The sequence below is a fragment of the Enterobacter cloacae complex sp. R_G8 genome (assembly GCF_024599795.1).
Taxonomy (GTDB): Bacteria; Pseudomonadota; Gammaproteobacteria; order Enterobacterales; family Enterobacteriaceae; genus Enterobacter; species Enterobacter dissolvens.
In genome coordinates this window covers 57,672-113,890 of the sequence record NZ_CP102246.1, presented here as the reverse complement: position 1 = coordinate 113,890, position 56,219 = coordinate 57,672, and the positions used below count along the sequence as shown (strand labels likewise).

At 53.7% G+C, this 56,219-nt stretch carries 56 protein-coding genes and 1 tRNA gene (1 of these 57 only partly in view); 32 read left to right on the top strand and 25 right to left on the bottom strand.

What is annotated here, in order from left to right; translation table 11 throughout:
* Window positions 1–5: 5 nt before the first annotated feature.
* From NQ842_RS00560 to NQ842_RS00540, 5 genes are all read right to left on the bottom strand, one after another.
* Window positions 6–302 (bottom strand): YicS family protein, encoded by a 297-nt coding sequence (locus NQ842_RS00560; protein WP_013094824.1) that lies wholly within the window; start codon window positions 300–302, stop codon window positions 6–8.
* Window positions 303–421: 119 nt separating this feature from the next.
* Window positions 422–1,786 (bottom strand): efflux transporter outer membrane subunit, encoded by a 1,365-nt coding sequence (locus NQ842_RS00555; protein ID WP_163281563.1) that lies wholly within the window; start codon window positions 1,784–1,786, stop codon window positions 422–424.
* Window positions 1,786–4,896: an efflux RND transporter permease subunit gene (locus tag NQ842_RS00550; protein ID WP_257256409.1), complete on the bottom strand. Its 3,111-nt coding sequence runs from the start codon at window positions 4,894–4,896 to the stop codon at window positions 1,786–1,788. The genes NQ842_RS00555 and NQ842_RS00550 overlap by 1 nt, the downstream gene beginning before the upstream one ends.
* Window positions 4,896–6,017, bottom strand: coding sequence for an efflux RND transporter periplasmic adaptor subunit (locus tag NQ842_RS00545; protein WP_219280424.1), 1,122 nt, complete (start codon window positions 6,015–6,017; stop codon window positions 4,896–4,898). Before NQ842_RS00545 ends, NQ842_RS00550 begins: the two co-directional genes overlap by 1 nt.
* Window positions 6,018–6,165: 148 nt before the next feature.
* On the bottom strand, window positions 6,166–6,735 hold the full coding sequence (locus NQ842_RS00540) for a TetR/AcrR family transcriptional regulator (RefSeq protein WP_014830076.1): 570 nt from the start codon (window positions 6,733–6,735) through the stop codon (window positions 6,166–6,168).
* Between the two features lie 186 nt (window positions 6,736–6,921).
* On the opposite strand from NQ842_RS00540, the gene NQ842_RS00535 reads away from it, so the two are divergent.
* Both NQ842_RS00535 and nlpA read left to right on the top strand, forming a co-directional pair.
* Complete coding sequence (locus NQ842_RS00535; protein WP_257256408.1) at window positions 6,922–7,341, top strand: GNAT family N-acetyltransferase; 420 nt, start codon at window positions 6,922–6,924, stop codon at window positions 7,339–7,341.
* A gap of 205 nt (window positions 7,342–7,546) precedes the next feature.
* Entirely contained in the window at window positions 7,547–8,347 is an 801-nt protein-coding gene (gene nlpA, locus NQ842_RS00530) for a lipoprotein NlpA (protein WP_050861158.1), read from the top strand.
* 12 nt (window positions 8,348–8,359) lie between these two features.
* Here the strand turns inward: nlpA and NQ842_RS00525 are convergent, their stop codons facing one another.
* Together NQ842_RS00525 and NQ842_RS00520 are read right to left on the bottom strand one after the other, a co-directional pair.
* Window positions 8,360–9,040 (bottom strand): EAL domain-containing protein, encoded by a 681-nt coding sequence (locus NQ842_RS00525; RefSeq protein WP_257256407.1) that lies wholly within the window; start codon window positions 9,038–9,040, stop codon window positions 8,360–8,362.
* A gap of 69 nt (window positions 9,041–9,109) precedes the next feature.
* A complete protein-coding gene (locus tag NQ842_RS00520; protein ID WP_014830080.1) occupies window positions 9,110–9,721 on the bottom strand; it encodes a LuxR C-terminal-related transcriptional regulator in 612 nt (203 codons plus the stop codon).
* Window positions 9,722–10,191: 470 nt separating this feature from the next.
* Between NQ842_RS00520 and NQ842_RS00515 the strand changes: the two genes are divergently transcribed.
* Window positions 10,192–10,824 (top strand): LuxR C-terminal-related transcriptional regulator, encoded by a 633-nt coding sequence (locus tag NQ842_RS00515; protein ID WP_257256405.1) that lies wholly within the window; start codon window positions 10,192–10,194, stop codon window positions 10,822–10,824.
* 41 nt (window positions 10,825–10,865) lie between these two features.
* Here NQ842_RS00515 and NQ842_RS00510 read toward each other — a convergent pair whose 3' ends face one another.
* Genes NQ842_RS00510 through NQ842_RS00495 form a run of 4 tightly spaced genes read right to left on the bottom strand, consistent with a single transcriptional unit; the run spans window position 10,866 to window position 15,783 of the window.
* Window positions 10,866–11,930, bottom strand: coding sequence for a fimbrial protein (locus NQ842_RS00510; protein ID WP_046888810.1), 1,065 nt, complete (start codon window positions 11,928–11,930; stop codon window positions 10,866–10,868).
* A 12-nt stretch (window positions 11,931–11,942) separates the two neighbouring features.
* Window positions 11,943–14,438, bottom strand: coding sequence for a fimbria/pilus outer membrane usher protein (locus NQ842_RS00505; RefSeq protein WP_163281567.1), 2,496 nt, complete (start codon window positions 14,436–14,438; stop codon window positions 11,943–11,945).
* 15 nt (window positions 14,439–14,453) lie between these two features.
* The gene (locus NQ842_RS00500) at window positions 14,454–15,146 is read right to left on the bottom strand and encodes a molecular chaperone (protein ID WP_014830084.1); all 693 of its coding nucleotides are present in this window, start codon (window positions 15,144–15,146) and stop codon (window positions 14,454–14,456) included.
* A gap of 52 nt (window positions 15,147–15,198) precedes the next feature.
* A complete protein-coding gene (locus NQ842_RS00495; protein WP_043951726.1) occupies window positions 15,199–15,783 on the bottom strand; it encodes a fimbrial protein in 585 nt (194 codons plus the stop codon).
* Window positions 15,784–16,157: 374 nt separating this feature from the next.
* Between NQ842_RS00495 and NQ842_RS00490 the strand changes: the two genes are divergently transcribed.
* The 18 genes from NQ842_RS00490 to NQ842_RS00405 all read left to right on the top strand — a co-directional run bounded on the left by NQ842_RS00490 (window position 16,158) and on the right by NQ842_RS00405 (window position 33,282).
* A complete protein-coding gene (locus NQ842_RS00490; protein ID WP_014830086.1) occupies window positions 16,158–16,958 on the top strand; it encodes a winged helix-turn-helix domain-containing protein in 801 nt (266 codons plus the stop codon).
* A gap of 4 nt (window positions 16,959–16,962) precedes the next feature.
* On the top strand, window positions 16,963–17,448 hold the full coding sequence (locus NQ842_RS00485; RefSeq protein WP_014830087.1) for a hypothetical protein: 486 nt from the start codon (window positions 16,963–16,965) through the stop codon (window positions 17,446–17,448).
* Window positions 17,449–17,677: 229 nt separating this feature from the next.
* The gene (locus NQ842_RS00480; protein WP_014830088.1) at window positions 17,678–18,301 is read left to right on the top strand and encodes a common pilus major fimbrillin subunit EcpA; all 624 of its coding nucleotides are present in this window, start codon (window positions 17,678–17,680) and stop codon (window positions 18,299–18,301) included.
* Window positions 18,302–18,346: 45 nt separating this feature from the next.
* A complete protein-coding gene (locus NQ842_RS00475) occupies window positions 18,347–19,024 on the top strand; it encodes a fimbria/pilus periplasmic chaperone (protein ID WP_014830089.1) in 678 nt (225 codons plus the stop codon).
* A 6-nt stretch (window positions 19,025–19,030) separates the two neighbouring features.
* Complete coding sequence (locus NQ842_RS00470; protein ID WP_257256404.1) at window positions 19,031–21,625, top strand: CS1-pili formation C-terminal domain-containing protein; 2,595 nt, start codon at window positions 19,031–19,033, stop codon at window positions 21,623–21,625.
* Entirely contained in the window at window positions 21,603–23,201 is a 1,599-nt protein-coding gene (locus tag NQ842_RS00465) for a hypothetical protein (protein WP_014830091.1), read from the top strand. Before NQ842_RS00470 ends, NQ842_RS00465 begins: the two co-directional genes overlap by 23 nt.
* 6 nt (window positions 23,202–23,207) lie before the next feature.
* Window positions 23,208–23,861 carry a hypothetical protein gene (locus NQ842_RS00460; RefSeq protein WP_014830092.1) on the top strand — a complete coding sequence of 218 codons (654 nt, stop codon included), beginning with the start codon at window positions 23,208–23,210 and terminating at the stop codon, window positions 23,859–23,861.
* A 72-nt stretch (window positions 23,862–23,933) separates the two neighbouring features.
* A complete protein-coding gene (locus tag NQ842_RS00455; RefSeq protein WP_013094846.1) occupies window positions 23,934–24,128 on the top strand; it encodes a hypothetical protein in 195 nt (64 codons plus the stop codon).
* Window positions 24,129–24,151: 23 nt separating this feature from the next.
* Window positions 24,152–24,337 (top strand): hypothetical protein, encoded by a 186-nt coding sequence (locus tag NQ842_RS00450; RefSeq protein ID WP_013094847.1) that lies wholly within the window; start codon window positions 24,152–24,154, stop codon window positions 24,335–24,337.
* A gap of 64 nt (window positions 24,338–24,401) precedes the next feature.
* Complete coding sequence (locus NQ842_RS00445; RefSeq protein WP_257256403.1) at window positions 24,402–26,498, top strand: peptidase domain-containing ABC transporter; 2,097 nt, start codon at window positions 24,402–24,404, stop codon at window positions 26,496–26,498.
* The gene (locus tag NQ842_RS00440; RefSeq protein ID WP_153908070.1) at window positions 26,495–27,244 is read left to right on the top strand and encodes a hypothetical protein; all 750 of its coding nucleotides are present in this window, start codon (window positions 26,495–26,497) and stop codon (window positions 27,242–27,244) included. Before NQ842_RS00445 ends, NQ842_RS00440 begins: the two co-directional genes overlap by 4 nt.
* Before the next feature lie 6 nt (window positions 27,245–27,250).
* Window positions 27,251–28,501: an HlyD family secretion protein gene (locus NQ842_RS00435; RefSeq protein WP_014830095.1), complete on the top strand. Its 1,251-nt coding sequence runs from the start codon at window positions 27,251–27,253 to the stop codon at window positions 28,499–28,501.
* 89 nt (window positions 28,502–28,590) lie between these two features.
* Window positions 28,591–29,370: an MBL fold metallo-hydrolase gene (locus NQ842_RS00430; protein WP_257256402.1), complete on the top strand. Its 780-nt coding sequence runs from the start codon at window positions 28,591–28,593 to the stop codon at window positions 29,368–29,370.
* A gap of 25 nt (window positions 29,371–29,395) precedes the next feature.
* A complete protein-coding gene (locus NQ842_RS00425) occupies window positions 29,396–30,382 on the top strand; it encodes a GlxA family transcriptional regulator (RefSeq protein WP_096928372.1) in 987 nt (328 codons plus the stop codon).
* A 58-nt stretch (window positions 30,383–30,440) separates the two neighbouring features.
* Complete coding sequence (locus NQ842_RS00420; protein ID WP_014830098.1) at window positions 30,441–30,959, top strand: sigma-70 family RNA polymerase sigma factor; 519 nt, start codon at window positions 30,441–30,443, stop codon at window positions 30,957–30,959.
* Window positions 30,956–31,708: an anti-sigma factor gene (locus NQ842_RS00415; RefSeq protein ID WP_047360558.1), complete on the top strand. Its 753-nt coding sequence runs from the start codon at window positions 30,956–30,958 to the stop codon at window positions 31,706–31,708. Before NQ842_RS00420 ends, NQ842_RS00415 begins: the two co-directional genes overlap by 4 nt.
* Before the next feature lie 152 nt (window positions 31,709–31,860).
* Window positions 31,861–32,838, top strand: a complete 978-nt coding sequence (locus tag NQ842_RS00410; RefSeq protein WP_257256401.1) for a YncE family protein — start codon at window positions 31,861–31,863, stop codon at window positions 32,836–32,838.
* 21 nt (window positions 32,839–32,859) lie between these two features.
* The gene (locus tag NQ842_RS00405) at window positions 32,860–33,282 is read left to right on the top strand and encodes a nuclear transport factor 2 family protein (protein ID WP_047023314.1); all 423 of its coding nucleotides are present in this window, start codon (window positions 32,860–32,862) and stop codon (window positions 33,280–33,282) included.
* 54 nt (window positions 33,283–33,336) lie between these two features.
* Here the strand turns inward: NQ842_RS00405 and NQ842_RS00400 are convergent, their stop codons facing one another.
* The 5 genes from NQ842_RS00400 to NQ842_RS00380 form a co-directional block, all read right to left on the bottom strand.
* Window positions 33,337–34,068 (bottom strand): carbonic anhydrase, encoded by a 732-nt coding sequence (locus tag NQ842_RS00400; RefSeq protein ID WP_014830102.1) that lies wholly within the window; start codon window positions 34,066–34,068, stop codon window positions 33,337–33,339.
* A 117-nt stretch (window positions 34,069–34,185) separates the two neighbouring features.
* Complete coding sequence (locus NQ842_RS00395) at window positions 34,186–35,274, bottom strand: AAA family ATPase (protein WP_014830103.1); 1,089 nt, start codon at window positions 35,272–35,274, stop codon at window positions 34,186–34,188.
* Between the two features lie 144 nt (window positions 35,275–35,418).
* Complete coding sequence (locus tag NQ842_RS00390; protein WP_257256400.1) at window positions 35,419–36,378, bottom strand: DUF523 and DUF1722 domain-containing protein; 960 nt, start codon at window positions 36,376–36,378, stop codon at window positions 35,419–35,421.
* A gap of 102 nt (window positions 36,379–36,480) precedes the next feature.
* Entirely contained in the window at window positions 36,481–36,891 is a 411-nt protein-coding gene (gene uraH / locus NQ842_RS00385) for a hydroxyisourate hydrolase (protein WP_014830105.1), read from the bottom strand.
* Window positions 36,892–36,991: 100 nt separating this feature from the next.
* Window positions 36,992–37,717, bottom strand: coding sequence for a MerR family transcriptional regulator (locus NQ842_RS00380; protein WP_046888935.1), 726 nt, complete (start codon window positions 37,715–37,717; stop codon window positions 36,992–36,994).
* 117 nt (window positions 37,718–37,834) lie between these two features.
* On the opposite strand from NQ842_RS00380, the gene NQ842_RS00375 reads away from it, so the two are divergent.
* A complete protein-coding gene (locus tag NQ842_RS00375; protein ID WP_020686467.1) occupies window positions 37,835–38,359 on the top strand; it encodes a lipocalin family protein in 525 nt (174 codons plus the stop codon).
* Window positions 38,360–38,362: 3 nt separating this feature from the next.
* Here NQ842_RS00375 and NQ842_RS00370 read toward each other — a convergent pair whose 3' ends face one another.
* From NQ842_RS00370 to NQ842_RS00345, 6 genes are read right to left on the bottom strand one after another with little or no spacing between them, the layout of a single operon-like run.
* Window positions 38,363–39,373, bottom strand: a complete 1,011-nt coding sequence (locus NQ842_RS00370; protein ID WP_014830108.1) for a fimbrial protein — start codon at window positions 39,371–39,373, stop codon at window positions 38,363–38,365.
* Window positions 39,373–39,888, bottom strand: coding sequence for a fimbrial protein (locus NQ842_RS00365; protein WP_257256399.1), 516 nt, complete (start codon window positions 39,886–39,888; stop codon window positions 39,373–39,375). The genes NQ842_RS00370 and NQ842_RS00365 overlap by 1 nt, the downstream gene beginning before the upstream one ends.
* The gene (locus NQ842_RS00360) at window positions 39,879–42,401 is read right to left on the bottom strand and encodes a fimbria/pilus outer membrane usher protein (protein WP_257256398.1); all 2,523 of its coding nucleotides are present in this window, start codon (window positions 42,399–42,401) and stop codon (window positions 39,879–39,881) included. The genes NQ842_RS00365 and NQ842_RS00360 overlap by 10 nt, the downstream gene beginning before the upstream one ends.
* Window positions 42,402–42,424: 23 nt before the next feature.
* A complete protein-coding gene (locus NQ842_RS00355; protein WP_118283545.1) occupies window positions 42,425–43,102 on the bottom strand; it encodes a molecular chaperone in 678 nt (225 codons plus the stop codon).
* Between the two features lie 53 nt (window positions 43,103–43,155).
* Window positions 43,156–43,740, bottom strand: a complete 585-nt coding sequence (locus NQ842_RS00350) for a fimbrial protein (RefSeq protein WP_014830112.1) — start codon at window positions 43,738–43,740, stop codon at window positions 43,156–43,158.
* A gap of 52 nt (window positions 43,741–43,792) precedes the next feature.
* Complete coding sequence (locus tag NQ842_RS00345) at window positions 43,793–44,395, bottom strand: LuxR C-terminal-related transcriptional regulator (RefSeq protein ID WP_047360562.1); 603 nt, start codon at window positions 44,393–44,395, stop codon at window positions 43,793–43,795.
* 711 nt (window positions 44,396–45,106) lie between these two features.
* Here NQ842_RS00345 and NQ842_RS00340 point away from each other — a divergent pair.
* From NQ842_RS00340 to NQ842_RS00320, 5 genes are all read left to right on the top strand, one after another.
* Complete coding sequence (locus tag NQ842_RS00340) at window positions 45,107–45,880, top strand: winged helix-turn-helix domain-containing protein (RefSeq protein WP_014830114.1); 774 nt, start codon at window positions 45,107–45,109, stop codon at window positions 45,878–45,880.
* A 1-nt stretch (window position 45,881) separates the two neighbouring features.
* Entirely contained in the window at window positions 45,882–46,364 is a 483-nt protein-coding gene (locus tag NQ842_RS00335; RefSeq protein ID WP_047360564.1) for a hypothetical protein, read from the top strand.
* 323 nt (window positions 46,365–46,687) lie between these two features.
* Window positions 46,688–47,488, top strand: a complete 801-nt coding sequence (locus NQ842_RS00330) for a GlxA family transcriptional regulator (RefSeq protein WP_373692666.1) — start codon at window positions 46,688–46,690, stop codon at window positions 47,486–47,488.
* Window positions 47,489–47,573: 85 nt separating this feature from the next.
* Window positions 47,574–48,572, top strand: coding sequence for a class I SAM-dependent methyltransferase (locus NQ842_RS00325; RefSeq protein ID WP_153908062.1), 999 nt, complete (start codon window positions 47,574–47,576; stop codon window positions 48,570–48,572).
* Window positions 48,573–49,107: 535 nt separating this feature from the next.
* Window positions 49,108–49,548 carry an acetyltransferase gene (locus NQ842_RS00320; protein WP_194516676.1) on the top strand — a complete coding sequence of 147 codons (441 nt, stop codon included), beginning with the start codon at window positions 49,108–49,110 and terminating at the stop codon, window positions 49,546–49,548.
* On the opposite strand, the gene NQ842_RS00315 is transcribed toward NQ842_RS00320, so the two are convergent.
* Both NQ842_RS00315 and NQ842_RS00310 read right to left on the bottom strand, forming a co-directional pair.
* Window positions 49,545–50,582: a virulence RhuM family protein gene (locus tag NQ842_RS00315; protein WP_047360567.1), complete on the bottom strand. Its 1,038-nt coding sequence runs from the start codon at window positions 50,580–50,582 to the stop codon at window positions 49,545–49,547. The two genes, NQ842_RS00320 and NQ842_RS00315, sit on opposite strands and share 4 nt — an antisense overlap.
* Window positions 50,583–50,641: 59 nt before the next feature.
* Entirely contained in the window at window positions 50,642–50,983 is a 342-nt protein-coding gene (locus tag NQ842_RS00310) for a SymE family type I addiction module toxin (RefSeq protein WP_045294542.1), read from the bottom strand.
* Between the two features lie 125 nt (window positions 50,984–51,108).
* On the opposite strand from NQ842_RS00310, the gene NQ842_RS00305 reads away from it, so the two are divergent.
* From NQ842_RS00305 to drt3b, 4 genes are read left to right on the top strand one after another with little or no spacing between them, the layout of a single operon-like run.
* Window positions 51,109–51,300, top strand: coding sequence for a toxin-antitoxin system HicB family antitoxin (locus NQ842_RS00305; RefSeq protein ID WP_058683036.1), 192 nt, complete (start codon window positions 51,109–51,111; stop codon window positions 51,298–51,300).
* A gap of 22 nt (window positions 51,301–51,322) precedes the next feature.
* Window positions 51,323–51,958 (top strand): SLATT domain-containing protein, encoded by a 636-nt coding sequence (locus tag NQ842_RS00300; protein WP_181870579.1) that lies wholly within the window; start codon window positions 51,323–51,325, stop codon window positions 51,956–51,958.
* Window positions 51,958–53,169 (top strand): antiviral reverse transcriptase Drt3a, encoded by a 1,212-nt coding sequence (drt3a, locus tag NQ842_RS00295; RefSeq protein ID WP_114519325.1) that lies wholly within the window; start codon window positions 51,958–51,960, stop codon window positions 53,167–53,169. The genes NQ842_RS00300 and drt3a overlap by 1 nt, the downstream gene beginning before the upstream one ends.
* Window positions 53,153–55,117 carry an antiviral reverse transcriptase Drt3b gene (gene drt3b / locus NQ842_RS00290; RefSeq protein ID WP_196372960.1) on the top strand — a complete coding sequence of 655 codons (1,965 nt, stop codon included), beginning with the start codon at window positions 53,153–53,155 and terminating at the stop codon, window positions 55,115–55,117. The genes drt3a and drt3b overlap by 17 nt, the downstream gene beginning before the upstream one ends.
* A gap of 171 nt (window positions 55,118–55,288) precedes the next feature.
* Here drt3b and NQ842_RS00285 read toward each other — a convergent pair.
* Window positions 55,289–55,383: transfer RNA gene (locus tag NQ842_RS00285), tRNA-Sec, on the bottom strand.
* 328 nt (window positions 55,384–55,711) lie between these two features.
* On the opposite strand from NQ842_RS00285, the gene yicI reads away from it, so the two are divergent.
* A protein-coding gene (yicI, locus tag NQ842_RS00280; protein ID WP_257256396.1) for an alpha-xylosidase crosses the window boundary here: on the top strand, window positions 55,712–56,219 show its beginning. Its footprint extends 1,811 nt past the window's final position; 508 of the gene's 2,319 nt are visible here — the first part of the coding sequence; its start codon is at window positions 55,712–55,714; the stop codon falls past the right edge of the window.

Below are 56,219 nucleotides of genomic sequence, written 5' to 3'. Positions count from 1 at the left end.
AGCCCTCAATAATCCTCCATACAATCCACCTGACTCACCGCGTCCCAGTAGGCCTCCAGGTTGTCACGCTTCACGGCGGTGATGGCGTTTTTGATCAGCAGCTGATTAGCCTCGGACGATAAAATCATGGCCTGCCAGGCTTTATCGCTCTGTTTTTTCTGGGGCGTACAGGCTTTTTTTACATCTTTGAGTACCTGCTGCTTAATTTGAGCCTCCCGCGCCGGGTCGTCTTTTTCCTGAGCATGGGCAAACGCGGCGAAAAGCAGGCAGACGAGCAGGCAAACCAGGTGTGCAGATTTCATCGAAACCTCCATTAAGAGACACGTGCTTCCCCAGAAATATATCGTTACATTCAGTGTAGCGACGCCAGCCGAAAGTATGAATTTTCTCTTCACCGCGTATCAGGATTGTCCCGGACGCGTTACTCAATCCCGCCCCCGAGCGATTGCCACAGGGTGATACGGTTTTCCAGGTCGGTTTGTTGTAACGCGATAAGCGACGACTGCGCCGACCACAACGATCGCTGCGCGGTCAGTACCGTCAGATAATCCCCGGCCCCCGCCTGATAGCTGCGGGTCGCCACATCCAGCGTTTTTTGCTCGGCTGCCACGTATTCACGCTGGGCATCAAGCTGCTCGCTGAGCGTTTCACGACGTGCCAGCGCATCGGCCACGTCTTTAAACGCGCTCTGGATGGTTTTCTCGTAGGTGGCGATCAATCCCTTCTTCTCCGCTTCCGCGTAGCGCAGCTGGGCCAGATTGTTACCGCCACTGAACAGCGGCAGGGTGATGGACGGTGCGAATGACCACACCTTCATCCCGTGGCTGAACAGGGACGAAAGCGAATCGCTGCCGACGCCCGCACTGGCGGTCAGTGAAATGGTCGGGAAGAAGTTGGCGCGCGCGGCACCGATATTGGCGTTGGCGCTCAGCAGGTTGTGCTCCGCCTCCTTAATATCCGGGCGACGCAGCAGCGCGTCTGAACTCACGCCTGCCGGGATCAGCGTGATGGCGTTATCGCTCAGGCTCTCCAGCGTGCCCGGCAGCAGGGTGTCCGGCACCGTGTCACCCGCCAGCAGATTAAGGGCGTTTTTGTCCTGTACCACCTGCGTTTGATAGCTTGCCACGCTGGCACGCGCCTGCTGGTAGACCGCCATCGCCTCGCTGACGTCCGTTGCCGCCGCCACGCCAACCTGCTGCTGACGCTTCACAATCCTGAGCGAGCTGGCGGCGCTCTCCATCGTCGATTTCGCCAGCGCCAGGTTGCTGTTATCCGCCGCCAGGGTCACCCAGGCGGTGGTTAACTCGCTGACCATCGTCAGGCGGGTATTCTGGGCGGTGAACTCGCTGGCAAGCCAGGTTTCACGCGCTGCGCGTGACAGGCTCTGGTTACGGCCAAACAGATCCAGCTCGAAGCTGGAGACCGTGCCGTTGGCCTCATCGCTGGTCGCGACACCGCCTGCCAGCGTGCGGCTGCGGGTGTGGCTCAGCTCCGCGTCCACCGTCGGGAACAGGGAGGATCGCGTTTCGCCGTACTGGGCGCGCGCGGCGTCGATATCGGCAATCGCTTTTTGCAGGTCGCGGTTGCTGTTGAGCGCCATCGTCACTACGCCTTTCAGGCGCGCATCGTTCATCACCTGTTGCCACTGGCTCACCACGGCGGTGGCTTCGCCGTGCGCACCCGGCAACGTCGCCGGGACGGGCGCAGCCGGGCGCTGATACGTGGGATCTAAAGAGACGCAGCCCGCGCTCATCAGCGCTAACACGAAAACAGATAAACGAAACATTATGACCTCCGGTTGCTGTGTTTACCGGAGAACAGACGTTTCACCAGTACGAAGAATAACGGAACGAAGAAGATTGCCAGCAGCGTGGCGGCCAGCGTCCCACCGATAATGCCGGTCCCGATCGCTACCCGGCTGTTGGCCCCTGCACCGGTGGCAATCGCCAGCGGCGTCACACCTGCGATAAACGCCAGCGAGGTCATGATGATGGGGCGCAAACGCGTCTGGGCGGCACGCAGCGCCGCACGCGTCAGGGAGTAACCTTCGGCGACTTTTGCCTCGGCAAACTCAACAATCAGAATGGCGTTCTTTGACGACAGGCCGATGGTGGTCAGCAGCGCCACCTGGAAGTAGACGTCGTTGCTCAGGCCGCGCAGGGAGGCGGCAATCGCTGCGCCCAGCACCCCAAGCGGGATCACCAGGATAACGGAAATCGGTACCGACCAGCTCTCATACAGCGCCGCCAGACAGAGGAATACCACCAGGATCGAGAGGGCATAGAGGCTCATTGCCTGGCCGCTCGCCAGTTTTTCCTGTAAGGACAAACCGCTCCACGCCCAGGTACTGCCGGACGGCAGGTTGTTTGCCAGTTGCTCCATTTTGCTCATCGCCGTACCGGAACTGGCGCCACTGGCGTTCTCGCCCTGAATTTCATACGCCGCCGAGCCGTTATAGCGCACCAGGCTTTCGGGGCCATACTCCCAGCGGGTGGTGGCAAAGGCGGAGAACGGGGTCATGGTGCTGTCGCTACCGCGTACATACCACTTGTTGAGATCGGACGGCACGGCGCGATAGTCGCTGTCGCCCTGGATATAGACCTTTTTCACGCGGCCGCGATCGATAAAATCATTCACGTAGGTACCGCCCCAGGCGCTGGAGAGGGTGTCGGTGACGTCACTCAGGGAGAGCCCCAGCGACACGGCTTTATTGTTGTCGATATCCACCTGAAGCTGTGGCATCTGCGGCAGATCGTTGGCGCGAACCGCGTGCAGGGAGGCATCCTGATTCGCTTCGCCAATCAGCTGGTTACGCAGCTTGAGCAGCGTGTCGCGATCGGTGCCGCCGCTGGCCATCAGCTCAAAGGTAAAGCCGTTACTCTGGCCCAGACCATCCACCGCCGGTGGCGTCATGGCAAAGATGGTCGCATCGCGGAGGGTGCTCAGCTCCTGCGTGGCACGCAGGGCAATGGCCTGTGCGGTATTTTCAGCGCCCTTACGTTCGGACCAGTTTTTCAGGGAGACAAACGCCATCCCGGCGTTCTGGCCGCTGCCGCTAAAGCTGAAGCCCTCAATGGTGAAGATAACGTTGGTGTTGGCTTTCTCTTTGGTGAGGAACCACTCGCGCACCTGACGGCTGACTTCGGCAGTACGGACCGTCGTCGCGCCTGCTGGCAGGGTGTACTGCACCATGATTTCGCCCTGGTCTTCCGTCGGCAGGAAGCTGCCCGGCAGTTTCAGCATCGCGAATCCCATCGCGCCGCAGAGCAGGGCGTAGATGACCAGCATGCCACCGGAGCGGCGCAGCGCGCGCAATACCTTGTTCTGGTAACCCTGCTCGGTCTTGCTGTAGAAGCGGTTAAACGCGCCGAAAAAGCCCTTCTTATGTGGGGCGGTGTGGCTCAGAATCGAGCCGCACAGCGCAGGCGTCAGGGTTAATGCCACTACCACGGAAAGGAGCATCGCCGAGATAATGGTGACCGAGAACTGACGGTAAATCACCCCGGTGGAGCCACCAAAGAAGGCCATCGGCAGGAACACCGCAGAGAGCACCAGCGCAATGGCGATCAGCGCACCGGAGATTTCGCCCATCGATTTTTCGGTGGCTTCGCGGGCGGGCAGCCCTTCGTCGCGCATAATACGTTCGACGTTTTCCACCACCACGATGGCATCATCCACCAGCAGCCCTATCGCCAGCACCATCGCAAACAGGGTCAGGGTGTTGATGGAGTAGCCGAACAGCGCCAGTACGCCAAAGGTGCCCAGCAGAACCACCGGAACGGCCAGCGCCGGGATCAGCGTGGCGCGGATGTTTTGCAGGAACAGGTACATCACCACGACCACGAGGATAATGGCTTCGAACAGGGTCTGAATCACGTCCTCAACCGAGATCTTAATAAACTCGGTGCTGTCTTTCGGGTAGGCCACGTCGTAGCCTTCCGGCATCGACTTTTTGAATTCGGCGATTTTCTCTTTCACCGCCGTGGCGGTATTGAGCGCGTTGGCGCCCGGCGAAAGCATCACCGCCATCCCCGCGGCCGGATGGCCGTTCAGCTTCGCGGTGGCGGTGTAATCCTCACTGCCCATCTCCACGCGCGCAACGTCGCTGATGTGTACCACCGCGCCGTTAGACTGGCTCTTGACGATGATATTTTTGAACTCATCGACCGTCTGCAGGCGCGACTGGGCGCGCACGGTGGCGGTCAGCTGCTGGGCGTTCGACGAAGGCAGCGCGCCGATTTTACCGGCGGAAACCTGCACGTTCTGCGCTTCAATCGCACTTTGCACATCTGACGGCATCAGCGAGTAGGACGCCAGCTTCGCCGGGTCGAGCCAGATACGCATCGCGTATTCCGCGCCAAACACCTGCAGACTCCCGACGCCATCCACGCGCGCCAGCGGATCCTGCATATTACTGACCAGCCAGTCGGCGATATCCGAGCTGCTGGCGGTGTCGGTTTTGTCGTACACCCCCATGATAAGCAGGAAGTTGCTCTGCGATTTCTCGACGGTGATCCCGGACTGCTGTACTTCAGTCGGCAGGCGTGATTCCGCCTGCTGGACTTTGTTTTGCACCTGAACCTGCGCGGTGTCCGGGTCGGTCCCCTGTTCGAAGGTGACGGTAATGCTCACCGAACCGTCCGAACTGCTGGTGGAGGTGAAGTAGAGCAGGTTATCCAGCCCGGTGAGCTGCTGCTCGATCACCTGCGTCACGCTGTTTTCCAGCGTCTGCGCGGAGGCACCGGTGTAGGTGGCGGAGATCTTGATCGACGGCGGGGCGACGTCCGGGTACTGCGCAACTGGCAACGTGCGGATCGCCAGTATCCCGGCGAGCATAATCAGAATGGCGATCACCCAGGCAAATACCGGGCGACGCACGAAGAAACGGGAAAACATCAGGCATTCCCTCCGCTGGATTTCATCTCTTCGGCCTTCACCTGTTGGCCGGCGGTAACTTTGTCGGTGCCTTCCACAATCAGCCTGTCGCCCGCCTTGAGACCGCTCAGCACCAGCCATTTATCGCCGTAGGTGTCACCCGTTTCCAGCTGACGCTGCTCCACCTTGTTGCTGGCGTTCACCACCAGCGCAGTGGCTTTGCCTTTGGCATCGCGGGTAATGCCCTGCTGAGGGGCCAGGATCGCGTCATCCATGATGCCCTCGTCCACTCTGGCGCGGACAAACATCCCCGGCAAAAGCTGATGCTGTGGGTTCGGGAAGACGGCGCGCAGGGTGACCGAGCCGGTCGATTCATCCACTGCCACTTCAGTCAGCGCCAGGCGACCCTTTTCGCTGTAGGTGCTGCCGTCTTCAAGCTGCAACGTGACGCTCAGCGTATCGTTGTTCGAGGCCAGGGTTTTTTTGCGTAATCGCAGCAGATCGGCACTCGAACGCGTTAAATCGACATACATGGTGTCCAGCCCGCGAATGGTGGCCAGCGCGGTGTCTTGCTGGGCGGTGACCAGCGCCCCGGGCGTGACGGAGGAGATGCCGATGCGTCCGGCAATCGGTGCGGTGATGGTGGTCCAGTTGAGGTTAATGCGCGCACTCTCCTGCGCGGCTTTCTTTGACTCGACGCTGGCCTTGTCCTGCGCGCAGGTGGACTTCGCGTCTTCCGCGTCCTGGCGCGATACGCCGTCGTCTTTCACCAGCTGCGCATAGCGCCGGGCTTTCTGGCAGTCGGCCTGCACCAGCGCCTGCGCCTGTTTCAGCGCCGCGGCGGCTTCATCAAACGCGGCGCGGTAGCTGGAGGGATCGATCTGATACAGCGCTTGTCCGGCTTTCACAGTATCGCCTTCGGTGAACAGCCGCTTCTGGATAATGCCGCCTACCTGCGGGCGCACTTCGGCGCTCATTGCGGCGGTGGTACGCCCGGTCAGTTCACTGACGACGGACACCGGCTGGCTCATGAGTGTGACAATCCCCACTTCCGGAAGAGGACGTTGGGGAGCAGATGTTTGCGCATTATCACACCCTGTCAGGAGGAGTAATGCGGCGATGGAGGTTGTTATGTTTTTCATCATCTTTTTCCAGGGTGAACGATGCCCGCCCTGTTAATGGCTTAACAAGGAGGAGGGCGTTTTAAAGGCACAGCGATACCGCATCTCTGGCTGAGCCAGAAATGGTAAACCGGGAAATTACCTGTTCCCGTTAATTATTCACATGCGATTACTTTGCAGTGAAAAGCATATTTAAAATATTCTGATAAATCGGCGCTAATTGTTCTGACGGCACATTTAATGGCGTAAGCCGACGGTAAATGGTGCCCTCGATCATTACGGCGGTAATCTCCACGCAGCAGCGAATATGTTCATCACTTAAATGAGGAAACTGCTTTTTCAGGTGCGCACAGGCGTTGCTAAACATACGAGCCTCGGCCGCGGTTAACATGGCGGCCACCTGCGGATTACGCGTCGCCTCGGCGGACATCTCGAGCATCAGCGCATCGTCGTCTTCGTTAATCGTCTGACGCCAGGCGAGCGCCTGCGGCATGCCTTCCACCACCGTTTTGTCCTGCATTCCCTCGATACGGGAATCGATAATCCGGCGGATCATCTCTTCAATAATCGCGTCTTTGTTACTGAAATAACGGTAAATTTGCCCGACGCTGAGCTTCGCCTCGCTGGCGATTTGCGACATACTGGCCGCATGAAATCCGCTGGCGCGAAAGCAGCGGCGCGCGGCGGTAATGATCTCGTCCTGACGTTGTTTCTGCCGTTCTTCCAGTTTTGTGCTCATCGTCGATTACCGGGTAAAAGTGAGAATGATCGTTCTCATTATACGTTTTGAGCACCTTTTGGAAAGGCTTTTTTTATTTACATATTGAATGAATATTTCTGGATGAAAAAAATGGAGGAAATAAGGAGTTTTTATGAAGCTTAACCTGTGAGATATTCAGATTGCGTGGAAAATAAGGAGAAAAATATGCACCTGAGCATAACAGAAAAAGTCACACCCGCAGAAAAAGAAGAGTTATTTGTAGGGTTAAGAGCTTACAACGCCCAGTTTTTAGATATGACGAACTTCAGTGGTGATATTGGCGTTTACATGCGAGACGAAAAGGGCATCATGCTGGGGGGATTAATCGGCGTACGAAAAGGGGAATGGCTGAATATTGATTATCTCTGGGTGAGCGATACCGTGCGGGGAACCGGCGTGGGCAGCCAGCTTATCAAAACGGCGGAAGAAGAAGCCAGACGTAAAGGCTGTACGCATGCGCTGGTGGACACGGTCAGCTTCCAGGCGCGTCCATTTTATGAAAAGCAGGGGTACCAGCTGCAGATGTCTTTGCAGGATTATCCGTATCCGGGGATGCAGCGTCATTATCTGGCGAAAGCGCTTTAAGTCCGGCAAGCATCAAGATTCATCGCCCGGTGGCGCTACGCTTACCGGGCCTACACGTCCTCCGTCAGTTAGGCCGGGTAAGCGCAGCGTCACCCGGCAATAGACCGCATATAACCTATCCTTCTTATTGATTCCTTTTCGTTTTTTATTTCACCGCCTCGTTGCCGATATAGTCAGTGAAACGTTCATCAAAAGGATAGGTCTTGTGAAACTTCGATTGGGTGCTCTGGTTCTCGCGGGTCTGCTGCTGGCAGGATGCGATCAACGTGGCAGCGATGCCAAACACATTAAAGTCGGCGTGATCAACGGCGCAGAGCAGGATGTGGCTGAAGTCGCCAAAAAAGTGGCAAAAGAGAAATACGGTCTGGATGTGGAGCTGGTCGGGTTTAGCGGTTCGCTGCTGCCCAACGATGCCACCAACCAGGGAGAACTGGATGCGAATGTCTTCCAGCATCGTCCGTTCCTCGCAGAAGATAACAAGGCGCATAACTACAAACTGGTTGCCGTGGCGAATACCTTCGTCTTCCCGATGGCCGGTTATTCCCGCAAAATCAAATCCGTGTCTGACCTGAAAGACGGGGCGACCATTGCCATCCCTAATGACCCCACCAACCTCGGTCGCGCGCTGCTCCTGCTGCAAAAAGAGAAGCTGATTACCCTGAAACCGGGCGTGGGTCTGTTGCCAACCGCGCTGGATATCACCGCCAACCCGAAAAAGCTGAACATTATGGAGCTGGAAGGGGCGCAGCTACCGCGCGTACTGGATGACCCCAAAGTGGATGTAGCCATCATCAGCACCACCTATATCCAGCAAACCGGGCTTTCCCCGGTGCACGACAGCGTCTTTATCGAAGATAAAAACTCGCCGTACGTGAACATCGTGGTGACGCGCGAAGACAATAAAGACGCAGAGAACGTAAAGGAATTTATCCAGTCCTATCAGTCACCGGAGGTGGCGAAGGCGGCGGAGACGATCTTTAACGGAGGGGCGGTACCGGGCTGGTAATGCCAGCGCAATTTACGCCGTCACGCTGGCGTCTATCCGGCTTTCCGGCCAGAGAAAGCCCTGGCCAAACCGTGCCCCCGACGCGCAGGCTCGCTGTAAGTCCTGCGCGGTCTCAATCCCTTCTACGACGACAGCGCGGGCAATCTTCTCTCTGACGAAGCGCACCAATGCGTCAAACCGGGCAGGGGTGTTCAGCTCTGAGCGGTCAAGTTTAATGCCGTCTACCGGCAGGGCAAGACGCGCATAGTCATCCGCCAGATCCTGAGTCAGATCATCCAGCCAGATTTTCCAGCCAGCCGCTTTTAGCTGAAGCAGCGCGTGATGGATGCGGCGTTGCTCAGTGGCACTCATGCGGATCAGGGTTAACGGATCCTGAATTTCTATCGTTAAGCGTTGCTGGTGTCGTAGCGCAAGCAACAGCCCGATGGCTTTGACATCAAGCAGCTGGTCTGCCGGGAGATTAAGCCAGTACTGGCCTTTGTCCGGCATCTGCAACAGCGTGTTGGCCTGCCAGAAAAAGATTTGCAGCGCACAGCGGGTTGGGAGCGAAGCGAAGAGTACGTCAAGATTCACGTTGTGGATCTCTACCAGCACCTCATGCGCCACGGCCTGGCCGGAATGAAAATCGACTAAAGGCTGAAACCGCAGTCCGGTAATGGTATGCAGCATGGGAGAGGGAAGGACGGTGTACATGACGAGACCTGCAGAAAAAAAGGTTCCCGCGGACACGGGAACAAAGGCAAACGACACACGGTCGAAGAGTCAATTCAATATCCAGCGGATACTCTGATAGAACGAAGGGCCCCGGACGGCCTTGAGTTTATTCATGGCGTTGTTTTTGTAAAAGTAAACCAGCCTGACGTTGCAGCCTAACTGGCGGGCAATTTGCTTGGTTTTCAGGTTACATGAGTAACCCCGCAACACGCTGGCTTCCTCATTGGAGAGCCTTGCAGGACGCTGCCGTGTTGTAATGCTCACGTTGTAGTGGTTTAACGCTTTTGGCGTCTGGCTCATCAGGATTTGCCACATCGCCTTGATATCACCCAGCGAAACGCGCTTATTGATGACCCCATCCACATGCGCAAACTTCAGAAAACCGACGGATAACGAATAGATGTAGATCCTCGCCTTTGGCTGCTTTTCTTTAATACGCAGAATATCTTCATTTGGCGTAATCATAAAACTGCCGATATTCAGCGGATCATAAATAACGATATCCCAGGTACGTTCGCTGAGGAGAAAGTCTTCAATATTGCTGAATCCATGGAAAATAACATCACGATGCGCGTCAGGTTCACGGTTGCCAAGATATTGCAGGCCAATCATTGTGAACTCACAACTGTCAATAACGGCCACTTGTATTGTTTCTTTCATGGTCATTCTCCTTAAGTTGAGCACCCGTCCGTGTAAGAAAAGCAGTAATTTTAAATGCGTGGTCACTCATAAAGTCGTGGTGAGACGATACGTAAAATGTATGTCAGGAGAATGCATCCCGTAAAGCCAATCCCTTTTATTGGCGAAAGATAAAATTCAAAAAATATTTTAATGCTGGAAGTAATGTTTTTAATCTTCTTATAACATTAGCATTGGATTTTTATGCTGAAAAACCCCGTCTGATAAGGTTTGCTCTGGGCAAAGTGCTCTTTTTTTGACGTTTTCAGGACGATTTTTTGTGCTTTTCCTGGCGTTAAACGTGTCCCACGCCGGATTTTTAGCAGCCTGGCCGTTAAAATCCTGGCGGGAATAAGTTGTGAGTGCGATTTTATTACACTACTATCACCCTCCTTTATTCGTGTTAATAATGAAATAATATGATGTGTACTGAATTCACCGTCAGGATCATTGTGTTTTACAGAATCAATATTCTGCAGGAGATGATAAGTGATGCCCTGCGTAAAATACTGCCTGGATATTCCCTGCAAATAGCAATTGTAGAATCAACGGAGCAGCTCTTTGATGCGATTACTGAACGTCAGGTTGATATTGTCATCGCCGAGTTCAGTTATCTGTTTAACCATAAATCATGGGGAGCGCAAACCAGTAGCAGACTCAATATATTATGCCAAACATATAACGTAAAACGTGTGCTTTTTGTTCCGGAATTGCAGTACGGATTATTAAAAAAAGTGCTGGAGATGAAATACGATCTGACCCTTTCTCTGCAGGACGAGCCCGGGGAGCTGAAAAGAGAATTACAGACGCTGCTGAAGGCCGGGGAGGCTAAGCCGCGAGTCTCATCGTATCTGAAGGGGATGATGCGCGCCGGTGCGCGCTCGCGTTCGGTGCTTTCCGCCCGGGAGTGGGAGGTGCTGCACCTGATTGTGGAAGGCTACACCGTGACCGAAATTGCCCAGCTGCGAAGCCGCTCGGCCAGTACCATCGCCACCCAAAAGCACAATGCGATGAAGAAACTCAATCTCGCCAACCACAGTGAACTCATCAAGTATCTGCAGATGGCGGGCAGGATCGGGAGTTGAGCGTCGATTCGCCGGAACGACAGCGTCCCGGCGTACGTGCATCAGGGGTAGATAATATTCAGCGTCGCCGTCGTATTGAGCTTACCCTGGCTGACCTTCGCCGGTGCCCAGACATAATAGGACGCCGCCATGGGCAGGGTGAACGTCTTACTGAGTGCACCGCCCGCCGCCACGTTGAACAGCAGCGTGGCATTCCCGCGGCTGGTGGTGGAGGTCGAGAAGACGACCGGCTGTTGCGGGTTATCCCGCTTAAACAACCGCAGCCCCACGCCCTGTGCGGCCCCACTGCTGGTGTCGACCAGTACGGAACTGTCGGTCGACAACAGTTGGGTGCTGGAGAGGAACATCTCAATTGCCCGGTCAGACGTCCCGTTCGTCCCCAGATTCTGGCAGCTCATGTTGAGCGTAAAGGGAGTCAGCCCTGGCTGCGCGGAGGCGCTCAACTGAGGGATGCCGAGCGTGGGCAAATGAACCGTCAGCCCCGCGTTGTCGAAAGAGCAGGTGGTCAGCTTCGGCGCATATTTGATGGTCATCGGCTGGCCAAACATATCCCGGTTATCGTATGGCCACTTAAAGCCGTTAAACAGCCACTGCACGATTTTCACCAGCTGGTTTATCGGCCAGGTGATGATCTCCCAGAACGACATGCCGCTCATGTCACTGACGAACAGCACATCGCTCATGGTCGCGGTGTCGCCGGTGAGCGTGGTGCCACTCTGGCTAACCAGCGTAAAGCGCACGGTAAACGGCGTATTCAGTTCAGAGGCCGTATGGTTACCGCCCGTGGCGAGCGTCTTGTTGGGATGCGTGCTGGTGATCTCCGCCCGCACCCTATATTTGTCATTACTGAAGCCCAGAATGGTGGCGTACTTACTGTCGGTCGAGAGGATCGGCGTGTAAGAAAACTCGCTGTTGCCGGTTGAGCAGTTAAACGAGCCGCTGTACTGGGTGCTGAAGCTCCCGGTCCAGGTCGGCGTGGCGGGCGTCAGCTTATCCGACAGATCGACGCTGATCGGCGGCCCATAGGAAATACTGCCCCCGGAACAGGTGGCATAGCTTGCCCCGCTGACGCAGGCGAGAAACAGAAAGGTCAGTAACCGTATCATGTTGATGTTCCGTTAGTTATGGCAAACAGAGGACGGGCTTTCCAGTCCCCACGCCGGCGTGGCGATAGTGCAGTTTCCGCCACGTAAATGGACGTTAAGCACGCGTGGCGGGTGTTCCGCGCGGATGTAGAGTACGCTGGCCTGGCCAACATAACCCACCGACTCGCCGCGCTCGTTCAGCACGTCGGTACCAAACGGCAGTGGCGCCCCGTCGGGGCGGGTGGCGCGCAGCATCCAGGACTGGCGCGGGTCGGTTTCGAAGCGGATGTAATTCACCGCGCCATCGTAAGGGGCGACATTGGCGATGTTACCCAGCACTTCCGCCCCGCGGCTGTTCGCTGTTTCGGACAACGTGATGGCGTTTTTACGGTACGGCGTGGCATAAGGCACCAGCGCCACGCCATCACGGTTGGTCACGATACTTTCGTCGCCATTGACCATCAGCCCTTCCGCCTGCGGCGCATCGACAATGGTCATGGTGCTGCCGGTTTCGTTGGAGGCAAGCAGATGCCACGGCACGGCCACCAGGCTGCCACGCCCGTTCAGCCCTGTCTGGCGGTAGTCGGAGGATTCACTGTATGAGCCGCCCAGCGTGGCGAAGTTTGCACGGTATGCGGTGTTCACGCTGGCGGTGTTGTTTCCGCCCCGCGTGTTGCTGCCGGAGAGCGTATAGCTCAGGCGGTTCGACGCCAGCGCGTTGCCGCTCATGCTGATATTGCTCTGCTCATAATGCGAGTCGCTGGCCGTCAGGCTGGAGGTGATCCACGCGTTGTTATCAAACAGCGAGAACGGCAGGCTGAGGGAGAGGTAAAAACGCGTCTCTTCTTCACGCTCGCTGTTGCGCACCCGGCTGGCGGAGACGGTATAGCTGGCCCGGCCGATGGCGTTGGAGTAGCCGGCCTGATATTCGCGGGAGGTTTGGCTGGAATTCCAGTAGTCGCGTTGTGTACCAGAGATAAACACCGTGCCCCAGTTATTGAGCAGACGCTGGTTCAGGTTAAGGGTGAAGGTATTTTTAGGTTGCGCGGCGCGCAGGGCATCCCAGGTGCTCATCGTCATCTCCGGGGCGACCCCGAAGCGATCCTCATACTCGTCATACTGCGCTTTCAGGCGCTGATACCCTTCCCGGGAGTAGAGCGCATCGCTAAAGCTGTAATAGCCCTTAGTGGAATAACGGTAGGCCGCCAGCGTGAAGTTGGTGGCCGTGGTATCGATAAATTTACTGTACGACACGCGAAAGCTTTGGCCGCTGTCGGTTCTGTCCTGCAGGGTGGTTTTCGCGTGGGTAACATCCACAGATACTGCGCCGAACGGCAAATTCCAGCCGGTGCCGATAAGCCCCGCCTGATAATTATCGCTCACGATCGTGCCGGTATAACCGGTTATCAGGTTATTAAAGCCATAGCGCAGCGTGGCCTGCAGGAACGCCGGATCCGCCTCAAGGGTGTTTTGATGGACTTTCCCCGCCACCACGCTGTACTCGCTCACGCCCTCTTTAAGCATGCCCGGTACGGCAGAGAAGGGCACCGTGAACGATTGCTGTGAACCGTCGGCTTCACGCACCACCACCAGCAGATCGCCGGCCGACCCGGTTGGCTGAATGCTGTCGAGGGTGAACTGGCCCGGCGGAACGTTCTCCTGATAGATGACGTTACCGTTCTGAATCACCTTCACCAGGGCGTTAGTGCGCGCCACGCCGTGTACCACCGGCGAAAAGCCTTGCTGTGAGTTGGGGCGCATTTTCATATCGGACGCCAGCGACACGCCGCGCACGCGAAGGGAATCAAACAGATCGCCCGGAATATAAAAGTCGCCCAGCGTCAGGTTGGATTTCAGCGCCGCCAGCGGGCGGCGCAGGTAGCGGGTGTTATTCTGCCAGCTGCTGTCACCACTGGCGGATTTGCGCCAGGTGCTGCTGTCGCGAAACTGCCAGCCCAGCAGGTTGGCGCCGGAATCGAGTCCGGCATAAAAATCGTCGTTGGTCTCTTTGGCTGAGCCTTTTGTCCGCGTGTTGTACCAGGTGGTGTTCCAGGAGAGCATCAGCGCCGGGATCCCTTCGTCCCAGAACTGAGGGGCAACATACCCCTCTTCGGTCCGTAAGACGGCGGCCTGCGGCACGGTGAGTGACAGACTCAGGGTACTGGTGTCCGTTTTCACTTCGCCACCCTGAACCAGATCGTGCAGTTGCACCTGACCATCGGCAATGGCGGGCGCCGGGATCGCTTTGGTATTGATCCCCAGCATCATGGCATCTTTCCACGCCAGGCGAGCGTCATCGCGTTGCTCGCCATACGTCACCGTATAGCGTCCTTTCCAGTCCCCGTTGACGTAAATATCCATCTCCTGCGGGCCGGCTGGCATGGCGTTATTTTCGTAAAAGCGTGACAGATCGGACTCACCGGATGCGCCAGCAAGCAGGGAGGTATCAAACGATACCGCCCCCGATTTATGCGAAAGCAGAAGCGAGCAGACAGCCAGCATACAGAGCCTGTTTTGTTTCAATTTCATGGTGAGTCTTTCCGGTCACTGGCTGGTGAGCGTGCGGGTTTTGTACGCACCCAAATCATCCACATACATCAGCTGGTAGGTTTGGCCGCGTTTCACCGCGTTTTTGGTTGCGACGGTGAGTTGACCAAAGGGCGATACCATCGGTGATTCCTGCAGCAATTTGGTTTTGCCCTGGGAAATATTGGCGACCGTAATATGGAAAGGGCTGTCATTAACAATGCGGAACGCGTTACCGCTGGCAATCAGGGTCAGTTTTTCCGTCGCGTTATCCAGCGTGCCGGTTAACGAGGCCGGGCGATAAAACATTTTGATGCGCGATTTAATCGCCAGCTGAACGGTATTCTGGTTTTGTATATTTTCCGGCTTCGGGGGAATATCGAGCACGTTCAGGAAAAAGACCGATTCACGATCGCCCGGCAAATTCGCAGGCAGCTTTTTTATCCGCAGTTGCTGACCATTATGTTCGCTGACCTTCACCACCGGTGGCGATAACAGAAAAGGAACGTTTGCCGTTTCCGGTGTGGAATTAATATCGCCGTCATCAATCCAGGATTGCACCAGTGCAGGAGCATCACCCGTATTGATTAACTGAACAATTACCTCTTTGTTATTCTCAGGGTAAAGAACACGCGTGCCATTAATCACAATATTGGCCCATGCGTTGCCCGCGCTGAGCAGCAGAGATGCCAGCATAATAATCTTACGCATAATGGTAACCTTAAAAACAGGCTTCGCAGGAACGAAGCCTGATTAACAGAAATTACAGGTAGGAGATGGTGTACGTCACGTTTGAGCTCAACGCACCGACCGTTGCGGCAGCGGCGTTGGTTTTATAGTAATAAACGTCCAGCGTCAGCGTTTCAGAATCTGGCGCCGTTGCGGTACCCATAATGCTGGTGGTGTAAGCCTGGTTCAGCGTAACCGGCGTTGATTTACCTGGCTCAACTAAGGCGAAACCAACATTACGCGCCACGCTGGCATCGTTTTCATTGACGCTGTTATTCAGCAGGTATTTACCGTCGGTAGAAATATTATCAGCGCTGGAGAAATACACTTTCAGCGGCGTACCGGTCGTGCCTGCTGCTGGCGTACAACCTGAGAAGGTTAACGAAATGGATTTTTTATTTTTCGTAATCAGGCCAACCGTGGTCCCGGCATCCTTAACCGAAATGGGGGAAAGCGCGACGGTCATATCGGCACTTTTTCCACCATTAATGGTACAGGTGGTATCGGTAATAGCACCGGTAAAGTTAATGACGCCACCCGCTGAGTTATCTGCAGCAATAGCCTGAGCAGAAGCAATGGCTGCGCCAAGCACAGATACGGTCATGATCGTTTTGAACATGATAAACTCCATAATATTTTGTTTTATATAAAAAAGAATGTTTCCCGGCTGCGCAACACACTGTGACTGGCTAACGCGCATAGCGACCTGAGTACGAGCCTTGACGATATTATGTTGCATCAAAAAGATACATAACAAAACATTATTCCGATTAATCAATAATAATGAGATTATAATCTTGCTATAATGTTTTTTTAAGGATCATAACCCAAACGCCTTCATTCGAAGGTCTTAATTAATGAATTAATAATTGTAAATTTATGAAGTTTTCTATACGCCGTGCTCAAATAATATTTGATGACTTGACCACACCCTCTTTAGACATATTATTGCGAGGGAAATACAGTCGTTTATAACAGTGGTGTAATAATCATATGAAGTATCTTATTGATCTCGCAATGCTTTACGAAGTGGACTCTGGTGTGATCATGATAAATGGAGAAGAGGAATCTTCCATTAAGTTATCAAATCAGGCGGCACGTTTGTTATATGAACTCATCATTAATAATGGTAAAACCCTCGACAGGGACGACCTGATTAAGAAAGTCTGGGAAGACCGCGGTTTTTCCGGCTCCTCGGTCAGTCTTAATGTTGCCATAAGTGAAATCAGAAAAGCTTTTCGTAGTTTAGGACGTGACCCGCTGCTGATTAAGACCATTCGCGGTAAAGGTTTTAGTCTGGCTGCGCATATTGAACATCACACCGTCAGGCCGCCCGTTTCTGCCCCGGAAAAAATGGTGGCGGAAGTCGCGGATATTGTAACGCAGCAGCGAGACCCGCCAGAACGCCTGCGTCGTCGGGACAGCGGCTTTACCACGCTGTGTGTCATGGCGCTGGTGGCGATAATGGGCATCGCTGCGCTGCTGTTCTATCAAAATATGCGCATGACCGAACGCGCGAAAGAGTCCGATATTCATCTGCTGGGCAAAATTGATCGCTGTACGGTTTATCTTATCGACAAGAACATGTATCAGCCGCAACAGACCTGGTTTAGCCGGGCCAAACAGGCTATCGCTCGTCAACAAATAGACTGCGAGCATCAGGCCGCGGATATGTATTATTCAAAATTCAAAAAGTCACAGCTGGAAAATGATTTCCTGGCTGTCTGTTATCTGCAGGATAGTGGCGATAGCTATAAAAATTGCATCTCTTACAGAAGCCTGACAGGGAGTTAAGATCATGTCGAAGAGAAACCTGAGTCTATTTTTGGGCGTGGTACTGCTGATTTCTGTTATCGCCATTGTCCTGTTTTATCCGCAAAGAACCCAGGAAGAGGGATTTGGTTGTCAGTCTGACACGGTTTCCAGGAAAACCTATTCAACGGGTGAGTCGACAGGTCTGTCGTTAACGACGCTATTTCTGTTTAACAGTAGCGACATTGTCACCGTGATCCATAAAGGCGTATTTATTCGCGGAGACAAACGTTATTTGATTGACCGCAACTATGTCCTGAATGTAGAGAAAGTTGCTGGCAGTGATATTTACTATATTAAAGGAAAAAAAGTGCACAAATCTGATGATGATGTTGCACCGGACGGCGTAGTTAATGAGCTGCTGCTGGACAGTATCGACTTCTTTTATGTCACCCGGCTCAAGAGTCATGCATGGCTAATTAAAGGGCTGGTTTTGCCAATAATGATGTGCGTAGCCGTGCCGACATCCTGATATTCTGCAGAACATCAAGAATAGATGTTTGTCTATTAGTCTAAAAATCTCAATTTTATTCATTATGTAACAACAAGATGCAAAAGCATTCTGTTATTTTTCATCCTTTCCTGTGAAGGGGATGAAATTTTCTGTATTGCCTCGTTATTTTTGGGGTGACTATACTTCGCCCCGAAAAAGGGGCTTCCCTTTTTTAAACATCTGGATTCTTTTTTGAAGGACTAAATAAATGAATAAACTGAACGCTATCGTTCTGGGCTCACTGCTGTCTCTTTCTGCCCTGAGCGCTGTTAATGCAGCGGAAACTACCGCTTCTGCAACCTGGCAGGCTTCTGCAACGAAAGACAGCGATTCCGATCTGGTTGTCACGCCAACGCGTGCACTGAACTTCGTTTATAGCGCAAGCACCAAAGCGTTTAACACCGACACCGGTCTGTTTGATGTGGCTATTCGTGGTGACCACGCTTCTGCTACCAACTTCAAACTGGAAGCAATCGTTGATGACTCTGACAACACCCTGTTCAGCGTTGGCGGCGAAGCAACCAAACTGAAAGTAGGCGCGCGTTTTGGCGGGACCGATCTGGGCTCCATCGGTGGCACAGTGGGTGCGAAATCAACGGCATGGACTACCCTGGTTGACTCTTCAAACAACACCGGCGTCTCTTCTGGCCTGTGGAACCTGACTACCAGCGCAGGCGCGACGGCGAATACCGAAGTGACCGGCCAGGACAAATTTGTGTTCTACGTCGATTCTGCACAGGACAGCACCGGTGCAGCGAAAGAGTTCAAAGACCTGACCAACAGCCTGTGGGAAGGTACTGTGTCCGTTGCGTTCCGCGCAACCTGGAGCTAAGAGCTGACAGTTACAGGGGCGTAAGCCCCTGTTTAGGGAAATATCATGTTTAGCCTTAAACCCATCTTCTTCTCTTTATTATTTATCTCCTCCTCCGCGCTGGCGATTAATGTTGGCAAAGTCACCACCATTATTCCTGCCAATGCGGATTCCATCGCCAAGGAATTAAAAAACGAAGCGGATAGCGTGCGCATTATTTCCATCAGCGCCCAGCGTATCAGCAGCCCGATGGATGAAGGCGTGGTGATTAATCCGGAGAAAATCGACGAGCTGCTGCTGACACCTACGCGCATGGTCATGCCCGCCGGGACCAGCAATATCGTCAAATTTTACTATCACGGTAAGGCCGACGACCGGGAGCGCTACTACCGCATTACCTTCATTGATGAAGGGGTCAGCGAAGATCTTGATAACGGCTCGCAAAAGAATGGCAAAGGGATGACCCGCGCGGTGGTGAGCACCATTCTGGTGGTACAGCCCCGGAAGAAGAACGTCGATTTTGTCTACGTGGCTGGAAAGATCACCAATAAGGGCAATACCGCGTTTCGCGTTAACGCGAGCGGGACATGCCTGAAGCCCAACCCGGAATCGCCGACCACACCGTGCGTCAAAAACTTTTACCTGATGCCGGGGACCTCCCGCGCGATCGACGACATCAACGTTACGGACAACCATTTTCATCTCGGAATTTGGGACCTGAAACAGTTCATTCCTGTTAAGTAAGGATGCATGGTGAAAAATAAATTAGTGTTGCCGGTGATGATGGCGTGCACATCCGGCCTTTTGCCCGCGTATGCGCATGCTGCCTCCAGCTCCGTGGTTATCGCTAATTACCGTTTTCCCGACTCACTCTTTGCCCTGCTGGAGCAGGGGATCAAAATCCCCGTTTATTTGGTCAATACCCGCCCGAATGCAACGCAAAAGGGCGGCAGCGCAAGTGATGTGAGCGAATATGTCCGTATTGGCGACGTGACGATCTACGCAGAAGACCGACAGCTCGGGCTGCGCGATGTCCAGGTCCAGGAGTCAGACAACGGTATCCGTCTGTCGAAAGAGATGCGGACGTTACTGCAAAGCATTAATGGCAAGCAGTTTGACGACCACATGCGTATTCCGGTGAGCGCCGGGTCGGCGTTCGAGCTGGATCAGAAAAAGATGCGTCTGTTGCTGAACCTCTCTCAGCGCGATTACGGGGTGAATATTCGTCCGCGTGAAGTGGATATCGACGCCCCTGAATCGGACGACCTGAGCGGCACGCTCTCTTATAACCTCGGTGCGTATCACACCGAGAGCGGCTACGGCGATAGCTGGTCCTCCGGCTATCTCAATGCCAAAAGCTGGATCTCGATGGGGGTCGATCACCTGCTGGTCGATGGCTCGGGCTACGTCAACGAAAACAGCAGCGACACCCAGATGAACGCGGTGATGTGGGAACGTGACTATCAGGGCATGCGCTACGCCGCCGGGATGTTGAACGGCTGGGCGATGCAGTCTCTGGCCAGCGTCAGCGGTATCTCCGGCGGGGAAGTGTACGGCGTCTCCGTGGGGAACCAGGCCAACTCGCGTAAGCGGGACAATACCCTCTCCCTGACGCCGATCGTGGTCTATTTCCCGACCGCCGGAGAAGCCCGCATTCGTCGTGACGGCCAGCTTATTGGTATTCAGCGCTTTGACGTGGGCAACCACGAAATCGACACCAGCGCGCTGCCCTACGGGATCTACAGCGTGGAAGTCGAGGTGGTCAGCGGCAGCCGCACCGTGTCGCGCAGTATGTACACGGTGAACAAACCTTTCACCAACAACGTGTCGGAATCGCTGCGCTGGCAGACGTGGGGCGGGATCTATAGCCGCGACAAATCCGTCGTCAACTACAAGAAGTACGCCAAACGGAAAAACGAGCAGGACAACAGCTACTACTACGATTACGACACCAAACATAAAGACACCATGTCGCTGGTCGGCGCCTCCTTCAGCAAGCGCAGCGGGTTGGTCGACTGGAACGCGTCCGGCTATATGATGCGCGAACACGTGGTCAGCGAACTGTGGGCCTCCCTGAACCTGACCGGCTATTTCTCGGTGAATACCCAGACGATGGCCGCCTCCGACGGAACGTACCGCGCCAACTACGGGGCCAACGTCAGCCTGCCGTGGAATATCGGTTCGGTCTGGTACTCCCACGAGCAGCTCTCCAGCGGTAAGTTCCTCGATATCTATGAAAACAAAGGTAATACGTGGGGGGCGTCGTTCAGTCTGCCGTCGTTTGGCCTGCCGTCTGCCGGGAACCTGAGCCTGATGCGGCAGACAGATGACGTATATCGCTACAAACGCTACCAGATTGACTACTCCCAGGGGCTGTACGCCGGTCGTTACGGTACGGCGCGCCTGAGGGTGGGGATGTCGCGCAATAAATACGAAGGCTACTACGAAGAGAAAGACCGCTACGTGATGCTCGATTTCTCCATCCCGCTGGGTAACACCGTCTCCGTGGGCGTTTCTCATAACCGCGATACCGGTACGGCGCTTAACGTCAGCGCCAGCCGCCAGTTCGAAGGGGATTACCTGAAGTCGGTTACCGCCAACGTTTCACGTGCCTTCAGCAGCAACCAGGATCGCACCGTGAGCGGCGGGGGCAGCGTGAGCTTCGACACGCCGTGGAACAGCAACATTCTGAGCGTGCAGAGCGGCACCAGCAAAGGCTGGAACTCCACGCTGACCAGCGACGGCAGCGTGGGCTGGTCGAAGGAGGCGGTTGCGGCGGGTAAAGGCACCCATAGCGCAGGGGTGATCGTCAGTACCGGGCTTAAATCCGACGAGTCGCTCACGCTGAAGCTCAACGGCCGCACGGAGCGCATCAAGGGCGATAAAACCTGGCTGTCGTTGCCGGCCTATCAGGCCTATGACCTGGAGGTGATGAACAGTGAAACCGGTACCGAAAGCTATGACATTGGCGCAAATGCCCGTCGTCATATCACGGTTTACCCGGGGAACACGGTGGTGATGAAGCCGCAGGTGAAAAAAATCGTCACCCTGTTTGGCCGCCTTGTGGATGCCAACGGTAATCCGGTGAGCGCCACGCAAATCAAAAACCACGTCGGGCTGACCCGCACCGAAAATGACGGTCGCTTCGTGATTGACGTGGACAAGAACAATCCGGTGCTCAGCATTGCCACACCGGATGACAGCGTCTGTGAGGTGCGTCTGGATATCGCGTCCAACCGCGGCGCGCTGTGGCTTGGGGACATCTCCTGCGATAAGGGCGATTTCGTCTGGCAGGAAGCAAAAGGAACACGGGGACGTGACGATGAAAAAGATATTCGCTCTTAATCTGCTGCTGCTAAGCGCGGCGGCGCAGGCGCAGCAGATGCCCTATTTTGCGATCAACAACCCGGACAACAACGGGACGGGCAACACGGCGGCGCTGTTCAGTCTGAACAGCACCTCCACCGCGTTTTTACACGGCTCGCGGGAGTGGCCCACCCTGAGTGCCAAAACCAACAACGGGATTGCCACCTACATACCGGACAACAGCTTTAACGGCCCGGCGGGCAGCGCGCTGACCATCAACTTCAGCGTCACCGGCTCCAGCGCCTCGCCGTTCTTTAAGGGGACCGCGTGCTCGTCAACCTGCGGCACCACGGGCTATACCGCGACGACCAGCTATTCCGACACCTCGATGGTGGTGAAACCGCCGGTCATTGAGCCGGGTACCTCCTATGGCCGCTGGGTTCTGGGGGATCCGTTCTTTAACTATCTGCTCAATGCCGCTCCCGGTAACGAGGTGACGATCACCTCCACGCCGCAGATCTCCTCTATCAGCAAGGTGACCACCACCAACACGCTGCATAAGGTCGGCACGTTGACCATGACCAATTCGCGGGCGCTGGATCTGGGCATTGACCCGATCAGCGGCGAGGTGACCATTGTGGATGGTTCAACCGGGGCGACGTGTACCAAGTACACCCGCAATACGGTGTCGGGCGTACTCTGTGAACTGCTGGAATATACCTTTGTCGGGGAAGATATCACTGGCTACAACCCGGGGCTGGCGCTGACCTCCTCCCGTGTGAACGGCGTACTGCAGTCGCACATGAACGGGGGAACGGGTCTGGCGGCGGAAATTACTTTCGATGAGAGCAACTGGTACAGCATCTCCGGGGGTATTTTGAGTGATACCCGCGTGCTGGCGAATACTTTCCTCGCCGCGCCGCAAAAAAATGGCGGTAAGGCGTACCTCAAAATTTTTCTCCCGAAGGCGCTGATTTTGAGCGTGGCGCAGGCCGGGGATGGCAGCAATATCGGCAATATCGTCAGCCTGTGCCTGACACCGGGCAACAGCTCGCTGGCGGCGGATTTCTGCTTCCAGCCGGGGGGCGGGCTGGTGATTAACCCTATCCAGCCAGGGCTTGCTATCGTCCCGGATAACCCGGACTACACGCTCGACCCTAACGGCCTGGGCGGTTCCGGGAAAGGAACAATTGGCGAGGGGCCGATAGAGATCCCCTACACCATTACCTACAGCGGCGCGCAAAAAGATGCCGCGATTGCGGTCACGGTGAAGGTCACCGGGCCGACGCAGAGCCTGAACGGCGTGGACTACTGCGCCTTTAGCGGCAACGGCTTCACGGTGCCGATCCCCGGCAATGTGCTGCTGGGCAAAAGCTACACGCTGAAGGCGCATAACTGCAAAGGTGAAGTGCTGCCCATTCCTGCCCCCGCCACCCATGCGGAAGAGTGGGACAAGATAAGCTCAGGCGTGACGGACATGTGGCTGTGGAAAACCCCGCTGGTATTGCAGTTTGTGATGAATAATCCGGTGTCGAAAACCACCTATGACGGTAATAACTGGTTTGGTGAAGTGACGGCTCAGGGTCGAATTGATGTCAGCGCTTCCTGGAATTAAACGTGTATGACTGGAAAATTCCTGGCTATTTTCGCAATAAATTGCTTCATTTCCGCAAGCGCAAATGCTTTAATTATTGAAAGTCTAAACATTGATTTTCTACCTGAAAAAGAAGTTGTTTTTCAGCCAATAAAAAACGATACCAGTGTTCGACAGAATTATACTGTTTCGCTTATTCAGGTCGACGTCCCTAAAGAACACGGGAAAGAGACTGAAATAAAAGATGGCGAGGTGATGTTCTCGCCGAAACAGTTAACTCTGGAGAGTGGCGAGCAGGCCGGTTTTAAGTTTTATTATACCGGCCCGCACGACAGTAAAGAGCGCTATTATCGCGTTAAATTCACCGAGACGCCGCTCCAGGCGCAGGTTGTGATGAGCAAAGGCCAACGCATTCAGTCGGATGTGGTGGTTTCGCTTGAGGCTATTTTAATTGTCCGGCCATGGACAAGACATTTTGATTATACGTTTAGTAACGGGGTGGTGAGTAATACCGGGAATACCTGGTTTAAATATGTTTCCTCTCAGGGATGTAGCTCACAATATAATGATTCAAAATATCTTCCACCGGGTCAACGGCTGGAAATAGATAATTACGCGCAGCCCGCTAAGCGGATGATTATTTACGGAAATAAAATCATCCCGCTTACACGCTGCCCGTAACAACCGCTTTCCTTCATAAAAGGAAATTATCCTTTGGCGCAAGCTGAAGATTTACAACTACAGGAGAATAAAATGAAAGCGATTTCATTCGTAGAAGCGAAAGACATTATCGGTGGTGCATTAAACCCATTCGCTGGCCTCGTTAAAGGCGCACAGCTGGGTTATGACACCGGTGCAAGCATCATGGGCATGGTAGGTGGCGTGGTTGGCGGAATTCTGGGTGGCGCAATGGGCTTCCTGGGTGCGCTGGTTGGCAGCTACAACTAATTCAGATTAACAGGAAGACAAACATGCAAGTTATCGATTTCAAAAAAGCACAGGCCATCATCGGTGGTTGGGATCCGTTTGCTGCTGCCCTTCAGGGTGCGAGCGCAGGCTATAACGCAGGCAGCCAGATGTTAGGCGCGCTGGGCGGCACCATCGGTGGCGTATTTGGCCTGGTGGGCGGCTTCATCGGCGGCTTCTTCAGCGCATAAGTTATCGACCTATGCTTATGGCCCGCTTTGCCGGGCCATTTTTTTATTTCAGCCACGGATAATTATGTTTTCGCTTTTTCAGTATAAAAAAAAGGGTAAGACACCCGTTATTCGCCAGCATGAATTTACCGAATGCGGGCTGGCCTGCCTGGCGATGGTGCTGGGGCACTATGAACACCATGTCTCCGTCAGCCAGCTGCGCAGGGAGCTTTCAGTCTCTGCCGACGCGGGCACCTCGATGGCGGAACTCATGACCCTCGCCAGCGATAAAAATATGACGGGCCGGGTGCTCAAGGGCGAAATCACTGAAATTGAAAGTGCCGAACTGCCGCTCATCGCCTTCTGGCGCGGCAATCACTTCGTGGTGATCGTGAAGGTTGACTGGCGCAGCGTAACGGTCCACGACCCGGCCAGCGGCGTGCGTCGTTACAGCCTCAAAGAGGCGCAAAAACTCTTTTCCGGCTACGTGCTGGAGCTGAAGCCGACGCCGCGCTTCGACAAAAAATCCCCTGACGAGACGCTCACGCTGGGGCGGCTGGCCAATAAATCCCCGAGCTTATTTCAGCGGCAGGTGCTGCTGTTTGTGCTCTCGATTTTTACCCTCATCACCATGCTGGCCAGCCCCACCTACGTGCAGCTGATCATGGACGAGGCCATCTCGCGCAACGACAACGATCTGGTGATCTTACTCACCGCCATTTTCGCTATCGTCTTTATTTTTGAAGTCATTGGTAAGTTCCTCAAGCAGCTGCTTGAGATCCTGATGCGTAACATTGCCTATGACGACCTCAGCCAGTCGGTTCGCCGCTATATGCTGCGCACCCAGACCAGCTGGTTCCGCAGCCGCCCGCCGGGCATTGTGCTGGCGATAGAGAAATCGCTCCATGCCTGCGCGGAGTTCATCAGCAATGGCTATGTGCAGATCCTCTTTTCCAGCCTGATCGCCTTCACCAGCCTGCTGTTTATGCTGCTGTATAACGTGAAAATCGCCGTGCTGACGATGCTGCTGATGGGGGTGTTCTTCCTGATCCGCTTTTCGCTGATCGGGCCTTACCAGCGCGCGGTGGACGACTCCATCGAGCGCACCGCAAAGTATGAATCGCTGCTGGTGGAGACGCAGAAGGGGATCATCACCCTGAAGGCCAACAACATGGAGCAGGCCCGGGACGCGGTGATGGACAAATCCCAGCGCGAACACATCGCCGGGCTGATGCGCAAAGAGCGCCTGCTAGCCCGCTTTGATGTTGCCTCGCTGCTGGTGATCAACGCCGAGCAGCTGCTGGTGGTCTGCTTTGGCGCGTGGCTGATCCTGGAAGGACAGATGAGTATCGGGATGCTCTACGCCTACATCAGCTACAAACGCTACTTCTCCGACGCGATGGTGCAGGTGGCGCAAAAGCTGCTGGACAAAAATGCGCTCAAAGGACCGCTGGATCGCGTGGGCGACCTGCTGTTTGCCCCCTCTGAAGCCAGCCAGTTTGGCCGGAAGATTGTGACTTCACCCGTCAGTCTGGCCTTTGAGGATGTCTCTTTTGCTTATCCGGGACGCGAGGCGACCCTGCAGCACATCAACATGACGCTGAAGCAGGGCGAAGAGGCGGTGATTGTCGGCCAGAGCGGCTCCGGGAAAACCACGCTGCTGCGTCTGATCTCCGGGATGTTGCTCTCCACATCGGGCAGTTTGCGGATCAATGCGATCCCGATCACCGAGTGCGATCTCTCCTCTCTGCGCCAGCATATCCGCATCGTGCATGCGGACGATATTCTCTTTACCGGCTCCATTCTGGATAACCTCTCCTGCTTTGATAGCGCGCCGGACAAGGAGCGGGTGATTGCTGCCTGCCGGCTGGCGGAGATTGACCACGTGGTTGCGCGCCTGCCGCACGGATACGAAACGGAGTTGTTGCCGGGAAACACCTTTTTCTCCGCCGGTGAGATGCAGCGTCTGGTGCTGGCGCGCGCCCTGTACAGCCAGCCGAAGCTGCTGCTGTGCGATGAAGTGACGGCAAACCTCGATAAAACCACGGCGCAGAAGGTGCTGGCGAACCTGCGTGGGCTGGGGATTGGTCTGGTATTTGTCACCCACTCGCCGGAGGTGGTGGGCTGTCACGGACGGCTCTACACCATGGAAAACGGCACGCTGCGGGAGAGTGAGCAATGATGTTTCTGCCCCGTCTCTACGCCCGACTTTGCGCCCGGCAGGCTGGACGCACGCTGCTCGCAAGCCGGATCACGCAAAACTACAGCCAGTTTATGCGCTGCCCGGAGGCTGACGTCCCGCCCGATTTTCTGCGCCAGAACGCCCTGGAGATGAGCGGCTTTCATTTTGTCGAGCAGATCTTCCCGCCCGCGCTGTGGCGGCGCAACGTGCGTTTCGATCTCCACGCCCGGGTGGCGGCATTTACCCACGAGCAGGATTTCTATTCTCAGCCCCGTACCCTGTTGCTGGGCATGCGCTGGGCCGGGTTTGGCCTGATCGCGGATGCGCTGCTCGCCACCGCGCCAGAGGACGTGCGCTTTCAGTTTGTTACCCGCCTTCCCGCGCTGCACAAGCTGATGGCGGCACACGAGGAGCGGCGGGCAGGGACGTTTTTCGCCCCGCACCGGCTGGTGACCGTGCTGCTGGTGGATGAGCGTCTCCCGGATGCGCCGCTGTTCATGACCCAGGCGGGCGACCAGAAAGCGTGGTTAACGGACGTGTCGACGCGCTTTTTAACGCGCTACGGATACGTGATCCGTACGCTGCTGCCCGGCTGTTCGCTGCACTCGGCGGAATTTGCGCTGGAGAGTCAGACCTATGCCCCTGCGGAGTACCGTCAGGCCGCCACCGCCACGCTGAACGCGTTGCGTAAAACCCCCACGCTCTGGAGTGCATGGGACGATCTTTCAGTGATTTATCATGGATGACATGTCGTGAAATTAAGAAACCGAAACCGACAACGTCGGGCGCTGATCCCGCACCATTTTTCAAAGAGCTACGAGATCAACGCCCCGCGGCTGAAAGGCGTGTTAACGCTGTTTATCGCCTTTTTTCTCTGTCTGCTGGTCTTTTCGATCGTCTTTAACTTTTCGGAAACCACGCTGGCGCGTGGCGTGCTGATCCCGGCTCAGGGCGATGTGGAAGTGCGTGCCCGAGAGTCGGGTACCATCGTTGATTTTGCCGTACGTCCAGGCCAGTACGTGAAAGAGAACGACCCGCTTTTTACCGTGTCGCAGGACTACGGCGGCAAGCAGGGCTCGGTGGTGCAGTTCGATCGCCAGCAGATGGAGGCGGAGAAAAAGCGCAGCGAACAACGTGTGCAGACTATCGAGGATTCTATCGCCACGTACCGGAAAAACCTGGCGCAGCAGCTGGATATTGCCGACCGGCAGATTGTGGTGTCCCGCGACAAAGTGAAAAAGCTGCGTGCGTTGCTCAAAAACAGCACCGATACCTATGAGGCGTGGAAAGCGATATCCGGGAAAGGCTATGTGTCGAAGGTCGATCTGGATAAAAGCCACAACGACGTGCTCAACGCGCAGCTTAACCTGACGCTGGAGGAGAGCAGTATCCTCGATCTGGAAGCGCGCAAAACCAGCCTGACCGACAGCACCCAGTCGCAAATCGACTCCCTGAGCCAGGAGCTGTTGTACGTGAAAAACCGGATCAGCGAAATTGACCGTAACCTCTCCAGCCGGGGCAGCTCTACGATGGCCATGCTGGCGCCTGCCGATGGTTACGTGGTGGCGATCAACTTCCCGCCGGGTCGGGCCATTACGCAAAACAGCGAGGTGGTGGTGGTGATCCGTAAAAACACCGCCGCGTCGATGGAGGGGTACCTCTATGTGCCAGCGACGGGCGTGGGCCGGGTGGCGAAAGGGGATAAGGTGAAGCTGCGCTTTGACTCCTGGCCAGTGGATAAATATGGCTCGGTGGAGGCCACCCTGTCTGATTTCTACGAGGTGAATATTGATGCCCATTCGGCACTTATCCCGCTGCAGGAGGGGCAGAACTACTATCTTGCCAAGGTACGGGTGCCTTCCTGGTTTACCGATCCGGACAACAAAAAGCGTCTGCTGATGGGTGGGATGACGGTGAACGCCGATATCGTTATCGATCGTAAGCCGCTCATCAACCTGCTGATTGCGCCGCTGGAGCGGGTGCGTAAACGGTTTATCGATTGACCCGATTTCATCGTTCATTGCCCGTTAGCCCACAGGATAAAACAGGGTAGCGGGCTATTCTCCTTATCACACGCACAGGAGAATAGCCCATGAACATCACCCATATTCGCAATGCCACCCAGCTGATCACGTATGCCGGTAAACGCTTTTTGATCGACCCGATGCTGGCCGCAAAAGACGCTTACCCCGGTTTCCCCGGCACAGCCCGGGCCCACATCCGTAACCCGATGGTCGAGCTGCCCGTTGACGTCAGCATGCTGCTGAACGCCGATGCGGTGATCGTCACCCATACCCATGACGATCACTGGGATCGCGCGGCGGTGGAACTGATCGCCAAAGACAAACCGATCTATGTGCAAAACGATCGTGATGCCGCGCTGCTGCGAAGCCAGGGCTTTCACAACCTGACAGTCATGACCGACGAGACCACCTTCGGTGATATCCGCATCGAGAAAACCCACTGCGGCCAGCACGGTACCGATCGTGCGTACGCGGTGCCGGAGCTGGCAGAGCGTCTGGGCGAAGCCTGCGGTGTGGTTCTGCGCCACCCCGACGAGAAAACGCTCTACATCGCGGGCGATACCGTCTGGCGTGATGCGGTGGCGGCCGATCTGCAAAAACACCAGCCGGATGTGGTGGTGCTTAATGCCGGATACGCGCATGTGATCGGTTTCGGGCCCATCATTATGGGGGAAAAGGATCTGCTCAACGTTCACTTCCTGCTGCCGCAGGCAAAAATTGTGGCGGTCCATATGGAAGCCATTAACCATTGCCTGCTGAGCCGCCGCGCGCTGCGGGAATACGTGGAAGCGAACCAGATCGGTGATGCGGTGAGCATTCCCCAGGACGGCGAAACCGTTATATTCTGAGCACCAAAAAGGGAAGGAGAGACAGATGCCACTTATCAACGTCGCGATTGTCGCGGTAGACGGGTTTAGCCCGTTCCACTACTCCGTTCCCTGCATTCTGTTTGGCGACGCGGTCTCCGGCGAAAAGCGCTTTAACGTGACGATCTGCGCCGAAAAACCCGGCGTTCTCACCTCTAAAGAGGGCTTTGCCCTCAACGCGACGCAGGATTTTTCAGCCATTACGCAGGCGGATATTGTGGTGGTGCCCTACTGGCAGCACGTGCTCGATCGCCCGCCTCAGGTGCTGCTCGACAGCCTGGTGCAGGCAAGAGACAACGGTGCGGAAATTGTCGGGCTGTGTCTGGGGTCGTTTGTGCTGGCGTATGCGGGCATTCTCGACGGCAAGCGCGCGGCCACCCACTGGGAGTTTGAACATCACTTCCAGTCGCTTTTTCCGCGCGTCCAGCTTGATATCAACGCCCTCTATGTGGATGACGACAATATCATCACCTCCGCCGGGACCGCCGCCGCGCTGGACTGCTGTCTGTACATCATCCGCCAGCGCTTCGGCAGCGTGGTCGCCAACCAGATCGCCCGCCGGATGATTGTGCCGCCGCACCGCGAAGGCGGTCAGGCGCAGTTTATTGCCCAGCCGGTGCCGAAGGACACCCGCGACGCGCGGATTAACGGCCTGATCGACTATCTTCAGCAGCATATTACCAAACCGCACAGCCTGGACTCGCTGGCGGCGGTGGTTTCCATGAGTCGCCGCACGCTGACCCGTCATTTTGTCAACGCCACCGGCATGACCGTGGCCGACTGGCTCACCGCCGAGCGCCTGCGGCGCAGCCAGATCTTGCTTGAAGCCGGCAACATGCCGGTTGAACGCGTGGCCGAACTGGTAGGGTTTAACTCTGCGGTGACCTGGCGCCAGCAGTTTAAGGCGCGCTTTGGGGTGAGTCCGGCGGAGTGGCGCAGGACGTTTCGCATTCAGCCCTCTTCAGGGAAAAATAATGCTGTCACGATGGAATAAAATGGCGTGGTCGGCATCTTAGGGCTCACGATAACGAATGACCTGACGAGTGTGCCTTATGCCACCTGATGACGCTGAAAGTACACAGTTGCGAGAGCTGATCCCCGGCCTGCGCCGTTTCGCTCTCTGGCTGACCCGGGATGTCCATGAAGCCGACGATCTGGTGCAGACGACGCTTGAGCGTGCGCTGGATAAATGGACAACACGACGACCTGATGCCTCGTTAAAAAGCTGGTTATTCACCATTCTCTATCGCGAGTTCCTGATAGAGAAACGCCGCACAAAGCGCTACTGGGGATTGCTCAGCAGAATGAAAAGCGATGACAATCCTGCCTGGCCGTCAGCGGAGCAGGAGATTGCGACGCAAAGTATGCTGGAGGCCTTTGGACGTTTGACGCCAGAGCAACGCAGCCTGCTGATCCTCATAACCATTGAAGGTCTGAGCTATCAGGAGGTTGCCCATGTGATGGATATTCCCATCGGCACCGTGATGTCCCGACTTTCCCGGGCTCGCCAGGCGCTGCACCGCCTGGGCGAGGGTGAAACCCCACAGCCGATACTGAGACTGATGAAATGAAAATACCGCCTGACGAACACGATTTGCATGCTTATGTAGACGATCAACTGGATGAGCATGAGCGGGTCATTATGGAACGCTACCTGGCACATCATCCGCACATTGCCCGGCAGGTGCAGGGCTGGCGGGAGGATGCACAGCGTCTGCGCGCCACGCTGGGGGGGCTGCCGTTGCCTGACGTGACCACGTCGCTGGATCCTGCGACGATACGCGCCCGACAGGTACGCCGAACCCACAGCCGTATGCGGCTGGCTGCCTCTTTTGTCCTGTGCATCGCGCTTGGCTCACTGGGTGGCTGGCAGGCGCGTGGCTGGCAGAGTGCCACCAGTGCGCCAATGGGCGATGCGCTCAGCGCCTATAAGCTGATGGTGGTTGAGAAAAGTATGGCAGCCGATTTTACCCCGGACGGACCCACAGCCCTGACCGCGTGGCTGACGCAACACGTCGGAGCGGGGGCGCAGATGCCCGATCTGCGCCAGGCTGGGTTCACGCCGGTGAGCGGTCGCCTGTTTGCTACAGAACAGGGGGCCGCTGCGATGGTGCTTTACCGGGACAGCACCGGCCATACCCTCAGCTTCTATATTCGCCCGCCGGATCCTCGCCAGCCGCTGCTCTCAACCGGCCAGCGCACCGCGGGCGGGCTGGTGGCCCTTTATGGCTCCTCGCAGGGACTGAACTATGCCGTCGTCGGCCCGGCGGGTATGGTCAACAATCCCGCCATTTCCCGCGAACTCGGCAAACGCACCTGACGACCCCGCCGCCCGTTGCGTAAAACTTTTTTGCAACGGGCGGGAATAAACCGCGCGCTCAAACATCTCTTACACAAGCCTGCATGATGCCGGCCTTGATGAATAAGGATTGAGAGATGAGAAAAGCAACGTTAGCGACTCACGGTTTTTTCATGGCGTCTTTACTGTTCGCGGGCGCCGTTTTCTCGGTTACCGCCAGCACGACGCCGTTAACGGATGCGGTCAAACAGAACTTCGATGGCGAAATCCAGAACAACACGCTGGCGATTAGCCCGGATGAAAAACTGGCTGTGGTGGCCCGCAGCGGAAAGCCGGAAGTCATCGTTTACGATTTGACGACCGGGAAAGTCAGCGCCGTGCTGAAGCACTACAACACCCCACGAAATATCGTTTTTGCTCCGGACGGCAAGAGCTTCTATGTGTCGGACAGCAGCCTGGGCCTTATTGAGCGCGTGGATGCCACGACCTTCAAAACAGCTGAGCAGTATGCCGCAGGGCCTGGCGCGTTTGGCACGGTACTGAGCAAAGACGGCAGGACGCTGTACATCAATAACCAGGCCAGCAATGCGGTCATCAGCATGAACACGGAGACGAAAATTGCTAACGCGGTGATTACCGGCTTTTCGCAACCCCGTCAGGGTGTGCGGCTCAGCCCGGATGGCCGGGTGCTGTATGTGACCAACTTCGTCAGCGACAAAATCACCCTCGTTGATACCGCCACCCACAAAATCACCGGCGAAATCGGCGGGTTTAACAAGATCCGCGCCATCTCTGTAACGGCAGACGGCAAAACGCTGTTTGCCGCCAATAGCGGAAATAACACCCTCTCGGTCGTCGACACCACCACACAAAAGGTGACGAGCACCATTCCTGTCGGCAAGCAACCGTATGGCGCCGCGCTGTCACCGGACGGCAAATTCGTCTACAGCGGCAACCTGGGTGATAACAGCGTCTCCGTTATCGACGTGCCGACACACAAAGTCATCGCTACCGTAACGGGCTTTAACGAGCCGCGACAGGCCATCGTTTTCACCGCCGACAACCGCTACGCCTGGGTACTGAACAAGGATTTGAGCCTCTCCCGAATTGATCGTGAAACACAACGCATTGTGTCCACCGTCAAATCCTGAAAATAACGCAAGGACAATGTCATGAAAAAAACAACACACAACATCTTACTCGCAGCTGTGCTGGCCCTGGCTTCTGGTCAGAGTTTTGCGGCGGTGAAGGATGACGCGCTGGCACATTTTAAAGCGATTGCCGACGGGAAAACCGACACGCTTAAGCAGCAGTATGCACAAAATGCGCGTCTGGAGTGGGTGGGCGGGCCGCTGGACGGTACCTATACTACCACCGACGCGATTGACGGGGTATGGCGCAAATTTACCACGGCCCAGGGCACGCTGAACCATAACGTTGAAGACCTGAAGGAGGCGACAAACCCGAAAGGCAGCACCGTCACCGCACGCGTGCAGTTTGCCGGTAAGGCGACGCTCAACGTCCTGTATGTTCTGACCTACCGCGAGGGCAAAATCGTCAACGAAACGTGGCAGATTGATCCCGCGAAGCGCTAACGCGCTGCTATACCCTCATTAATCCCGCCAGTACGGCGGGATTTTTTAGGGGTGTTACTGAACAATCACCCGGCCATTCAGCGGCTGAAGCGGACGGTTATTGCTGTGCTCAAGCGCTTGCTTAAACATCTCCAGCTGCTTTTCTGACAAGGTCACGGTGTTTTTCATCACCAGCCAGCGCAGCCCTTCGGTGCACGGTGGGGTGGTCAGCGAGCCGCTGAAGCGATAGTAGTGCAGGTCAGCCGGGAACAGCGGACGAAGATCGAGGCGTTTATCAATTGCCACTTCGTGGTCCTTTTCCTTCGGAAGGTGTGCCAGCAGTGGCGTCAACGCGCTGTTCTCCGGGCCCACCTCAAACATCACGGCGAGCACTGCGATATCACCCTCTTTGCTGGCATGAACAAAGTGCGCTTCCAGCGGGAAGGATTTACCGTTGATCCGGTTTTCGCTCGGGGTGTGGAAATGGTACTGGCGCAGAGTAAAGATCTGATCGTCCAGACGGAATTCATCTTCGTCGCTGGCGGTCACCTGAAGGGTATGGCCGTTGTTCACCAGCTTTTCGGCGGCGGTATGGAAATTCAGCTCCAGCGGCGGCAGCGTGGCATCAAAGGCGTTACGGATATCGATGGGCGACTGGAATTTCCCGGTCTTGCAGGTGGCAAACTCGTTGCTCAGTTCTCCCCAGTTTTCAGGACCGGCCTTGCCTTCATACGTCCAGTGCGGGGTTGTTCCTGCAAAGACGGAGGCGGACAGGGCGAACAGGGATGCGGTCAGAATGCTTTTCATGATGGGTCTCCAGGAATAATAAATGCGCGTTAAAATATTGATGGCATTGTACTCTTTCCTATAAGACCCGTCCCGAAGTGTGGTTATTTACGTTAAGAGAGCGGAGAGGATAACAACCTACCCCAGCTTCTCCATCCTGGTCTCTCCCTCCACCATCGACAGCTGATACAGCGAAAACGAACGGTGCTTCTCAATCAAATTCGCCAGCTCCGGCGAGTGGCTGGTGAGCCAGATCTGCGAGTAGCGGCTGGCCTCGGCGATTAAGCTCGCAAGGGCGGGCAGCATCTGCGGATGCAGGCTGTTTTCCGGTTCGTTCAATGCGATAAACGCCGGTGGACGGGGGCTTAACAGCGCCACCGCCAGGCACAGGAAGCGCAGCGTACCGTCAGAGAACTCTGCGGGCTCCAGCGGTCTGCTCAGCCCTTCGCGCTGCATCATCATGCGGAACCGTCCGCCGGTGTTGTCGCTGTAAAACACGCAGCCGGGGAAGGCCTGGCCGAGAATGCGCATCAGCAGCAGTTCATCGCCAATCTCCACAATGGTCTGAAACGCCGCCGCGAGGTTGGCACCGTCGCTCGCCAGCACCGGGGAGCGGAAGCCGACCTGTGGGGCACGCATCATGGAGCCGCTTGCTACGGAAAACTCGTGATAAAAGCGCCAGTTACGCAAGGACTCGCGCATTTGCGACACTTCCGGGTAAAGGTGCGGTTCGCCGAGCTGGCCGAACACCGATTCATTCTCGTAGAGCGTGCCGCTGTGGGTCACTTTCTCGTGATGGACGTTATTCAGGAAAACCGCCTGGTTCCTGCGCTTCATCAACTGTGCCGACGGGCGGCGGTGCTGGCCGCTTAGCCAGATGGACTCTTCCTTGATCACCGGATCGAGCTGAAATTGCGAGGGATAGGGCAGCTTCTCAACAAACCCTACCTGCAGCTCGTATTCGTAGGTTTCGGTTTCTACCGCCAGGTTCATCCGTCGCAGCTGGTCGCTGCGGGTTTTACCCGCCCAGAACACTTTCAAAATCCCGCCTTCATTCGCCAGAGCCTGAGAGAACTGCCCCTGCGCGGCGCTGTGCATCAGGTGGATTGCCTTGTAAATATTTGATTTTCCGGTGCCATTCGGGCCGAAGACAATGTTGAGCTGTTCCAGCTCCAGCGACATATCGCGAATTGAGCGGTAGTTTTGAATGTGCAGGGTGGTGATCACAGGCAGATCCTTTTTTGCGTTATAACCTGTATATACTTACAGTCTTTCAGGTGAAATGCAAAAAAGAGACGACAGTGAGGTGTCGTCTAAACGGGGTACTGCTTTGGGCCTCTATGGGTCACGGGGGCCTTCGCATTTTTATCATCACTTAACAGCCAGACGCAGACCCAAATCATCAGGATAGGGATCAAAGTAGTTTTGCGTCATCAGATACCGGTCAGGGTATTCGGCCAGGTAATGTTTAAGCAGCGTGATCGGCGCGAGAATGGGCAGGAGCCCGTCGCGATAATGCAGGATCACGTCGCGAAGCTCGCCGCGCTGACGGCTGTTGAGCTGATTACGGAAATAACCCTGAATATGCATCAGCACGTTGGTGTGATTTTTCCGCGAGGCGGGCTTTTTCAGGATGGTCATCAGTTTTTCGCGGTACGCCACGAAGAACGCGTCCAGATCGTCCCATTCATGCAGCGAGGCGACAAACGGGCCAATCTCACGGTAACCCGCCTGATGGTGCGCCAGCAGCTGCAGTTTGTAGCGGCTGTGGAAATCCAGCAGCGCCCGGCGCGTCAGGCCGCTGGCGCGCAGCGTGTTCAGCTCATGCAGGGCAAAAACGCGCTCGACAAAGTTCTCCCGCAGCACCGGATCGTGCAGGCGTCCATCCTCCTCCACGGGCAGCCACGGCCTGGTTTCAAGGAGGGCAGCGGTGAACAGCCCGACCCCCTCCTTGCGGCCCCGGTTGCCGTTTTCATCGTACACGCGCACGCGTTCCATGCCGCAGCTCGGGGATTTTGCACAGACAATAAACCCGGCGAGATCGCCGATCTCAGGCAGGTAACTGGCCGTAAAGTCCGCCATTTTCTGCGTGACGTCATCATGCGGCGGATGGCTAAAACGCATCTGCGTGTCGCCGCCGGTCGTCATGATCAAACGCAGCGCAGGGCGTGGCGTGGGCAGGCCGATCGCCATTTCGGGGCAAACGGGTCGGAAATTCACCCACTGGGCCAGCTCATCCATGACGAAACCCATACGCTTATGCCCGCCGTCAAAGCGAACGGCGGACCCGGTCAAGCAGCCGCTAATACCCAGCACAGGTTTCGTTGTCATGGTATGTTCCTCCAGAGCCAATACTTAAAACTTACACAATCTTGCTTATTTGTCCAAGTATTGGCGGAGGTATTTTTTATTGCCTTTTAAAATCAATAAGATTTAACTGCCCTTGTAGGTGGAGTAACCGTACTGGCTCAGCAGAAGCGGAATGTGCAGTTTCTCGTTGGTCCGGGTGACGGTAAACAGCACCGGCACTTCCGGGAAGAATGACTCCAGCTTTTTGCTGTGGAAGTAGTCTGCGGTTTTGAAGGTCACTTTATACACGCCAGGCTGCATGTCCTGATCCTGTGGATAGAGCGATTTGATGCGTCCGTCATGGTCGGTTTTGCCACTGGCAATGGGGGTCCATTTGTCCTGCTCCTGCTTTTCCAGGGTGACGGTGACATCCGATGGCGGCATGCCGGTTTGCTGGTCAAGAACGTGTACGCTCAGCGTGCCGGCAGGGGCACTGAAGGCGGCAGGGGCAAAGGCCATGGAGGCCAGGATCAGCAGAGGGGCCGTTTTTTTCATGTTGTTTTTCCTGTGAAGTTGTCAGTCACAGGAAAACGTTAGCATCTGCGGCGCGGAAAAATATTCAACTTTTCGTGAAGATTCCCGCAGGAGAAAATCATTAGAGGATAATGACCTCAAGGGAAAGCTGCTGCTGCCACTGCGCCACCTGTTTTTTCCGCGCGGCGGTGAGTTTACCACTGGTGATCAGCAGCCATTTGCGCTCCGGGAAAATCTCCGGCGCCAGGGTGTCCGGGGGGATGGGCAAAATGTCGATACGGTGACCCTGGCCAGTGCGCGTTAAGGCTTCGAGCCAGATTTCACACGGATCGTTCAGGTACCAGCCGCTGAGCAGAAGATTATCGCCCGGCGCTTTTTTATCCCCTTCGAGGCAAAACGAGGTGTAGGAAATGATGATGCCATCGAGGATCGCGCGCAGGGTCATGGCAGCGGCAACGTTGGCCGATACCTGGCTGCGCAGCGGACGCAGCACGTTCGCCACCAGTTCGGGTCTGGGGTATTCGCGGCCCGCATCGTAAACCATCTGACGCAGGGACTCGATTTTACCCTCCTGCAGGCGTTCCAGCATGCTTTGCTGCAGCGTTTGCCAGTTGTTGGTCCGGCGCGGGACAGGGCGTTCCAGCAGGGGTTTTACCTGGCCAATGGGCACGCCTTTTTTCACCCAGTCGAGGATCTTCAGCGCCTGCTGAACGTCCTCATCGCTGTACAGGCGGTGGCCGCCCTCCGTGCGCTGCGGCTTGAGTAAACCATATCGACGCTGCCATGCCCGCAGCGTGGTGGCGGTGATGCCGCTGAGTCTGGCGAATTCGCCGATGGAGTAAGCCATGTCCATGTCCAGAGTGGAGGAATACTCTCAATATACTACGAATTTTTCAGAACGGGATGAAGCGCCGAAAGGGTGCACTACACTTAACATCCAACCGTGCAAATGAAAGGAATTCTCATGAAGCTATGGCCTGTTGTCACCGGGGTTGCCATTGCGCTGACCCTTGTAGCCTGTAAATCCCCCACGCCGCCGAAAGGCGTGCAGCCTGTTTCCGGTTTTGATGCCAGCCGCTATCTCGGCAAGTGGTATGAAGTCGCCCGCCTGGAGAACCGCTTTGAACGCGGGCTGGAGCAGGTGACGGCCACCTACGGCCAACGGAGCGATGGCGGCATCAGCGTGCTCAACCGCGGTTACGACCCGGTGAAGAACAAATGGAACGAGAGTGAAGGCAAAGCGTACTTTACCGGTGCGCCAACCACCGCCGCACTGAAGGTTTCGTTCTTCGGCCCGTTCTACGGCGGCTATAACGTCATCAAGCTGGACGATAAGTACCAGTACGCGCTGGTCAGCGGCCCAAACCGGGACTACCTGTGGATTTTGTCGCGCACGCCAACCGTGCCGGACGCGGTGAAGCAGGATTACCTGAACACCGCGCGCAGTCTGGGCTTCCGGGTCGATCAGCTGGTGTGGGTAAAACATTAACCCCTACTGGTACGAGAACGTAATGCTTGCCAGCGCGTTCGCCGAGCCGGGGACCAGTTCGCCGGTTCGGATGTATTGCGCCTGGAACGGCAGCGACAGGGTTTGTGCCGCAGCGGTGCTCTGGATAAAGAACTGATTGGTTGTGCCCGCCGCCGAGCTGTCCGGCCCCATCATCAGCGGGCCGGTGCCGTTATAGAAAAACTGCACCCCTACGCCGGATGCGGTGGAGTCGCCGGTCAGCGTCACCACCGACGAGGTGTTTGACGGCGTGGTCTGATCGGTCATCACCGCGCTTACCGCGACGTTCGCGTCACAGGTCAGGCTGACGTTAAACGCACCCGAAGGCGACGTACTGCCCACGGTGGCCAGCGTGCGGATATCGAGCGTGCCCAGATCGACGTTCGCGCTTTTGGTGCCCACCGTACAGCCGCTCGCCGTCACGGTGATGGTGGTGGGGTTAATGATGACCTTTGCCGTTTTGACCTCGTTGTTATAGGCGGTTAACACCGCGGCGTTGATAGTCGGGATCTGGTAAACCCCGGATTTCAGTGCTGTCGCGGTCTTAATAAAGGTCACCTTTGCCGACCAGCCTAAATCCTGAGCAATACCGCTAGTGCCATCCGCCGGATAGCTTTGGGTGATCCCGTTTTGCAACGGAATATACTGTGAACCCTTAAAATCTTTCAGCCCGATGATATACCCCACACCCGGAACGCCAGTTTCAAAAATGGTGTAGTTCGCGCCATCGACGGTGACTGTCATCCCGCTTGAGATCGCGCTGCTGCTCGGCTCCAGCGTGCCTTTGGAGCAGGTATAAAAAAAACCGCACCAGAACACCTGTTGCACGCTGGCGGTGGCGCTCCAGGTGGAGCCGATAATACTCCCCGGCGCCACCGAATCGGCCGGGCCGCTGTAGGTCATCGGCTGCGGGGAGAGGGTGATATCTGATTTCCATTCCATCGCCTGTGCGCTGGCGCAGAGCAGTAATCCGCTAATAAACAAGAATAAACGCATCATTGATACTCCGTGGTCCAGGTGGCAAAGGCGGAGACGTCTCCGGCATTCACTGGCGCGCCCGTGGCGGCCAGCCGAGCGTAGAAGGTCATCTCTACGCTGTCATCGCCCGGTGTGCCCCGGGCGGTGGTTTGCGTGTCGAGGGGGATCAGCACGTCGTCTTTATCGAGGATCTGCACCGCCACGCCGGTAGCGCCGCCGTCGGCGATTTTCACCAGCTGCGGGTTGTCGTTATCTGGCGTGCCGCTGAAGCGGATTTTGACCCCGGCAAAGGTTGGCCCGCACGCTTCAAGCCTGATCGTGAAGGGCGTTTTGATATTGCTGACCGCGCCTGCACGGGGGAATTGTTTAATCCCGATGGTGCCCAGCGGAACGTCCTGCTCTTTAGAGTCCGCCGCGACAACGCAGGTGTTGCCGATCAAATTCCCGGTGACGGAAACCAGCACGTCATAGCCGCGAACCGGGAACGTGAAGATCAGCAAAGCGATGCTGAACGTCCGAAGCGTTACTGACATACCACCTCCTGTGAATAGAGCCCGGTGCGGGCGTTATAGCTCTGCTTGTTCAACGCGTAGTTGATGGTGCAGCGCTGGTCGCTGTTGCGCCCCCATACGGCACTCAATGCGCCCCGTTCGGTTAACCCCGACAGATACAGGCTGCCGCCATCGCCGACGATGCCGCTGGTTTTGTCATCGTTCAGTGACACCAGCGTGCCGAAGGGCAGCACGTCGTTGCCGCGGCGCACGACAAACATCGCTTTTTTCCCCTGGCGCGTGACAAGGGTGGCGCGAACCAGCGCGCCGTCGGTCGGCGTTTTGTTGACGATGGCATTCTCCAGCTCCACGTCATTACCTGCGGTTGTGACATCCAGCGCGACCTGGTTCACGCGGTACGGCGTGGCGTAAGGGATCACCGCGTAGCCCCGGCTGTCGGTTTTGATACCCTTGTGGTTAAGCACGGCAACGTCGCTGGCGCCCGGGGCTTTCACCAGAATGTTGGTATTGCCGAGCGGCTGGCTCAGCGTCAGACCATCTTCATGCAGCACCGCACCGCCGCTCATCCCGTAGCTGAGGTTGCGGGAATCGCGGGTGTAGCTGTAGCCCAGGTTGTAGTCTCCTTTTGCGCCTTCGTATTGCAGCGTGGCGTCGCCGCCGTAGTGTTGCTGCGCGCTATAGCGCTGGTTGACGCTGTAAAACAGGTTCTCCTGGCCCGGCAGATAACCGCTCACGCCGGTACTGGCCGTAGTGCCGGTTGAATCCGCATGGGTGGTGGTAAAGCGGGCGCGGGTCGACAGCGCCGGGTTGCCCAGCGGCACCGAAAGTGACATCGCCAGCACGTTATCTTTTTTGTCGTCATACAGGCTGGCGCTGCGCTGAACGCTGACGCCAAGCGACACGTTACGAAACGTGGCGTTCCACGCGAACTGCAAACTTTGCGTGGTTTTCGACGTGTTCCAGTAGGTTTGCTGATCCCACGACAGCGACAGCGAACCGTATTGCCCCATCGGCTGTGACAGCAGCAGTTGGTTTTTGGCCTTACGCGACATGCGCAGGTTATATACCGTGTCGTAGTGGGTGGTGACGGTGCCATCGTCTTCCACAATCTGCTTTGGGGATCCGCCCGCCATGCCCCTGTACGTGGTATCGCTCAGGGTATAAAACCCTTTCGTTGAGTAGCGCAGCGAGAAAAAATTAACCCGCGTGCCGATATCATTCAGCAGCTTGCTGTAGCGCAGGCGCACGGAATCGCCGGTGTAGTGCCGGTCGTCCGCCAGCTGGCTGCGGGCGTGGGTCAGGTCGATGGAGTACGCGCCAAAACGCCCCAGGTTCTGCCCGATACCGAAGGCCAGACCGTTATAGCGATCGGCAAACTGCGCCCCACCGTAAAACGTCAGGCCATAACGCCAGCCGTAGAACAGCTCACCCTGCGCGAAAGCGGGCGTATCCTGATTGGCCATCGGCCGATATTTTCCTGCTCCCAGGGCATATTTCAGCTGTCCGTTACGCACCAGGTTTGGCACGCTGGCATACGGAAGCGTGTACTGCGTCTGGCTGCCGTCGTTCTCCTGGATTGTGACCGCGAGATCGCCCCCGGAAGAGGTCGGGTAGAGATCTTTCAGCACAAACGCCCCCGGCGGAACCGAGGTTTGATAAATGATGTTACCGTTCTGGCGAACCGTCACCGTGGCGTTGCTGCGGGCGATGCCGCGCACTTCCGGCGCATAGCCGCTCAGGCTGGCAGGCAGCATATTGTCGTCGGTTTTCAGGGCAATGCCGCGCAGGCCCACGGCGTCGAACACCTGGGCGGAGGTATACGTTTCACCGGCGTAAACCTGTGCTTTCAGAACAGGTATATCCCGCTGCAGCCAGGTCTGCACGTGGGTGAGTTCGTTAGTGTCTTTGGTCCACGTGGTGAAATCACGCAGCCGCCACGCGCCGAGATTGACGCCGCTGTTCAGGCTGGCAAACAGCTGCCGATCCCGCGTGCGCGTCTCGCCCTGATAGTCATTGTTCGAGCCGTTTACCACATAGTTCAGCCACGCGGCAGGAATACCCGTCTCCCAGCTTTCCGGGCTGACATACCCGCGCGGCAAATTGCGCATCGCGCTTTGCGGTACGGTGAAGCTGAGGGAGAGCGTCTGCTGGTCAAAATCGAACCGGGTATCGGCAAACGCCTCCGTCAGAAAGATGCAGCGCTGCGCGAGCGGCAGAGCGCCCCCTTTTGCCTGCTGGCTGTCGATGCCCAGCGCCGCGATCTGTTCAGGCGTGAGACAAGGCAGGGCTTCCCCTGTATTTTCAGCGATGCGGAACGTGACATTACCTGTGAACGCAAAGTTGTTATTGATATACACATTGAGGTTGTAATCGCCCGGCGGCAACGCGCTCCCGGCGTTAACCCAGGCGAGATCGGCGCTGTTGGCGCTCTCACCGTTGAGGAACGCGGGGTTAAATTGCAGCGCGCTTTCAGCCGCAACGGCTTGCCGAATCACCAGGGAGATCACCGTGGCACACAGGATTTTTCTTTTCACGTGGTCACGCCTCACAGTAGGGATTATTGGGACAATGACGCGCGGGTCGCGGGCGTCCATGCGCCGTAATCGTTAATGGTCTGGTAGCTCACGCTGCTCGCGTGGCTGAAGGTTTCGCCCAGCGTCACGCTGGATTTCGGCGGCACCATCACCGGCTGTACCGGCATACCATCGATTTTCAGGTTGATGGTGGTGAGGTAGTACGGCGTTGGGTTCGTGAGCGTGACCTTTCCGCCGCGATACGCTCCGGTCAGGCTTTTCCAGGCGTCACCTGCGCCTTGCCCAAGGCTCTCCGGACGGTAAAACACCTTGATGCGGTTTGCCGAAGCAAACTGCAGCGAATTGCCGGAACCGCTTTTGGTCTGCTGCGGAATGGCTTTGACCGTCATCCAGTAGAGCGTTTCACGATCGTCGGGCAGGGCTTTACCGTTAAACATGATTTTCACCGCGCTTTCGCTGGCCGGTTTCATGACGAACAGCGGCGGCGTAATGACGAAGTCATTGGTTTTTTGCCCTTTCTCGTTTTCCATCCAGGACTGGATCAGGAACGTGGCGTCGGGATGCGTGTTCCTGACCTGCAGCATGGACTGGGTGGTGGCGCTGGAGTAGACCATTCGCGTGGCGCCCAGCCCTACGCCGCCGGCATATGCGGCGGAGGAACATAATGAAATAGCCAGACAGATCCCTGCTTTTGCGCGCATGGTGCGTCTCCTTAAAGCTGAGTCAGGCCCGGCCAGCGAACCGGGCCTGAAAATTACGAATAGGTAACGGTGTAGGTCGCAACCGCGCTGGCATCACCCGCCGTGGCATTGCCCTGCGGTGAGTAATATTTCGCGCTGAAGTTGAGGGTGTTAGCCCCCGCACGCAGAGGGATGGCGGCGGCAGGTTCACCCAGCTTCACCACCTTGCCCTGCTCGTCGTACAGGCGAATCGCAACGTGCTGCGCCGAGTTAGCGCCGCCGTTTGCGCCAACGGCCAGGCTGTTAGCATCTGCCGCATCCGGCGTACCGGTGAAGGTCACGGCCACGGTGGTGGCGGCAATCGGGTTTGCCTCTGTTGAGGCCGAGGTATCGGCGATTTCGCAGTCTTCCAGGGTGATGGAGAACGCTTTCGCGGTGCTGGCTTCACTACCTGCTGCTGCCAGCGTGGCGGTACGCACTTCGCCCATGTCGACATCAATGTTGGCGCTGCCAGCACTGATGGCGCAGGCCGAGGTCACCACCTTGCCGCTGAAGTTCACCGTACCGCCGCTGGTGGTTGCAGCGAACGCCGAGCCTGCTGGCAGTACTGCCGCAACGGCGACGGCAAGCAGTGTTTTCGTTTTAAATTGAGCTTTCATTGTCCTGATTCCATGTTGTCGTTATGTCGGGTTGTGCTCCTGGTCGACAGATCTAACTGGTTAAAAAGACCAGCAAATCTGTCTTATTTCTGAGCCCAAGTTTTCTTATCGCTGAGCTTTTTAACGCGCTGACGCGGCGGTAAGAAAGCTGCTCTGTTTCGGCGATATAACGCATATCCAGACCTTTTCGCAGATCCTTCAATACTCGCCATTCGCCCGGCGTCAGCGATAACGCCGTGGGTTTCTTTTTCGGCCGGTATCGGCTATCGACCATTTTTAATAAGCAGGCTCGCCAGTGATAAAGTGGCTCCTGCAGCGAGATATAGGCATCTATATCGCCGCGTATCCATAGCCAGGAATTTGCCGGTGCGGAGTACATACAAATAAGGACTCCGGGCTGGCGGGATTTGATGTTTTTTATATATTTCAGGCAATCAAATCCCGCGTGATACTTTTCCATGCCGGATAAAAAAATCACATCGACGGGGGTGGTCGCACACAGCGTTTCCATTAATGAATAATCGTCGCTTGACGCTGTTATCTGCATTTCAGGAACACTGTTTTTTAATACTGCGGCGATCCCCTGACGCGCAAAGTGATCGCCGCCCAACAGTGCGATTGTTAAATGACGCTTGTTGTCGTGTTTATTCGCCATGTTATTCCCTCGATTTATAATTGTAATGAGACTCGTCCGTCTGGCAGAACGATGCCTGTATTTTTCGAAGCAATTAAGCATTGCACGGTGTGGGCTTACTATACGGATAGCAAGAAACAGGTAATCTGAATTAATCTTAATTTGTTTTAAGTTAAGCTATTCCAGTGTCTTCATTTTCTCCCTGCTGTACCGGCTGCTTCTTATTTGCCTGTAATTAATCATACCGACACTTTTTAATGAAAAGTTGGCTTTAATAAATGTTTTGTAAGGAAATTGTCTGATGGTGTCAGGAATACGGCCTTGTTACTTACGCCTGATAACAATTTCACAGTGAAACTGTTAATTTTACCAGCGTATTCAGGCCGGGTGAGTATTGGGTGATTTGCTCTCAGGCCGCGTCTTTTCTGCTTTCATCGGAAAAAGTGAATTAATGGCTCTGAATAATTCAGACATGGATGGCTAAAGCGTTCAATTCACCTTTTTGTCGAGTTTTGTCAGTGTCAAGTCTCAGGAGAAGCATGCGCTATGAGGCATTCTTACCGTATCTGCGGGGCTTCTTAAGTCTGAAATGAAAGTTAAGAGAACTTCAGATAAGCGATTAAGAAAATATGAAAATAAGATTTTTCGCCAGGCGCCAGGATATACAGAAGGGGGTTTATCCGTCACATTAATCCTTAAACCGGCGTAATCAGGAGGTATTAAGCGAGTCTTATGCATAAGTATTATATCATCAATGGCGTCGTGGAGTTTCATCCTGCGGCCAGCACATTACGCGATCTCAATAATCCTGAGCAGGTGGTGGTATTAAACTCTCCTGCCGGACGCTGTTTGCTGTTATTAATTGAAAGAGCCGGAAGTATTGTCACCCAGCAGGAGTGTATGGACATTGTCTGGCAGCGTCGGGGAATGATGGTGTCGCCGAATACCTATTACCAGAATATCTCTATTCTGCGTAAAGGGCTGAAAAAAGTGGGATTTGAAACCGATCCGATCGTCACCATCCCGCGTATTGGCCTGACGCTGGCCAGTGATACGCAAATTACGATTAAAGAGACACAGTTGCCCTCAGCAGAGCCAGACGCGCCGGTTCAGACCGTGCAGGAAGAGGTTAGCGTGCCGCAACCTGTCGCCCCGGCTGTTAAACGTCGCATCTGGCTGCCGGGCGTGCTGCTGGGGTTGCTGCTATTTATTAGCGTGGTGGTCATCAGCCATAGCCGGGCGCATGACAACTATTTTGTGGACGGTTATCGCTTCACCACGATGATGGGCGAGTGTCGGCTCTATTTTGCCCGCGATATCGAGACGCCGCATGACAGGGATAAAGCGCTCTCCTATGCAGCGCCCTTTAAGGATGAATGCAGCAGCTACCCCTGGGTCTATATCAGTGGATATACCCTGTTGCCACGCGCTTCAGTGATCCGCTGTGACAGGGCAATGACGGAACCAAACCGTTGTATGTCAGATTACTTTATTCAGGATCATTAATATGGCTCGTTACCGTCAAACGCTGTTAACGCTCTGTCTGTGCCTGCTGGTGGGGACGTTGATCGCTGGCTATTATCTGTGGCAACGTTATTACATCCCGCCTTTTGCCTGTCAGGTGAACTTTATTCAGCATCATCCTGATGAGACGCTGACCCTGTGGCTAAATTATACGGTGGACGGTAAAAACGGTACGCTCAGCATGAACGGCCGGGTGAAGAGCGATCCAGCGAAAATCTTTAATCGTAAAATATTCTTTCAGGTGGAGCGCAAAGATAACGTCTATTACCTGACGTCTGTCCGCAATATCAAGTTCCCGGATGATGATGTCAGCGACAGCTGGCTGGAGAAATACGAGCCGTTATTTTTCATCTACCCAAACGAAAGTATTTATATGCGAATTAAGAAACAGCAGAATGATAATTATTTATTCATTCTGGGGACGTTACCGACCTATGTGTGCCATACCTCAAAAACGGAGGGGTGAGGGGGAAAAGCTTTGCTGTTTTGTGGTCATCATTTATACTTCATTTAACCGCTAAGAAATATCTTAAAGGAATATAATAGCGACAAAAATGTTGCGATAATGTAATTATAATTTTTGGCAAGGTAATGAAAACTTTAATTGATGACTCATGCAGGCTTGCGTCTGCGCGAAATAAACCCCTGCACGTAGGTTTACTCCTGTGGCCTCAATTTTCGTTATTAGCGTTATCGGGGTTAATGGAGGCGCTACGTACGGCGTCCTGTGTTCAACAATCCCGACAAAAAATAGCGTTTAAACTCAGTCTGATAAGCACGAACCCGGCGTTGTCCATTACCAGCAACGCCGGTATTAGCGTGCAGCCTGAAGCCGCCCATCTTACACCGGGTGAATTCGACTATATTGCCGTGATCGGCGGAAGCCTGGCGCATCTTGATAAGGGGCATTCTGGCGACCGGTTATTTCTTGCGGAGGCGCATCACAACAATATTCCGCTGATCGGGATAGGCACCGGCAGCTTTATCCTTGCGGAAGAGGGATTGCTGAATGAACGCCGCGCCTCGATCCATCCCTGTCATCATGACGTCTTCACGCAACGGTTTCCGCAGGTGTATGCCGAGCAGGGGCTGGATTTTATCGATGAAGGCGATGTGCTGACCTGTCCGGGCGGGATCTCGACGCTGACGTTGACCACGGCCCTGATCCGCGCCCATGCGGGCGACGATATTGCTGCCACCACGTCACGCCGTTTATCGCTCTCTCCGCACGCTGTCGCGACGCCACGGCCTGCCAATATCGCCCTTATTCCGGACTCGCGGTTGCGCAGGGCGGTCATGATCATCGAACAGTACCTGACGCGCCCGCTCAGCGCCGCCGGGCTGGCTCAGGACGTCAAGCTGAGCGAGCGTCAGCTTAATCGCCTGTTTCACGCCGAGTTTGGGAAAACGGCACGTGAATTTATCCGCAGCGCCAGACTGCGCTATGCCTGCTGGCTGCTGAAGAACTCGCAACAAAGCGTCACGGACATTGCCCGGCGGATGGGCTTTAGCGACTGCGCCCATTTTATTCGTCATTTCCAGCTTGAGTACGGCTGTACGCCTGGGGTATGGCGCGCGTCGCAGAGCTAATGCCCCGATTTCGTGCTTTCTTCGTAGGGCATTACTGGCATGCCTGGATAGACTTCCGTTAAAAGCCCAACGGGGGGACGATGACATGAACTGGCAGCCTTTTCACGGCAGCGCACCGGGAAATATGACCATTTTCAGCGCCTCATTTCCTGACGTCAGCGACCAGTGGCCGATGAAAGACGACACTGCCCGGGAGATCAACGCGCTTGACCGGGCCCTGAAAGCCGACCCGGCGCTGCGTCCCCCGTTGATTGAATATGAAGAAGGGGGGCAGGCGGTGCTTGTCCCGCAGAACCGTTACTCCGAACAGGCTTTTCGCAACCGGCCTGCGCTTCTCGCGTGGCGCGCCCGGCTGGTTCCCACCGCACTGGCGTTGTTTGTGGTGCAAAACCCGCTGGAAGACCGCCTCCCCGAAGGCACGAAAATGGACAGCGACAGCCGCCAGTGGTTTATCCACGCTAACGACGCCATTGGCGTGCGTTCCCGCGCAAAAGTGCTGGCCGCGCTGGTAGAGAAGTACATCCACAACGAGAGTGAGAACAACTGGGTGAGCCTGGCCAGCGGGGCGGCCATTCCCGTGCTGGAGGCGCTGCGTAACGCAAAGCTCGACGGCCAACAGGTGTACCTGACGCTGGTAGATAAAGACCCCGTCGCGCTGAGCTGGGCCGAGACCATGGCCGCGCAGGAGGGGCTGGTGGTGGGCGAACAGCTGACCCTGCTCAGGCGCAACCTGCTACATACGCTGGTGCGTAACGACGATTTACTGCTGGAGCTGGGCGAGCATCAGGCCGAACTGGTCGACGCGCTGGGCATATTCGAATACTTCAGCGATGCCGATGCGGTGACTTTCCTGCAGCGCGCGCTGCGGCTGGTGAAGCCCGGCGGGGCGGTGATTGTGTCGAATATGCTGACCAGCAGCCCGCAGATCGACTTTGTGCTGCGTGGTATCGGCTGGGAGGACATCCACCCCAGGTCGTTGCAGCAGTTGCAGGATATCCACCTCGCGGCGGGCGTGCCGGTGGAGAATGTCACCGTGGTGGTGCCAAAGGATGGGGTGTATGCGGTGATGGAGGTGAGGGTTTAGCGCGAACGGTTCTCTCTCCCTGTGGGTTGAGGGATCCCCAGTAATTTTTTACCGAAAGCGACGAAAGTTGTTTCAGGGAAATTAATGACTTACAGCGACGCCCTGGTCCGGCTGTAAATCGCTGAGGCGTTTCCTGCAGGCCGGGGCGAGGCGCATGGATGCGCCGAGAGGGCGGATTTACAGGGATGTTACCTCCGCCCGTCCCCGATAAGCCGGAAGGAATAAGCCGAGGGCACCGCGAAGCGGCGATTTACCGCCGGGAGCCCGGGTCGCCAGGGTGGTGGCGACTGAGCCACCCTGGCACGTTCACGGGTTATGTCGTTACAGAGTAGCAAGAAACATAAAGTGAACGGAATTACCTCTACAGCCATATGTTCCCCCTCACCCCAACGCTCTCCCTCAAGGGAGAGGGGGTCCTCCGTGCAGGTATTATTTTGTGGGGAACCCTCAGCCCTGTGGGAGAGGGTTGGGGTAAGGGGGAGCAGCACGCACAGAGTGACTTGCATTAGTTCGGTTTTCCAAACATGATCCCCCCATGAAAATAGAAACCGCACATCCCTCACACTTCGAACGCCTGGTCGCCATCTGGGAATCCTCCGTTCGCGCCACCCATCACTTTTTACAGGAAAGCGATATCGCGGCTCTGCGCCCGCTATTGCTCAACGCGTATCTGCCAAACCTCACCGTCGTGATGGCCCGCGATGATGCAGGTGTTATCCACGGCTTTTTAGGCGTGGATGAAAACCGCATTGAAATGCTGTTTGTTGATGATGCGAGCCGGGGAAAGGGCGTCGGGAAATTACTGCTGCACTATGCCATCACAGAGTTTGGCGCAAACGAAGTGGATGTGAATGAGCAAAATCCGCAGGGCGTCGCGTTTTATCGCCATATGGGGTTTGCGCAGGTCGGCCGCTCAGAGGTTGATGGGCAGGGGAATCCGTTTCCGCTGTTGCATATGCGGTTGAATCGGGATTAGCGCTTAGCCTGCTTATCCCATTTTAATAAGCCGACAATATCTTTCTCACCCTCGGCTTCTTTCAGCAGGCGCTGCTTCTTTTCATACTCGATGTATTCTGAGCACGCCTTTTCATCCGCCGCTTTTTTGCTGATTTTGCCTGCGCCTTCTAAAACGTCCCGGTCGTTAAATTGCAGGAACTGATCGAGTTTGGTTTGCCAGTCTCGTAAAAATACCTGCTTGCGGCGTTTGGCCTGATCTTCAGCAAAGTCGAGCCACATATTAACGACACGATTTAGTTCGCTGACTTCATCCTGAGACAGATAATTTTTTGCTGTGGTGACATCGCTTTTACGGACTTCTTCGCCTTTATAGCTGGTCAGCCCCATATACGGTTGCGTGGCGTCCGCACGCTGGTGAATCAACTCAGCGGCGGTAAGGCCGGTGCAGGCAAAATGCAGTTTATTCTGGATGGTCTGGAAGAATTGCGTGGTTTCTTTGAGTGACGGCTGATAGTCAGCGGCTAATGCAAAAATCTCCCTCACACGGAGATAAATCCGGCGTTCGCTGGCCCGTATATCGCGAATGCGTTCCAGCATTTCATCGAAATAGTCAGGTACGGCGGATGATCCCACTGGCGGGTTTTTCAGGCGCTCGTCGTCCATAACGAAGCCTTTTACCAGATATTCCTGCAGCGTTTGGGTAGCCCACTGGCGGAACTGTGTCCCTCGCGTGGAGCGGACGCGATAGCCGATGGCGAGAATGACGGGCAGGCTATAGTGAAGTGTGTTGCGATTAACCTTGCGCTGACCTTCTTGCTGAACTTGTAAGTAAGCCTTACAAGTTGCTTTTTGTTCAAGCTCACCCTCTTCGTAAATAGCTTTAATATGCTGTGTAATGGCTTGAGGAGTGACCTGATAAAGAGCCGCTATGGCTGCTTGCGACAGCCAGAGCGTTTCATGTTCAAAGCGACATGTGATGCGAACAGTTCCATCATCGCTGGCAAACATAATAAATTCGCCAGCCGGAGAGTGGATTACGTTTTGATCTGCCATGTCGCCTCTCTCTTTTGAGTCATTAACCTTACCAGCGTGTAGTATGCCAGAAACAGCCGCTAAGCCAGGTGGTTTGTATTTGATTTTGCGAGGCGCTTTCCATGATGCTGAGCTTGGATCGCCGCAAGCGCGTCCTCTATCTCAGTGAGCTTTGCTTTCGTCTGTTTATAATCATCCTGCAACCTCTGCTCCTGCTCGTTATACGCCACCAGAACGATGCATCCTTTCATCACCTTTACGGTCACTTGATGTCCGGTTTCAAACCCTGCCGCGCGTAGCCATTTGCCTGACAGAATGATATTGGGCGTGGATTTGTCGAAAACATTCGGGCGATATCCCACAATTAACGAACGCTCGGTTCCGGATTGGTCGGTGTCTGGGGTAGAATGCGAATCAGCCATAATCAACTCCTTGATAGTTGGTGAGGTTAGACGCTCCTGTTGTGTTCCCGCACATCGGAGCGTTGCTTGTAGAGGAGGGTTAGGTGGCCTCCTATATGGCTCAGAGTAGATGGATAGGTGGCCTCATGTCAATCATATCGCGCGAAAAAAAACCAAAAGGCGGTGGGCAGTCCCCGCAATTTAAGATGCGTATTGATCCGGCATTGAAGGAGCAGTTGGATGCCGTGGCGGCTGAGGAAGGGGTGAGTCTTGCTCATTGGTTGAAAAACTTAGCAAGAAAAGAACTGCTGAGGAAAGGTATTATTCCTAATGGTTAATTCTACACGAAAAGAAGATAATATGAGCGATAAAAAAAGTAAACATTTTGAGATGTTAAAAAAATCTGCGATAAGTACCGCAAATTTTAGATTTAATGCCCACAGGCGTTTAGATTTCCATGATAAATCCTCAAATTTAGCGCTAATAGTTGCTTCTTCTTCATTGATTATTACATCAATAACAATTGAGTTGGTTAAAAGTAAAGTCATTGTTGCGGATTATATTAATATAGGTCAGCTTTGCATCCCAATATTATTACTTGCTTTGTCAATAATCATCACCAATTGTAAATATGCGGTTAGAGCAGAGAAAATGCATGAATGTGCTCAAAAATTAAATCATTACAGCAAGATATTCTCTTATAAAGCTTCGGAAAAAACAGTAAATAAGGACTTTACGCATCAAGAATATCTTGAATATAAAGGGTTTTGTGAAGAGTACGCTCAAGTATTAAAAGGGTATGATAACCATTGTGATATTGATAGAACTGCGCAAAAAATAAAAGATAATTTAAAAAAATGTTCTCTCACCTCTCCTTTCAAAGATATAATTGCTTTCTTATTTAATATTTCATTAATTGGATATTTTTATATTTTTATTAATTTAGTGTCAGTCTATTGGATTTGGCATGTTTTACAACAGTTATTGGTGATATAATGCTAGATCAGCGCATCAATCCTCAAGTTTTTCTAAGGATGACATCATTAAAAGATATTATCCGGTATAAACTCGGCAGAAATAAAGAAGAGTATTTAAGTTCATTTAAAGAAGCTATCGATTTAATAAATAGTAAAAGCCATAACTTTGACGATATCTTTTCATATGATATAAAAGGTAAGACTATTTTCAAAGTACAAACTATTGCAAGTCTATATTATTCAAGATATATAAATAAAACTTTAAAAAGATTATATAAAGTAAAACAATCCAATAGAGATATAATTACGCAACAAATAAATGCTCTACTGACGGAGACTAGTCCCTTTTATATAATAAAAGGGGATGTTAAAGATTTTTATGAATCTATAAATTGCGACAGAGTTATCAGGAAATTAAAAGAAGATAAACTTTTAGATTTAAGACATATTGCTGTGATTGAACAAGTCCTCGGGAACTCTAAAGGAAGCATTGGAATTCCAAGAGGTATTAGTTTTTGCTCGACGTTAGGTGAATTGTTTGTAAGGAAATTTGACGAAGAAATTAGAAGAATGCCTGGCGTTTATTTTTACGCTAGATATGTAGATGATTTTGTAATATTCACACATGATGATGAAATTAATATTTCACATATAGAGAAAGAACTAAGTAAGTTAGGGTTGTGTTTGAATAAAAATAAAACCCATAAATATAGTTCTGCACTGTTATACAAAAACAAACAATGTATTACTTTTTTAGGTTACATGCATGAGATACATTCTAAAAACAACGTGTTAATAAAAATTTCTAACAAGCGTATAAAGAAGATAAAGACTAGAATTATACTCACTTATCTTGATTTTTTTAAAAATAAAGATATTGAGTTATTTGAACTTCGTATACAGTTTCTGACTGGTAATTATATTATAAATACTACGCAAGATAATAAGAAAAATCTTTTAGCTGGCTTTTATTATAATAACAGTGCAATCAATGATCATTCCCAAATTAGTGAGTTGGATAGATTTTTGATGAGAATAGCTACTTCAAATAAAGGCTTTATTCCAAGTGGATTATCTTCTGGAACTCTTGCTAAATTAAAATCCATTCCTCGGAAACACTATTTTGCAAAGGGATTTCATTCTAGGGTCGTACACGAAATTGATGTTGAAGATTTCAATAAAATAAAATCTTGTTGGGATAGGGAATATATATATGAAAAAAGCAAGTAAGCAGGCTATAGACAAAAATAACTACAACCGAATTCTTTTGACAGAATTATTACCTTATGAAATTCCTGTTATTTTGAATAACGAAGGCTTTTATAATAAAAAAGACACGATCTTTAATCAAAGTAAAATGCTTTGCTTTCTATTTCAGGAGGGTAGGGAAACGTACCCACTAAATTACAAAATTATCAAAATTGGTAGCGATACAAGGACTTTGTATTTAATGCACCCCTCAAATCAAAAAGATTTTGTTGCATTCTATAAAAAGTACAGTTCGCTGATTTGCCATTTAACTTTACGAAGTAAATACTCATTAAGAGCTCCAACCGATGTTGCAAGTTGGTATTACGAGCCGAGCTTAAAATTAAAAGAAAATGGCTTAAAGGACGAGGATGTTGAAACCTATAATAACGATGAAGTACGTGGTTTCAAATATGCTAGTTCTTTTTTTGTGTATAAAAAATACTCTTTCTTATATAAGTTTTATGATTCATATGAATTTCATCGGCTAGAGAAGAAGTATAAAAAACTTCTCAAGTTTGATATATCTAAATGTTTTGATAATATTTCGACCCGTCGTTTGGCTGAATGTGTAAAAGATGAAAATTATGCTAAAACTAATAGAGGGGCGCAAAATTTCGAAAATAGATTTATACACCTAATGGAGTCGGCAAATTTTGGTAGAAATGATGGTATCTTAATAGGCCCTGAAATAAGTAGAATTTTCGCTGAAATAATACTCCAGAAAATTGATAAAAATGTCTATTTAGAAAATAAAAATACTGATTTTGAAGTTCGTCGCTATGTTGATGATTATTTTTTGTTCTATAATGACGAAAAAATTGGTATGGAAATTCTAACTTCTTTCAAATGTGAGCTTGAAAAGATAAAGCTATTTCTAAATGAATCTAAAATTGAATACTTCGATGCACCTTTTTTAACTGGTACATCTATGGCTAAAAAAGATCTGCAAGATGTATTCAGCAGATTATTCGATACCTTTGATGAATCGAGGAAAAATAAAAAAGAAGATTCCGATGCTGACTTCGATGATGATAAGGTGACGTTTATCAAATATAATAAGAATCCGGGTCTCGCTGCAAATAAGCTCATTCGCGATATAAAAGCAATAGTCATAAAAAACGATACAAAATTTGAAAGTATCGTTGGATATTTTTTTACGACAGTAAAAAATAAACTGCATGAAGTTCTACAATATACAAAAGATTTAGATGAGGAGCAAAGTGAAAATATTACAAAGTTTGTTAAGGTGATCACCGATGTTGCCTTTTTTGTTTACTCTATGGATAAAAGAGTAAGAAGCACTTTTTTAATAAGTCAGATCTCTATTTTGTGTTACAGAATCGCAATTAATCTATCGTATGAATATAAGACGGACATTCTAAAAAAAATACAGGATGAGCTTATTTTCATAATAAAAAATGGTCATGAAGCAAGTCCACAAGGTATTGAATTAATTAATTTGGTTATAGTTTTTGGCAGCTTGGGTGAAATCCATAACGAACTGACATCACAAGAAATTTGCTGGTTTTTGTTTGACTGTGAACTAGCTGCGATTGAGGATATGAATTATTTCCATATTATATCAATACTGTATTATATTAAAAATAATGACAAATACATGGATTTATATAACAAATCAATTCAAATCGCGATAAATAAATTAACAAAATATAAGTGCAGTATATATTCTGAATCTGCACATTTATTTTTAGATCTCATGGCATGCCCCTATCTAAGTAAAGGTTTAAAGAAAAAAATCATCCAAACAGTGTCAATTAACGAGTTTGATATGAAAATGACTGCCTCCGAACTGGGACGAGAATTAAAGATACTATCATTATCGGACTGGTTTGTTGATTGGAGTAGTGATGGTGTTAGTATTGAGCGTTTATTACTTAAAAAAGAGTTGAAATCAGCATACGAGTAATTGTAGTATTATTTTTGCAGGTGCGTTTACAATACGAGAGCCTAATACTCAGTTGATATGTTTATTACTGATGAGCTCTTCATGGAGCACACACACAAACAACTCGTATTCAGTGCCTGCTATTTTCAGCTTATGTGGACTGAGATTGGTATGCTTATCTTAGAACATTATTGGCGGAAGATCACAGGAGTCGAACCTGCCCGGGAACGCTGGCGTCCCCAACTGGATTTGAAGTCCAGCCACCTCACCGGAGATGACGATCTTCCGCGCCTGCATTGCTACATGGAGGCGGGGCGCATTATAGCTACTTTCAGACATTTACCACATACCCCGACACACTTTTTTCACCTCTCTTTTGACCTGAACACCCCCATTTCAGTTAATTCTTAAGAAAATCCTCAGGTTAGCATTTCGTGCTCCGCGACATTTACCCCGATCACAAAAAACAAGAAACGTAATTTGCTAACCAGAAAACGCAATACTCGCTCCTGAAACAATAGTTTAAAACCTCTGTAACCGGTCTCAGTGCCCGTATCGCCACACGGCAGGCACCTGACGGCCAGCAGAGGATTACAGAACCAGGAGGACGAAAGTATGAAAATCAGTGATGGAAACTGGCTTATTCAACCTGGCCTGACCGTGACGTATCCGGTCCAGGTGTTCGACGTGGAGCAGCAGGGCAATGACCTGGTGGTGTACGTGGCTCCACGCGACGTCCGGGAACGTGCGTGGCAGCTCGATACGTTGATGTTCACCGTCCGGCTCTTCGCACCGCAGGAAGGGATTGTCGGGGTGCGCATCGAACACTTCCAGGGGGCGCAGGACAAAGGCCCGCACTATCCGCTCAACGTGCTTAAGGACGTGCGGGTCGAGACGGTAAATAACGCCGAATACGCCGAGCTGAAAAGCGGTAATCTCAGCGTGCGCGTCACCAAAGGCGAGTTCTGGGCGCTCGATTTTATGCGTAACGGCCAGCGGATCACCGGCAGTGAACTGAAAAACAACGGCTACGTGCAGGACAGCAACACGAATCGCAACTATCTGTTCGAACGTCTGGATCTGGGCGTCGGGGAAACGGTCTATGGCCTCGGTGAGCGCTTTA

Excerpts from the sequence above, each read along its gene's own strand:
- NQ842_RS00560 (WP_013094824.1), bottom strand. The coding sequence starts at position 302 with ATGAAATCTGCACACCTGGTTTGCCTGCTCGTCTGCCTGCTTTTCGCC.
- NQ842_RS00555 (WP_163281563.1), bottom strand. The coding sequence starts at position 1,786 with ATGTTTCGTTTATCTGTTTTCGTGTTAGCGCTGATGAGCGCGGGCTGC.
- NQ842_RS00550 (WP_257256409.1), bottom strand. The coding sequence starts at position 4,896 with ATGTTTTCCCGTTTCTTCGTGCGTCGCCCGGTATTTGCCTGGGTGATC.
- NQ842_RS00545 (WP_219280424.1), bottom strand. The coding sequence starts at position 6,017 with ATGAAAAACATAACAACCTCCATCGCCGCATTACTCCTCCTGACAGGG.
- NQ842_RS00540 (WP_014830076.1), bottom strand. The coding sequence starts at position 6,735 with ATGAGCACAAAACTGGAAGAACGGCAGAAACAACGTCAGGACGAGATC.
- NQ842_RS00535 (WP_257256408.1), top strand. The coding sequence starts at position 6,922 with ATGCACCTGAGCATAACAGAAAAAGTCACACCCGCAGAAAAAGAAGAG.
- NQ842_RS00525 (WP_257256407.1), bottom strand. The coding sequence starts at position 9,040 with ATGTACACCGTCCTTCCCTCTCCCATGCTGCATACCATTACCGGACTG.
- NQ842_RS00520 (WP_014830080.1), bottom strand. The coding sequence starts at position 9,721 with ATGAAAGAAACAATACAAGTGGCCGTTATTGACAGTTGTGAGTTCACA.
- NQ842_RS00510 (WP_046888810.1), bottom strand. The coding sequence starts at position 11,930 with ATGATACGGTTACTGACCTTTCTGTTTCTCGCCTGCGTCAGCGGGGCA.
- NQ842_RS00505 (WP_163281567.1), bottom strand. The coding sequence starts at position 14,438 with ATGAAATTGAAACAAAACAGGCTCTGTATGCTGGCTGTCTGCTCGCTT.
- NQ842_RS00500 (WP_014830084.1), bottom strand. The coding sequence starts at position 15,146 with ATGCGTAAGATTATTATGCTGGCATCTCTGCTGCTCAGCGCGGGCAAC.
- NQ842_RS00495 (WP_043951726.1), bottom strand. The coding sequence starts at position 15,783 with ATGTTCAAAACGATCATGACCGTATCTGTGCTTGGCGCAGCCATTGCT.
- NQ842_RS00490 (WP_014830086.1), top strand. The coding sequence starts at position 16,158 with ATGAAGTATCTTATTGATCTCGCAATGCTTTACGAAGTGGACTCTGGT.
- NQ842_RS00485 (WP_014830087.1), top strand. The coding sequence starts at position 16,963 with ATGTCGAAGAGAAACCTGAGTCTATTTTTGGGCGTGGTACTGCTGATT.
- NQ842_RS00480 (WP_014830088.1), top strand. The coding sequence starts at position 17,678 with ATGAATAAACTGAACGCTATCGTTCTGGGCTCACTGCTGTCTCTTTCT.
- NQ842_RS00475 (WP_014830089.1), top strand. The coding sequence starts at position 18,347 with ATGTTTAGCCTTAAACCCATCTTCTTCTCTTTATTATTTATCTCCTCC.
- NQ842_RS00470 (WP_257256404.1), top strand. The coding sequence starts at position 19,031 with ATGGTGAAAAATAAATTAGTGTTGCCGGTGATGATGGCGTGCACATCC.
- NQ842_RS00465 (WP_014830091.1), top strand. The coding sequence starts at position 21,603 with ATGAAAAAGATATTCGCTCTTAATCTGCTGCTGCTAAGCGCGGCGGCG.
- NQ842_RS00460 (WP_014830092.1), top strand. The coding sequence starts at position 23,208 with ATGACTGGAAAATTCCTGGCTATTTTCGCAATAAATTGCTTCATTTCC.
- NQ842_RS00455 (WP_013094846.1), top strand. The coding sequence starts at position 23,934 with ATGAAAGCGATTTCATTCGTAGAAGCGAAAGACATTATCGGTGGTGCA.
- NQ842_RS00450 (WP_013094847.1), top strand. The coding sequence starts at position 24,152 with ATGCAAGTTATCGATTTCAAAAAAGCACAGGCCATCATCGGTGGTTGG.
- NQ842_RS00445 (WP_257256403.1), top strand. The coding sequence starts at position 24,402 with ATGTTTTCGCTTTTTCAGTATAAAAAAAAGGGTAAGACACCCGTTATT.
- NQ842_RS00440 (WP_153908070.1), top strand. The coding sequence starts at position 26,495 with ATGATGTTTCTGCCCCGTCTCTACGCCCGACTTTGCGCCCGGCAGGCT.
- NQ842_RS00430 (WP_257256402.1), top strand. The coding sequence starts at position 28,591 with ATGAACATCACCCATATTCGCAATGCCACCCAGCTGATCACGTATGCC.
- NQ842_RS00425 (WP_096928372.1), top strand. The coding sequence starts at position 29,396 with ATGCCACTTATCAACGTCGCGATTGTCGCGGTAGACGGGTTTAGCCCG.
- NQ842_RS00420 (WP_014830098.1), top strand. The coding sequence starts at position 30,441 with ATGCCACCTGATGACGCTGAAAGTACACAGTTGCGAGAGCTGATCCCC.
- NQ842_RS00415 (WP_047360558.1), top strand. The coding sequence starts at position 30,956 with ATGAAAATACCGCCTGACGAACACGATTTGCATGCTTATGTAGACGAT.
- NQ842_RS00410 (WP_257256401.1), top strand. The coding sequence starts at position 31,861 with ATGGCGTCTTTACTGTTCGCGGGCGCCGTTTTCTCGGTTACCGCCAGC.
- NQ842_RS00405 (WP_047023314.1), top strand. The coding sequence starts at position 32,860 with ATGAAAAAAACAACACACAACATCTTACTCGCAGCTGTGCTGGCCCTG.
- NQ842_RS00400 (WP_014830102.1), bottom strand. The coding sequence starts at position 34,068 with ATGAAAAGCATTCTGACCGCATCCCTGTTCGCCCTGTCCGCCTCCGTC.
- NQ842_RS00390 (WP_257256400.1), bottom strand. The coding sequence starts at position 36,378 with ATGACAACGAAACCTGTGCTGGGTATTAGCGGCTGCTTGACCGGGTCC.
- uraH (WP_014830105.1), bottom strand. The coding sequence starts at position 36,891 with ATGAAAAAAACGGCCCCTCTGCTGATCCTGGCCTCCATGGCCTTTGCC.
- NQ842_RS00380 (WP_046888935.1), bottom strand. The coding sequence starts at position 37,717 with ATGGCTTACTCCATCGGCGAATTCGCCAGACTCAGCGGCATCACCGCC.
- NQ842_RS00375 (WP_020686467.1), top strand. The coding sequence starts at position 37,835 with ATGAAGCTATGGCCTGTTGTCACCGGGGTTGCCATTGCGCTGACCCTT.
- NQ842_RS00370 (WP_014830108.1), bottom strand. The coding sequence starts at position 39,373 with ATGCGTTTATTCTTGTTTATTAGCGGATTACTGCTCTGCGCCAGCGCA.
- NQ842_RS00365 (WP_257256399.1), bottom strand. The coding sequence starts at position 39,888 with ATGTCAGTAACGCTTCGGACGTTCAGCATCGCTTTGCTGATCTTCACG.
- NQ842_RS00355 (WP_118283545.1), bottom strand. The coding sequence starts at position 43,102 with ATGCGCGCAAAAGCAGGGATCTGTCTGGCTATTTCATTATGTTCCTCC.
- NQ842_RS00350 (WP_014830112.1), bottom strand. The coding sequence starts at position 43,740 with ATGAAAGCTCAATTTAAAACGAAAACACTGCTTGCCGTCGCCGTTGCG.
- NQ842_RS00345 (WP_047360562.1), bottom strand. The coding sequence starts at position 44,395 with ATGGCGAATAAACACGACAACAAGCGTCATTTAACAATCGCACTGTTG.
- NQ842_RS00340 (WP_014830114.1), top strand. The coding sequence starts at position 45,107 with ATGCATAAGTATTATATCATCAATGGCGTCGTGGAGTTTCATCCTGCG.
- NQ842_RS00335 (WP_047360564.1), top strand. The coding sequence starts at position 45,882 with ATGGCTCGTTACCGTCAAACGCTGTTAACGCTCTGTCTGTGCCTGCTG.
- NQ842_RS00325 (WP_153908062.1), top strand. The coding sequence starts at position 47,574 with ATGAACTGGCAGCCTTTTCACGGCAGCGCACCGGGAAATATGACCATT.
- NQ842_RS00320 (WP_194516676.1), top strand. The coding sequence starts at position 49,108 with ATGAAAATAGAAACCGCACATCCCTCACACTTCGAACGCCTGGTCGCC.
- NQ842_RS00315 (WP_047360567.1), bottom strand. The coding sequence starts at position 50,582 with ATGGCAGATCAAAACGTAATCCACTCTCCGGCTGGCGAATTTATTATG.
- NQ842_RS00310 (WP_045294542.1), bottom strand. The coding sequence starts at position 50,983 with ATGGCTGATTCGCATTCTACCCCAGACACCGACCAATCCGGAACCGAG.
- NQ842_RS00305 (WP_058683036.1), top strand. The coding sequence starts at position 51,109 with ATGTCAATCATATCGCGCGAAAAAAAACCAAAAGGCGGTGGGCAGTCC.
- NQ842_RS00300 (WP_181870579.1), top strand. The coding sequence starts at position 51,323 with ATGAGCGATAAAAAAAGTAAACATTTTGAGATGTTAAAAAAATCTGCG.
- drt3a (WP_114519325.1), top strand. The coding sequence starts at position 51,958 with ATGCTAGATCAGCGCATCAATCCTCAAGTTTTTCTAAGGATGACATCA.
- drt3b (WP_196372960.1), top strand. The coding sequence starts at position 53,153 with ATGAAAAAAGCAAGTAAGCAGGCTATAGACAAAAATAACTACAACCGA.